Source organism: Lederbergia sp. B243.17, assembly GCF_057657925.1.
Window position 1 is genome coordinate 1 of sequence record NZ_JBWBKF010000069.1, and the last position, 57,671, is coordinate 57,671.

General features: G+C 49.2%; 53 protein-coding genes and 2 other annotated features (1 of these 55 running past the window's edge). Of the genes, 7 read left to right on the forward strand and 46 right to left on the reverse strand.

Features of this window, described 5'->3' with window-relative positions; all coding sequences use genetic code 11:
* Positions 1–168 precede the first annotated feature (168 nt).
* From yidC to AC0TWI_RS12265, 18 genes are all read right to left on the reverse strand, one after another.
* Entirely contained in the window at positions 169–942 is a 774-nt protein-coding gene (gene yidC / locus AC0TWI_RS12180) for a membrane protein insertase YidC (protein WP_488126607.1), read from the reverse strand.
* 35 nt (positions 943–977) lie between these two features.
* Complete coding sequence (locus AC0TWI_RS12185) at positions 978–1,244, reverse strand: hypothetical protein (RefSeq protein WP_488126608.1); 267 nt, start codon at positions 1,242–1,244, stop codon at positions 978–980.
* A gap of 253 nt (positions 1,245–1,497) precedes the next feature.
* A complete protein-coding gene (locus AC0TWI_RS12190; protein WP_488126609.1) occupies positions 1,498–2,208 on the reverse strand; it encodes a recombinase family protein in 711 nt (236 codons plus the stop codon).
* 175 nt (positions 2,209–2,383) lie between these two features.
* Positions 2,384–2,968, reverse strand: coding sequence for a 3-isopropylmalate dehydratase small subunit (gene leuD, locus AC0TWI_RS12195; protein WP_488126610.1), 585 nt, complete (start codon positions 2,966–2,968; stop codon positions 2,384–2,386).
* A complete protein-coding gene (gene leuC, locus AC0TWI_RS12200; RefSeq protein ID WP_488126611.1) occupies positions 2,965–4,380 on the reverse strand; it encodes a 3-isopropylmalate dehydratase large subunit in 1,416 nt (471 codons plus the stop codon). The genes leuD and leuC overlap by 4 nt, the downstream gene beginning before the upstream one ends.
* A gap of 10 nt (positions 4,381–4,390) precedes the next feature.
* Positions 4,391–5,491, reverse strand: a complete 1,101-nt coding sequence (leuB, locus tag AC0TWI_RS12205; protein ID WP_488126612.1) for a 3-isopropylmalate dehydrogenase — start codon at positions 5,489–5,491, stop codon at positions 4,391–4,393.
* 100 nt (positions 5,492–5,591) lie between these two features.
* Positions 5,592–7,130, reverse strand: a complete 1,539-nt coding sequence (locus AC0TWI_RS12210) for a 2-isopropylmalate synthase (RefSeq protein ID WP_488126613.1) — start codon at positions 7,128–7,130, stop codon at positions 5,592–5,594.
* The gene (gene ilvC, locus AC0TWI_RS12215) at positions 7,117–8,148 is read right to left on the reverse strand and encodes a ketol-acid reductoisomerase (protein WP_488126614.1); all 1,032 of its coding nucleotides are present in this window, start codon (positions 8,146–8,148) and stop codon (positions 7,117–7,119) included. Before ilvC ends, AC0TWI_RS12210 begins: the two co-directional genes overlap by 14 nt.
* Before the next feature lie 18 nt (positions 8,149–8,166).
* Positions 8,167–8,685, reverse strand: coding sequence for an acetolactate synthase small subunit (gene ilvN / locus AC0TWI_RS12220; RefSeq protein WP_488126615.1), 519 nt, complete (start codon positions 8,683–8,685; stop codon positions 8,167–8,169).
* A complete protein-coding gene (ilvB, locus tag AC0TWI_RS12225; RefSeq protein WP_488126695.1) occupies positions 8,682–10,403 on the reverse strand; it encodes an acetolactate synthase large subunit in 1,722 nt (573 codons plus the stop codon). Before ilvB ends, ilvN begins: the two co-directional genes overlap by 4 nt.
* A gap of 112 nt (positions 10,404–10,515) precedes the next feature.
* Positions 10,516–10,765, reverse strand: a binding site (T-box leader).
* Positions 10,764–12,428, reverse strand: a complete 1,665-nt coding sequence (gene ilvD, locus AC0TWI_RS12230; RefSeq protein ID WP_488126616.1) for a dihydroxy-acid dehydratase — start codon at positions 12,426–12,428, stop codon at positions 10,764–10,766. It overlaps the preceding feature by 2 nt.
* Positions 12,429–12,452: 24 nt before the next feature.
* Positions 12,453–13,349, reverse strand: coding sequence for a branched-chain-amino-acid transaminase (ilvE, locus tag AC0TWI_RS12235; protein WP_488126617.1), 897 nt, complete (start codon positions 13,347–13,349; stop codon positions 12,453–12,455).
* Positions 13,350–13,910: 561 nt separating this feature from the next.
* The gene (locus AC0TWI_RS12240) at positions 13,911–14,984 is read right to left on the reverse strand and encodes an ABC transporter substrate-binding protein (protein WP_488126618.1); all 1,074 of its coding nucleotides are present in this window, start codon (positions 14,982–14,984) and stop codon (positions 13,911–13,913) included.
* Complete coding sequence (locus AC0TWI_RS12245; RefSeq protein ID WP_488126619.1) at positions 14,981–15,787, reverse strand: ABC transporter permease; 807 nt, start codon at positions 15,785–15,787, stop codon at positions 14,981–14,983. Before AC0TWI_RS12245 ends, AC0TWI_RS12240 begins: the two co-directional genes overlap by 4 nt.
* On the reverse strand, positions 15,784–16,590 hold the full coding sequence (locus tag AC0TWI_RS12250) for an ABC transporter permease (protein WP_488126620.1): 807 nt from the start codon (positions 16,588–16,590) through the stop codon (positions 15,784–15,786). The genes AC0TWI_RS12245 and AC0TWI_RS12250 overlap by 4 nt, the downstream gene beginning before the upstream one ends.
* Positions 16,580–17,683 (reverse strand): ABC transporter ATP-binding protein, encoded by a 1,104-nt coding sequence (locus tag AC0TWI_RS12255; protein WP_488126621.1) that lies wholly within the window; start codon positions 17,681–17,683, stop codon positions 16,580–16,582. The genes AC0TWI_RS12250 and AC0TWI_RS12255 overlap by 11 nt, the downstream gene beginning before the upstream one ends.
* Before the next feature lie 10 nt (positions 17,684–17,693).
* On the reverse strand, positions 17,694–18,236 hold the full coding sequence (locus tag AC0TWI_RS12260; protein WP_488126622.1) for a helix-turn-helix domain-containing protein: 543 nt from the start codon (positions 18,234–18,236) through the stop codon (positions 17,694–17,696).
* A 155-nt stretch (positions 18,237–18,391) separates the two neighbouring features.
* Positions 18,392–19,285, reverse strand: a complete 894-nt coding sequence (locus AC0TWI_RS12265) for a LysR family transcriptional regulator (RefSeq protein ID WP_488126623.1) — start codon at positions 19,283–19,285, stop codon at positions 18,392–18,394.
* Positions 19,286–19,472: 187 nt separating this feature from the next.
* Between AC0TWI_RS12265 and AC0TWI_RS12270 the strand changes: the two genes are divergently transcribed.
* Positions 19,473–20,492 carry a YeiH family protein gene (locus AC0TWI_RS12270; RefSeq protein ID WP_488126624.1) on the forward strand — a complete coding sequence of 340 codons (1,020 nt, stop codon included), beginning with the start codon at positions 19,473–19,475 and terminating at the stop codon, positions 20,490–20,492.
* 53 nt (positions 20,493–20,545) lie between these two features.
* Here the strand turns inward: AC0TWI_RS12270 and AC0TWI_RS12275 are convergent, their stop codons facing one another.
* The 5 genes from AC0TWI_RS12275 to AC0TWI_RS12295 form a co-directional block, all read right to left on the reverse strand.
* Positions 20,546–22,567 carry an ABC transporter ATP-binding protein gene (locus tag AC0TWI_RS12275; protein ID WP_488126625.1) on the reverse strand — a complete coding sequence of 674 codons (2,022 nt, stop codon included), beginning with the start codon at positions 22,565–22,567 and terminating at the stop codon, positions 20,546–20,548.
* Entirely contained in the window at positions 22,567–24,324 is a 1,758-nt protein-coding gene (locus tag AC0TWI_RS12280) for an ABC transporter ATP-binding protein (protein WP_488126626.1), read from the reverse strand. The genes AC0TWI_RS12275 and AC0TWI_RS12280 overlap by 1 nt, the downstream gene beginning before the upstream one ends.
* A 521-nt stretch (positions 24,325–24,845) precedes the next feature.
* Complete coding sequence (gene trpE, locus AC0TWI_RS12285) at positions 24,846–26,222, reverse strand: anthranilate synthase component I (protein WP_488126627.1); 1,377 nt, start codon at positions 26,220–26,222, stop codon at positions 24,846–24,848.
* Positions 26,223–26,317: 95 nt separating this feature from the next.
* Positions 26,318–26,535, reverse strand: a binding site (T-box leader).
* 43 nt (positions 26,536–26,578) lie between these two features.
* Positions 26,579–27,742, reverse strand: coding sequence for an ABC transporter permease (locus tag AC0TWI_RS12290; protein ID WP_488126628.1), 1,164 nt, complete (start codon positions 27,740–27,742; stop codon positions 26,579–26,581).
* On the reverse strand, positions 27,735–28,481 hold the full coding sequence (locus AC0TWI_RS12295) for an ATP-binding cassette domain-containing protein (protein WP_488126629.1): 747 nt from the start codon (positions 28,479–28,481) through the stop codon (positions 27,735–27,737). Before AC0TWI_RS12295 ends, AC0TWI_RS12290 begins: the two co-directional genes overlap by 8 nt.
* A gap of 237 nt (positions 28,482–28,718) precedes the next feature.
* Between AC0TWI_RS12295 and AC0TWI_RS12300 the strand changes: the two genes are divergently transcribed.
* Genes AC0TWI_RS12300 through AC0TWI_RS12315 form a run of 4 tightly spaced genes read left to right on the forward strand, consistent with a single transcriptional unit; the run spans position 28,719 to position 31,597 of the window.
* Entirely contained in the window at positions 28,719–29,417 is a 699-nt protein-coding gene (locus tag AC0TWI_RS12300; RefSeq protein WP_488126630.1) for a LytR/AlgR family response regulator transcription factor, read from the forward strand.
* Between the two features lie 8 nt (positions 29,418–29,425).
* Positions 29,426–30,355: a sensor histidine kinase gene (locus tag AC0TWI_RS12305; RefSeq protein ID WP_488126631.1), complete on the forward strand. Its 930-nt coding sequence runs from the start codon at positions 29,426–29,428 to the stop codon at positions 30,353–30,355.
* On the forward strand, positions 30,356–31,123 hold the full coding sequence (locus AC0TWI_RS12310) for a threonine/serine exporter family protein (protein WP_488126632.1): 768 nt from the start codon (positions 30,356–30,358) through the stop codon (positions 31,121–31,123).
* A gap of 12 nt (positions 31,124–31,135) precedes the next feature.
* On the forward strand, positions 31,136–31,597 hold the full coding sequence (locus tag AC0TWI_RS12315) for a threonine/serine exporter family protein (RefSeq protein WP_488126633.1): 462 nt from the start codon (positions 31,136–31,138) through the stop codon (positions 31,595–31,597).
* Positions 31,598–31,635: 38 nt separating this feature from the next.
* Here AC0TWI_RS12315 and aac(6') read toward each other — a convergent pair whose 3' ends face one another.
* The 6 genes from aac(6') to AC0TWI_RS12345 all read right to left on the reverse strand — a co-directional run bounded on the left by aac(6') (position 31,636) and on the right by AC0TWI_RS12345 (position 36,407).
* Positions 31,636–32,070 carry an aminoglycoside 6'-N-acetyltransferase gene (gene aac(6'), locus AC0TWI_RS12320; RefSeq protein ID WP_488126634.1) on the reverse strand — a complete coding sequence of 145 codons (435 nt, stop codon included), beginning with the start codon at positions 32,068–32,070 and terminating at the stop codon, positions 31,636–31,638.
* A gap of 47 nt (positions 32,071–32,117) precedes the next feature.
* Positions 32,118–32,789, reverse strand: coding sequence for a molybdate ABC transporter permease subunit (gene modB / locus AC0TWI_RS12325; RefSeq protein ID WP_488126635.1), 672 nt, complete (start codon positions 32,787–32,789; stop codon positions 32,118–32,120).
* A complete protein-coding gene (gene modA / locus AC0TWI_RS12330; protein ID WP_488126696.1) occupies positions 32,790–33,524 on the reverse strand; it encodes a molybdate ABC transporter substrate-binding protein in 735 nt (244 codons plus the stop codon). It abuts the gene before it with no gap.
* Positions 33,525–33,815: 291 nt separating this feature from the next.
* Positions 33,816–34,541, reverse strand: a complete 726-nt coding sequence (locus AC0TWI_RS12335; protein ID WP_488126636.1) for a DsbA family oxidoreductase — start codon at positions 34,539–34,541, stop codon at positions 33,816–33,818.
* Positions 34,542–34,560: 19 nt separating this feature from the next.
* A complete protein-coding gene (gene pheA, locus AC0TWI_RS12340; RefSeq protein WP_488126637.1) occupies positions 34,561–35,388 on the reverse strand; it encodes a prephenate dehydratase in 828 nt (275 codons plus the stop codon).
* 89 nt (positions 35,389–35,477) lie between these two features.
* Complete coding sequence (locus AC0TWI_RS12345) at positions 35,478–36,407, reverse strand: manganese-dependent inorganic pyrophosphatase (protein ID WP_488126638.1); 930 nt, start codon at positions 36,405–36,407, stop codon at positions 35,478–35,480.
* Positions 36,408–36,557: 150 nt separating this feature from the next.
* On the opposite strand from AC0TWI_RS12345, the gene AC0TWI_RS12350 reads away from it, so the two are divergent.
* Entirely contained in the window at positions 36,558–38,498 is a 1,941-nt protein-coding gene (locus AC0TWI_RS12350; RefSeq protein WP_488126639.1) for an alkaline phosphatase family protein, read from the forward strand.
* Positions 38,499–38,549: 51 nt separating this feature from the next.
* On the opposite strand, the gene AC0TWI_RS12355 is transcribed toward AC0TWI_RS12350, so the two are convergent.
* From AC0TWI_RS12355 to AC0TWI_RS12435, 17 genes are all read right to left on the reverse strand, one after another.
* Positions 38,550–39,041, reverse strand: coding sequence for an NUDIX hydrolase (locus AC0TWI_RS12355; RefSeq protein WP_488126640.1), 492 nt, complete (start codon positions 39,039–39,041; stop codon positions 38,550–38,552).
* A gap of 145 nt (positions 39,042–39,186) precedes the next feature.
* Positions 39,187–39,948 (reverse strand): iron ABC transporter ATP-binding protein, encoded by a 762-nt coding sequence (locus tag AC0TWI_RS12360; protein WP_488126641.1) that lies wholly within the window; start codon positions 39,946–39,948, stop codon positions 39,187–39,189.
* Positions 39,945–40,895, reverse strand: coding sequence for an iron chelate uptake ABC transporter family permease subunit (locus AC0TWI_RS12365; protein WP_488126642.1), 951 nt, complete (start codon positions 40,893–40,895; stop codon positions 39,945–39,947). The genes AC0TWI_RS12360 and AC0TWI_RS12365 overlap by 4 nt, the downstream gene beginning before the upstream one ends.
* Positions 40,888–41,838, reverse strand: a complete 951-nt coding sequence (locus AC0TWI_RS12370) for an ABC transporter permease (RefSeq protein ID WP_488126643.1) — start codon at positions 41,836–41,838, stop codon at positions 40,888–40,890. The genes AC0TWI_RS12365 and AC0TWI_RS12370 overlap by 8 nt, the downstream gene beginning before the upstream one ends.
* Before the next feature lie 923 nt (positions 41,839–42,761).
* Positions 42,762–43,763 carry an LLM class flavin-dependent oxidoreductase gene (locus AC0TWI_RS12375; RefSeq protein ID WP_488126644.1) on the reverse strand — a complete coding sequence of 334 codons (1,002 nt, stop codon included), beginning with the start codon at positions 43,761–43,763 and terminating at the stop codon, positions 42,762–42,764.
* A 162-nt stretch (positions 43,764–43,925) separates the two neighbouring features.
* Positions 43,926–45,419, reverse strand: coding sequence for a glycerol kinase GlpK (gene glpK / locus AC0TWI_RS12380; RefSeq protein WP_488126645.1), 1,494 nt, complete (start codon positions 45,417–45,419; stop codon positions 43,926–43,928).
* Positions 45,420–45,443: 24 nt separating this feature from the next.
* Positions 45,444–46,253, reverse strand: a complete 810-nt coding sequence (locus AC0TWI_RS12385) for an MIP/aquaporin family protein (RefSeq protein ID WP_488126646.1) — start codon at positions 46,251–46,253, stop codon at positions 45,444–45,446.
* Between the two features lie 228 nt (positions 46,254–46,481).
* On the reverse strand, positions 46,482–46,874 hold the full coding sequence (gene dhaM, locus AC0TWI_RS12390; RefSeq protein ID WP_488126647.1) for a dihydroxyacetone kinase phosphoryl donor subunit DhaM: 393 nt from the start codon (positions 46,872–46,874) through the stop codon (positions 46,482–46,484).
* Positions 46,867–47,481: a dihydroxyacetone kinase subunit DhaL gene (dhaL, locus tag AC0TWI_RS12395; protein ID WP_488126648.1), complete on the reverse strand. Its 615-nt coding sequence runs from the start codon at positions 47,479–47,481 to the stop codon at positions 46,867–46,869. Before dhaL ends, dhaM begins: the two co-directional genes overlap by 8 nt.
* A gap of 36 nt (positions 47,482–47,517) precedes the next feature.
* Complete coding sequence (dhaK, locus tag AC0TWI_RS12400; RefSeq protein ID WP_488126649.1) at positions 47,518–48,513, reverse strand: dihydroxyacetone kinase subunit DhaK; 996 nt, start codon at positions 48,511–48,513, stop codon at positions 47,518–47,520.
* Between the two features lie 92 nt (positions 48,514–48,605).
* Positions 48,606–49,349, reverse strand: a complete 744-nt coding sequence (locus AC0TWI_RS12405) for a glycerophosphodiester phosphodiesterase (RefSeq protein WP_488126650.1) — start codon at positions 49,347–49,349, stop codon at positions 48,606–48,608.
* A 102-nt stretch (positions 49,350–49,451) separates the two neighbouring features.
* Entirely contained in the window at positions 49,452–50,825 is a 1,374-nt protein-coding gene (locus AC0TWI_RS12410; protein WP_488126651.1) for an ABC transporter substrate-binding protein, read from the reverse strand.
* Between the two features lie 83 nt (positions 50,826–50,908).
* Positions 50,909–51,721: a carbohydrate ABC transporter permease gene (locus AC0TWI_RS12415; RefSeq protein WP_488126652.1), complete on the reverse strand. Its 813-nt coding sequence runs from the start codon at positions 51,719–51,721 to the stop codon at positions 50,909–50,911.
* A complete protein-coding gene (locus AC0TWI_RS12420; RefSeq protein WP_488126653.1) occupies positions 51,718–52,653 on the reverse strand; it encodes a carbohydrate ABC transporter permease in 936 nt (311 codons plus the stop codon). Before AC0TWI_RS12420 ends, AC0TWI_RS12415 begins: the two co-directional genes overlap by 4 nt.
* A complete protein-coding gene (locus tag AC0TWI_RS12425; RefSeq protein ID WP_488126654.1) occupies positions 52,650–53,789 on the reverse strand; it encodes an ABC transporter ATP-binding protein in 1,140 nt (379 codons plus the stop codon). Before AC0TWI_RS12425 ends, AC0TWI_RS12420 begins: the two co-directional genes overlap by 4 nt.
* 334 nt (positions 53,790–54,123) lie before the next feature.
* The gene (locus tag AC0TWI_RS12430) at positions 54,124–54,684 is read right to left on the reverse strand and encodes a glycerol-3-phosphate responsive antiterminator (protein ID WP_488126697.1); all 561 of its coding nucleotides are present in this window, start codon (positions 54,682–54,684) and stop codon (positions 54,124–54,126) included.
* Between the two features lie 19 nt (positions 54,685–54,703).
* Entirely contained in the window at positions 54,704–56,344 is a 1,641-nt protein-coding gene (locus tag AC0TWI_RS12435; RefSeq protein ID WP_488126655.1) for a glycerol-3-phosphate dehydrogenase/oxidase, read from the reverse strand.
* A 222-nt stretch (positions 56,345–56,566) separates the two neighbouring features.
* Here AC0TWI_RS12435 and AC0TWI_RS12440 point away from each other — a divergent pair, with 222 nt between their 5' ends.
* On the forward strand, positions 56,567–57,671 hold the 5' portion of the coding sequence (locus AC0TWI_RS12440; protein WP_488126656.1) for a spore germination protein. It continues 431 nt past the right edge of the window; the window shows 1,105 of its 1,536 coding nt (coding positions 1–1,105); the start codon lies at positions 56,567–56,569; the stop codon falls past the right edge of the window.

Here is a 57,671-nt window from a genome sequence, read left to right on the forward strand (position 1 = left end):
GTGCACTTACCTGTTCGGACGAAAAAGTTACTTTGCTCATGTTATCCCCTAATCCCATATTCTTAATTTCAAGTATATAAAAAGCACCTGCAGGTTGAACACTCTTTTTTTCGAGTGTCCTACCTACAGGTACCACTTTAGTCCCTGCTTCCGATTCTCTTTCTTTGTTTATTTTTCCGATCCCTCAGCCGCGATCTCCGGATGATTCTGATAGAACTTCCGGCCTATCAATGTTTGAATGATCAGGAAGCCGCCCCCGACAGCCCAGTACAATGGGAGCGCAGCCGGTGCAGACAGCGAGAACACCGTAATCATGATCGGCGACAGATACATGAACATTTGCATCTGCTTTCTCTGCGCTTCGGGTACCGTATGAAGAGACACCCGCGCCTGGATCAGATAGACCGCCCCCGCAATCAAAGCCATGACCACATTCGACTGGCCAAGGTTGAACCAGAGGAAGGAATGGGTGGCAATTTCATGCGAACTGCGAATCGCATAATAAAGACCCATTAATAGCGGCATTTGAATAATGATGGGCAGACAGCCGATATTCAACGGATTGACATTATGCTTCTGGTAAAGCTGCATCATTTCCGCTTGGATCTGCTTTTGCTCTTCCGGCGTTTTCGCCGCCTTCGACCGTTTCTGGACTTCCTCCATCTCCGGCTTCAGTTTATCCATCTTCATCTTCATGACCTGCTGGTTTTTATAGTTTTTCAGCATCATCGGCATCAAAATCAGCCTGATCAGCAACGTAATGATAATAATCGCCAATCCGAAGCTGCCGCCGAGAAAGTTGCCGATCTCATGGATCAGCCAAACAAAAACCCTCACAAATGTATTGTAGAAAAATCCCGTTTCATTTTGGACGCCCGAACACCCGCTCATCAGCATCGAGGCCGAAATGAGCATCGTCATCAGCAAACCGTATTTTTTCAATATAATCACCCTTCTATTTAAAAATAATTCCCTTTTTAAATAGAAAGATGCGGCCCTTCCGGATCTTCAGGACATTCTTTTCTTTTGACCGTTTTCACGATTTGTCCGCAAATCGCAAGCGGAGGTTCAATAAGCACCACTGGCATCGCAAAAAACTCGTCAAAGGCGGAGTCCTCCGACCGGCTGGACGCCTGACGGGCATTCACCTTTGAGAAAAGCTCCCAACCCATGAACCACATGATGGCCAAAGTCAGCGGCATAATCCAGTCAATATATGAATCCTGCAATAATATATCGATCATATCGACACCTAATTTCGCTTCAATACTATAAGTATAAAGCTATTTCTCCCATTTGTAAAAAAATAGTACAAACCCGGGACTGCGGTTTGAGATATAAATGCAGTAAAACGGGAAGCACCTGCCTTCCCGGGCATCGAAGCAATGATGCCGGCCTTCCCTCTTCCAATAATCCTCAATTTGAACCACTCACCGCTTAACGTCCTGGCGTGCTGCTTCAAGCGGGAGATTCCTAAGTACAAAAGCTCTGCGGCCTCTACCTGCCTTCCTCCATCTCTTTTCTTGCCTCCCGAACCCGTCTGAAAAGGGTGGCTTCCGTGATCAAATCTTTACCGCCGCTGTCTTTACCATACTTCTGAATAATTTCTTTTGCTTTCATACCGTGTACAAGATAGTCCTGCACGGCAAGATCATATACTTGTTTGTTAGCCTTGGGACGGCCAAACTTAACACCGCGATTTTTAGCATTCTCTATGGCCGGCTTTGTTCTCTCCATAATGAAGTTTCTTTCCATTTCCGCAAACATTGCAAGCAGCTGAAGCATTGCTTTCGACACAGCAGAATCGTCAGAAGTGTCCACATCATCGTCCAGAGACTTCACGTAAATACCTTTGGAAGTAAGTTCTTCAATCAATCCTGTAACCTGTGACAGGGAACGTCCTAAACGGTCTAGCTTTTTCACGATAATCGTATCGCCTTCGTCTACCTTTTTCAGAAGGACTTTTAACGATTTCCTGTCCATCTTTGCCTCTGCCATTTCATCTGAATAAATGTTTTCCGGGGCGATCCCATGATTCAAAAGAGAATCAATTTGTACAATTACGTCTTGCTGAACAGTTGATACTCTTGCGTATCCATAAATAGTCATTGATAACTCCTCACTTTGATTGAAATTTTTAGTCAATAACAATACGTTTTTTCTATTATTTTTGCTATCCGGAACTATCCTATTAGGTGAGATAGTCAATGGTAATCTTCCATTTTTATTATAACTGCCCTTTCTTTTATCATTCTCTAATTTGCTTTAAATACACGTGCAGTTCACGTAAGGTTTCTGACCTGTTCGTTTTCGGGATGAAAAAAAACCGCATTCCGTCAGAGCGATACTCTGATAGAAAGCGGTTTTTCAAGAATGGATTTATTTAGTTCCTTGCCAGTTCGTATTCGGTAATCTTATCATCCAGCTGAAGTGTCAGTGCGATCTCATCCCAGCCGTTCAGAAGCATCTGGCGGCGGTATGGATCAATGGAGAACGGATAGGACTTTCCATCATCCGTTTCGATCGTTTCTCTTTCAAGCGAGACGGTCACATTAATTGGTCTGCTTTTTCCTGCTGCAAGCAATTCCTCGATCTCCGCTTCGCTAAGCTTGATCGCCAGGATGCCGTTCTTCAAGCAGTTATTATAAAAGATGTCAGCAAAGCTTGTTGCAATGATGACGCGGAAACCATAATCGCCGAGCGCCCATGGGGCATGTTCACGGGATGATCCGCAGCCGAAGTTTTCACGGGATACAAGGATTTCGCTCCCTGCATACGCAGGGTTGTTCAAAACGAAATCCTTTCGCTCAGTGCCGTCGTCATTGAAACGCCAGTGATAGAAAAGGTAGCGTCCGAAGCCCGTGCGCTCGATCCTTTTCAAAAATTGTTTCGGGATGATCTGGTCCGTGTCGACATTGGAGCGATCCAACGGAGACAGTATGCTTGTTACTTCTTTGATTGGCTTCATACGAGCGCCTCCTCTTTGGAAAGATTTCGAACATCGACGAATCGCCCTTGAACGGCTGCTGCTGCAGCCATTGCCGGGCTGACGAGATGCGTGCGGGAGCCATTGCCCTGGCGCCCTTCGAAGTTGCGGTTTGATGTTGAGGCGCACCTCATACCTGCAGGAACCTGGTCACTGTTCATCGCAAGACACATGCTGCAGCCTGTTTCCCGCCACTCAAAGCCGGCTTCAAGGAAGATACGGTCCAGTCCTTCCTTCTCAGCCTGCGCTTTGACAGTGCGCGAACCCGGGACGACAATCGCCGTCACGCCGGGACTCACCTTTCTGCCGGCAAGGATTTTTGAAGCTGCACGCAAATCTTCAATCCTGGAGTTTGTGCACGAGCCGATAAAGACATATTGGATTTCGATGTCGGTCATCTTTGTTCCCGCTTCAAGGTCCATATACTCGAGCGCCCGTTCTATATCCGCCCGCTCTGCTTCATTCTTAGCGTCTTGCGGATTTGGAACGGTACCTCCGATGCCGACGCCCATCGCAGGATTCGTGCCCCATGTAACGAATGGCTCGATTTTTGTCGCATCGATTTCAATGACAGCATCATACTCGGCTCCTTCGTCTGTTGCAAGCTGTCTCCACTCATCAGCAAGTTTCTCAAATTCTTCTCCGGAAGGAACATGCTCCCTCCCTTTCAAATAAGAGATTGTTGTCTCATCAGGGCTGATCAAGCCGGCTCTTGCCCCCGCCTCGATCGACATATTGCAGACAGTCATCCGTTCTTCCATCGAGAGGTTACGGATCGCTTCTCCCGTATATTCGATGACATGTCCGGTACCGACATTGATGCCGTATTTTGCGATAATGGCCAGAATCAGATCCTTTGCTGTAACGCCTTGGCCAAGCTTGCCGTTCACTTTGACCTGCATCGTTTTCGGCTTCGTCTGCCAAAGCGTCTGTGTTGAAAGGACATGCTCAACTTCGCTCGTGCCGATGCCGAATGCGAGGGCGCCCATCGCGCCGTGTGTGGAAGTATGCGAATCTCCGCAGACGATTGTTTTCCCCGGCTGGGTCAGCCCAAGCTCGGGCCCGATCACATGGACAATCCCTTGGTCGGGATGGCCGATGCCCGCGAGCGGCACTCCGAACTCTGCACAGTTTTTCTCAAGCGTCGTCATCTGCTTCTCTGAAATCGGGTCAACGACCGCTTCATTCAGACGGGTCGGGACGTTGTGGTCCATCGTTGCAAATGTCAGGTCCGGTCTTCTTACCTTTCTCCCGTTCAGGCGAAGCCCTTCGAACGCCTGAGGGGAAGTGACTTCATGGACGAGGTGGAGATCAATATAAATCAGATCTGGCTTCCCTTCCTCCTGATGCACAACATGTTTTTCCCATATTTTCTCTATGATTGTTTTCGCCATGTTCCTCACCTCACGCATAAGCGGACAAAATATTGTCTGCTATCAATTCACATTCGATTTCATCTATGATTTTCTTAGTCATTTCATCTGTGGAAAGCACGTTCCGGGAAGCCCCGAGGAACTCTCCTGTGCAATATCCGTCCTCAAGAACGGTCCGGACGGCCTTCTCGATTGCAGCAGCCTCCTGCTCCATGCCGAATGAGCTGCGCAGCATCATCGCTCCGGAAAGAATTGCACCGATCGGATTCGCCTTGTTTTGACCGGCGATGTCTGGTGCTGATCCGTGTACCGGCTCATAAAGGCCAAAGCCTGTTTCTGCCAGGCTTGCGGATGGAAGCATGCCGAGCGAGCCGGTGATGACGGATGCCTCGTCGCTCAAAATGTCCCCGAACATATTCTCTGTTACGACAACATCAAAGGCAGACGGAGCTGTGATCAGCTTCATCGCAGCTGCATCGACGAGCATGTGCTCATATTCGACATCTGGATAAAGAGCCGCCACTTCGTCCACAACCTTGCGCCAAAGCTTGCTGGACTCGAGCACATTCGCTTTGTCGACTGAGGTCACCTTGCCTTTTCTGCCCCGCGCCAGATTGAAGGCCTGAACAACGACCTGTTCAATTTCCTTGCGGCTGTAAAGCAGTGTATCGACCGCTTTTTCCTCATCATGGTAACTCGGTTTTCCAAAATACAATCCGCCTGTCAATTCCCGGACGATCATCATGTCGACGCCTTCCGCGACTTCTTCTTTTAATGGAGAGACGGAGAGCAGGCTTTTGTATGCCTGGACCGGACGGAGGTTTACCCCCAGTTGAAAATGCTTCCGGATTTGCAGCAGTCCTTTTTCGGGACGCAGATCGGATGGCTGGTTATCCCATTTCGGTCCGCCTACCGCACCAAGCAAGATTGCATCGCTGCCCTCGCAAATTTCCAGTGTCTCCTTTGGCAAGGGTTCCCCTGTCTTATCAATGGCCGCACCGCCGAGCAGGCCGTACACCCATTCAAACTCATGATGGAAGCGGCGGGCGATCGATTCCAATACTGCCGTTGCCGCGCCTGTCACTTCTTTGCCAATTCCGTCTCCGCTGAGTACAGCCACTCGTTTCTTCATCTCTGATCTCCTCCTTATGATTTTAAAAGCGAAACCATTGCCAAAAATTCCGTCTCTTCATTTGCCGGGAGGACAGCTATTCGCCATCCCCTGGCGTATGTTATACCGTTTTCATCAGGTGCTTCATCTGCTTTTTCATTAAGGCCCGGTTGATCGCATTCAGGTAGGCTTTGGCGGAGGCTTCCAGAACGTCCTGTGCGGTATCTCTGCCCGTCAGTTCCTCGCCATTGAATGTCATGTTGATGACTGCTTCTGCCAATGCATCGCGCCCTTTCCCGATGGACGATACGCGATAATCCAGAACATGGACCTTGCCGTCGACAATTTTTTCAAGCGTATTGAAAATTGCTTCGACGCTTCCGGAACCTGTCTCCTGCTCGCGGACAACCGTTCCGCAAGGCTGCTTCACGACTGCGATCGCAGCTGGGGCATGGGCCGTCTCATACTTGACTTCAACCTGCTCAAGCTCATACGTTTCCGCTTCTTCCTTCAGCTGTTGGTTCGTCAGAATCGTCCATAGGTCTTCCTCGGTTACTTCTTTTTTCCGGTCGGCCAAAGTCTTGAATTCCTTAAACGCGATGTTCAGCGCTTCAGCATCAAGGCTGAAGCCCATTGCCGATGCCCGGTCTTGGAATGCATGGCGTCCGGAGTGCTTGCCGAGAACAAGGTTGTTAGATGTTTCTCCGATCAGTTCAGGTGTGATAATTTCATAGGTCGTCGGCTCCTTGAGCACGCCGTCCTGATGGATCCCTGATTCGTGGGCAAATGCATTTTTGCCGACGACCGCTTTGTTCGCCTGTACGACCATTCCCGTCAACTTGCTGACAAGCTGGCTCGTGCGCTTAATTTCATTCAAGGTCAGATTCGTCTCGACATTGTAGAAATCTTTTCGGGTATAAAGGGCGACCCCGACTTCTTCGAGAGCGGCATTGCCTGCCCTTTCGCCGAGTCCGTTGATCGTCCCTTCCACCTGGTCAGCCCCGTTTTCAATGGCAGCAAGCGTATTTGCAACCGCCATTCCGAGGTCATCGTGGCAGTGGGCGGACAATTTTGCTTCACCGATATTCGGAACATTGTCTTTCAAATACTTGAACAGTGCGCCATATTCATGCGGAGTCGCATATCCGACCGTATCCGGGATGTTGATAACGGATGCCCCGGCACGGATCGCCTGCTCGACGATATGAGCCAGGAATGCCGGATCGGAACGGAATGCATCTTCGGCCGACCATTGGACGATCGGGAAAAATTTCTTCGCATAGGTGACCGTTTCAATTGTCGTCTGGACGACTTGTTCAGGAGTTTGCTTCAGCTTGTGGGTCATGTGGATCGGTGATGTGGCGATAAAGACATGAAGCCGCGGGCATTCCGCCACTTTCAGCGCTTCCCATGCATGGTCGATATCGCTTTTCACTGATCTGGCAAGACCTGTGACGGAAGAGCGGGTAACTGTCCCCGCAATCTTCCGTACTGCGTCAAGGTCTCCAGGGGAGGCGGCGGGGAAGCCGGCTTCGATGACGTCCATCCCCATCCTCTCCAATTGCTTGGCGATTTCCAGTTTCTCTGCTGTATTCAAATTGATGCCTGCGGACTGCTCGCCGTCTCTTAAAGTCGTATCAAAGATGTCAATTTTTCGCACTGACAGCCACTTCCCCGGCTTTCTTTTTTCCCGCTTTGACGAATGGCATCATTTCGCGCAGTTCCTTTCCGACTGTCTCGATCAGGTGCTCGCTCTCACGCTGGTTGATCGCGTTGAATTCCGGGCGGTTCAATTGGTTCTCAAGCAGCCAGCCTTTCGCAAACTTGCCTGTTTGGATATCATCGAGAATGTCTTTCATCCGCTCTTTTGTCGCACCGTCTACAACGCGAGGCCCGGAGATGAAGTCTCCCCACTGAGCTGTATCAGAAATGGAATAGCGCATTCCGGCAAGACCATCTTCGTACATCAAGTCAACGATCAATTTCAATTCATGCAGACATTCGAAGTAGGCGATTTCCGGCTGATAGCCCGCTTCCACCAATGTTTCGAATCCGGCTTTGACAAGTGCTGTCGTTCCGCCGCAAAGGACTGCCTGTTCGCCGAAAAGATCCGTTTCCGTTTCTTCTTTGAATGTCGTTTCCAACACGCCTGCACGTGCAGAACCGATTCCCTTTGCATACGCAAGTGCAACTTCTCTCGCTGTTCCCGTTGCATCCTGGTAGATGGCGAACAATGCAGGTACGCCTGCCCCTTCGACGAATGTACGTCTTACAAGATGGCCCGGTCCTTTTGGAGCAACAAGGAATACATCAACATCCGACGGAGGGACGATCTGGCTGAAGTGAACGTTGAAACCGTGTGCGAACACCAATGATTTTCCAGGTGCAAGATTCGGTTTAACTTCGTTTTCATAGACCGCTGTCTGTCTCTCATCCGGAAGCAGGATCATGATGATGTCTGCCTGGGCGCTCGCTTCTCTTACCGAGTAAACTTCATGTCCGTCTTCTTCCGCCTGCTCGAAGGATTTGCCTGGTCTTACGCCGACAATGACGTCATAGCCGCTGTCCTTCAAGTTGCTTGCGTGTGCATGACCTTGTGATCCATAGCCGAGTACCGCGATTTTTTTGTCTCTCAATACTTGCTCTTCGATTTCGTTGTTATAATATACTTTTGCCATTTTTGTCCATCTCCTCTTTTATAATTGTAAGATTGATAGTTGCGGTGATTCTGATTTTTGATGTTCCCTGACAAAGGCGGTGGCCCCTGTCCGGGATATATCTTTAATGCCATATGGCTTGAGCAACTCGATAAATGCATCCACTTTCGTGGGTTCGCCCGTCACTTGGACGGTAACATTGTTTTTTCCCATATCAATGACAGTAGCGCGGAACGGCTCGATAATGCTGTAAACTTCGCTTCGAACGCCTGGCGGGCACGAGACCTTCACAAGTGCGAGTTCCCGGGTCACCATCGATTTATCGGTGATATCCGTCACCTTCAGGACGTCAATTTGCTTTTGCAGCTGTTTGAGCAGCTGTTCCATCTTCGCCGGATCTTCCATGGCGACGATAAATGTCATCTTGGAAATTTGCGGGTTGATTGTCGTGCCAACGGTGATGCTTTCAATATTGAACTGTCTTTTGGCGAATAATCCGGTAATCCGGTTCAATACTCCACTGTTATTATTGACTGTAACTGTTACAACGCGTTTCATTCTCCCACCCCTATCATTTCGTGAAGCCCCGTGCCTGGAGCGACCATCGGATAGACGTTTTCATTCGGCATGACACGGAAGTCGATCAGCACCGGCTCAGGCAATGCAAAAGCTTCTTCCAGAACCGTTCTTGCTTCCTCTTCTGTACCTGCACGGTAACCTTTGATCCCATAGGCTTCAGCCAATTTTACAAAGTCAGGCTGATCGGGAATGAGCGAGTGTGAATAACGCTCTTCGTAAAATGTTTCCTGCCATTGCCTCACCATGCCAAGGCATTGATTGTTCAGAATGACGACCTTGACTGGCAAGTTCAGCTGCTTGATGATCGAGAGTTCCTGAAGAGTCATCTGGAAGCCTCCGTCCCCGGTGATGGCCACAACTGTCTTATCCGGTGCAGCAAGCTGAGCGCCGATTGCGGAAGGGAAACCAAAGCCCATCGTACCGAGGCCTCCTGATGTTACCCAGTTGTCCGGGCTGTTGAAGCCATAATACTGAGCCGCCCACATCTGATGCTGCCCGACGTCGGTCGTGACAATCGCATCGCCCCCGGTCAGCTTGTGGATCATTTCGACCACGTGCGGTGAAGAAAGGGTGCCTTCCGGTGATGCGGGCTTTTTATACGGGTATGTTTCTTTGTAATCGGTAATATGTTCTGCCCACTCCGTAATGTCCGGCAGGCTGAATTCCATGGTGACAAGCTCTTTCAGCACTTCTTTAGCATCCGCCACAATTGGCACGTCGGTCGGTACGTTTTTGCCGATTTCGGCCGGGTCGATATCAATGTGGGCAATCACTGCATGCGGGGCAAAATGCTGCAAGTTCCCTGTCAGGCGATCATCAAAACGGGCGCCGATATTGATTAGAAGGTCGCATTCCGAGATCGCCATATTCGCGGCATACGTGCCGTGCATACCTGCCATTCCGAGAAACTGCGGGTGATCGCCCGGAATTGTTCCCAGACCGAGCAGCGTATTTGTGATTGGATAGCCTGTCATTTCAACAAATTGTTTTAATTCTTCTGACGCCTTGGCGAACAAAACGCCCGCACCTGCAAGAATCAGCGGCTTTTGTGCGTTTGCCATCACGCCGGCCAGCTTTTGCAGCTGTAGATAGTTCGGCTGTGTCGTCGGCTGGTAGCCCGGAAGATTGACCTCTTTGTCCGGGTACATTCCAGCTTCCATCGTCGCGATATCCTTCGGGATGTCTACGAGTACCGGGCCCGGCCGGCCTGTAGAGGCTATGTAGAACGCCTCCTTGATGATCCGGCCAAGATCCTCAAGCTTTTTCACCTGATAGTTGTGCTTTGTGATCGGCATTGTAATTCCAACAATGTCCGATTCCTGGAATGCATCGGTGCCGAGGACCCCGCTTGCAACCTGCCCTGTGAAGATGACGAGCGGCAATGAGTCCATCATGGCATCTGCAATGCCTGTAACAAGATTCGTCGCACCCGGGCCGGATGTTGCGATGACGACACCCGGCTTGCCTGTGACGCGGGCATATCCTTCGGCTGCGTGGATCGCTCCTTGTTCATGTCTTGTCAGGACATGCCTGATCGGGTTTTTATGAAGCGCATCATAGATCGGCAGTACAGCGCCTCCCGGATATCCGAAGATGATTTCCACGTTTTCCTTCTGCAGCGCCTCAATAAACAAATCTGCCCCTGTCTTCTTCTGAGTGGCCACTGCTGCATCTGACTGCTGGCCGCCTGTTCCCATCGGGAATCCCATACTCACCGCATAACGCCTTCCTTCCATTTTTTATTTTTTCATTCGCTGTTTTCCAACAAAAAAAGCCCCTCCAAGCCCACACAAAAAGAGAACCTTGTTGTGCAGGGATGAAAGGAACTTTCATGGTACCACCCTACTTTTCAGTGACGGATCACTGACTCAGGAACAGCATTCGCTGTTCATTGATAACGGGGATGAACTGCTGTATCCCCGTGAATCCATAATCGCTCCCGCTTTCAGGATTCCTGCTCTGAGGTGATGTCGCAAAGGACTGCATTGCCGGGTTTCAGCGGTGCCGGCTCTCTGTAAATGCAGGGGTCCCTTCACTTTTTCCTCATCATAGCATTCTTATATTTTCATGACTCCGCCTGTCGAGGCTGAAGTAACCAATTTTGAATATCTGGCCAAATAGCCTTTTTTGATTTTCGGTTCAAATGGCTTGAGAGCTTTTCTCCGCTCAGCCAGCGTGTCATCCGGAACGAGCAGCTGGATCGTCCGGTTGACGAGATCGATTGAAATATCATCACCGTCTTCAACAAGGGCGATTGGTCCGCCTTCTGCTGCCTCCGGTGAAATATGGCCGATCGAAATGCCTCTTGAGGCTCCGGAAAATCTTCCATCCGTAATGAGTGCCACTTTCGTCGCCAATCCCCTGCCCGCAATCGCGGAAGTCGGTGTCAGCATCTCCGGCATGCCCGGTCCGCCTTTTGGACCTTCATAGCGGATGACTACTACATGGCCCTCTTTGACGGTTCCGTCATTGATGCCCTGCTGTGCGTCGTCCTGTGAGTCGAAGACAATCGCTTTGCCGTTGAATGTCTTGATCGATGGATCGACTGCCCCGACCTTGATAACGCCACCGTCCGGAGCAATATTGCCATAAAGGACGGAGAGTCCGCCGACAGGGCTGTATGGATTTTCCCTCGGCCGGATCACTTGCGGATTTACAATCACATGGTCTTTCACATTTTCATAGACGGTCTTGCCGGTCACCGTCATCCGGTCGCGCTCGACTGCGCCCATTTCACAAAGCTCGCGGATGATGGCACTGACGCCGCCCGCATTGTGGACGTCCTGCATCGTGTAATCGGATGCCGGGCTGATTTTTGCCAGATAAGGCACTCGTTTTGCCACTTCATTGATTCTTGTCATGTCGTACTCGATTTCCGCTTCATGTGCAATCGCCAGCGTATGAAGGACTGTATTTGTCGATCCGCCCATTGCCATGTCCAGCGCAAACGCGTCATCAATTGTCCGTTCGCTGATCAGGTCTCGCGGTTTGACGTCTTCCTTAACCATTCGGACCAGATGCTGAGCCGCTTCCTTGATCAACCGGTGGCGTTCGTTTGATGTCGCAACGATCGTGCCATTTCCCGGCAGTGCAACCCCAAGCATTTCCATTAGCGAGTTCATCGAGTTTGCGGTGAACATTCCCGAGCAGGAGCCGCATGTCGGGCAAGCGTTCTGCTCAATGTCGAGCAGCTTTTCCGCAGTCATCTTTCCAGACTGGTAAGCACCGACTCCTTCAAAAACAGAAACGAGCGAGAGCGGCTCCCCTTCCGAGGACATTCCGCCTTCCATCGGCCCGCCTGAAACGAAGACGGATGGAACATTCGTCCTGTATGCCGCCATCAGCATTCCCGGTGTAATCTTATCGCAGTTCGGAATGTAAAAGACTCCGTCGAACCAGTGGGCATTGATGACGGTCTCGGCTGCGTCGGCAATCAGCTCGCGGCTTGGAAGTGAATATCTCATCCCGATATGCCCCATCGCAATTCCATCGTCGACGCCAATCGTATTGAATTCGAACGGCACGCCGCCCGCTTCCCAGATTGCTTCCTTCACCACATCGGCGAACTCGCGCAGATGTTTGTGTCCCGGTATGATGTCAATGTAAGAGTTGCAGACACCGATGAACGGTTTCTCCAAGTCCTTCGTACGAATTCCTGTTGCATAAAGAAGACTTCTGTGTGGGGCACGGTCTATCCCCTTCTTGATCATATCGCTTCGCATTTCAAATTCACCTGTTTCTGTATGTTAGCTGACGTTCAGTTGTTCGTAGACTTTGACTCCATCTGTATATGTCAGTTCCCGGAAGCTTTCCAAAAGGTCCATTGTGACCGGACCCGGCTTGCCGTTGCCGATAATCCTGCCGTCCACTTTTCTGACAGCAATTACCTCGGCTGCTGTTCCTGTGAGGAACACTTCATCTGCTGTGTATACATCATGCCTTGTGAAAATCGCCTCTGCTACCTCATAGCCTTTGCGGCGTGCAATGTCCATAATGGCGTTTCTCGTCACTCCGACGAGCGCCCCGACGTGGCCCGGAGGCGTGAGCAGTTTATTGTTCTTGATGATGAAGATGTTGTCGGCCGAGCCTTCAGCGACATAGCCTTGGTCATTCAGCATGAGCGCTTCAGAGACGCCGGCAAGGTTTGCTTCCAGTTTCACGAGAATATTATTTAAGTAGTTTAGTGATTTCACCATGGGGCTCAAGACATCGGAGCGGTTTCGCCTAGTGGCGACTGTCACAATTTCCAGCCCTGCTTCATATAATTCTTGCGGGAAGATCCTCAGCGGTTCAGCGATCACAATTACAGACGGCTTTGCGCAAGTGGACGGATCCAACCCCAAATCGCCAACTCCTCTGGAAACGACGAGGCGAATGTACCCATCTTTCAGCTCGTTGCGTTTGAGAATCTCCACAATAATGTGAGTCATCTCCTCTTTGGTGTATGGTATGGTTAACAAAATTGATTTCGCTGAGTCATATAAACGAGTCAAATGCTCATCCAAGCGAAATACGTTTCCGCGGTATGAACGGATTCCTTCGAAGACGCCGTCTCCATAGAGGAAGCCGTGATCATAAACGGAGATAACGGCGTCTGCCTTGTTGACAAACTGTCCGTTCACAAAAATCAATTGCTCACTCATATCGATTCGCCCCTCTCATATCGTATTTTCCATTCAGGAAGTTTTTGATTCTTTAAATTGTTCTCAATGATACCGTGCTATGACTGAAACGTCAATACATTATCAGAATCTTTTATCAGTTGGAAAAAGTCCATTTATTTTGTATCCGTTTTCATTGTGATAAAATCAAGCTTTTGCGATTATGTCCATTTTTAAAAATTTTTTAATATGTTTTTTTGTCCATAAAAAAACCGCTGCGCTTTTGTCTTAGCGCAACGGTTTTTATACGTTTGGAAAAGATATTTGTGCAATTCACAGAAGGGCTAGCCCCCTCCGTTTTTCTAGTGTCCAGCTCCGGGGGCTCGGGGGTCATAAGTCAAAGAGGAAGAAAGGCTGGAAAGCGCCTTTTTTTCCTCTTCACCTTATGCCTGTCGCCCCTGAGCAAGCCCCCTCCGCTTTTCTTTGACAGCTTCAGGCGGCAGGGGCTCGAGATCGCTTCAGAAAAGATAGGTGGGTTGGAAATCACCCACCCGCTCTTTTCTTCCAGCGCTTGTCGCCCCTAAACGCCGCCCTCCGCTTTTCTTATTTCCTATGCATTTTAAATTCCAGATACAAATCATTGTAATACGCGAGCATTTTTTTGCCGAGGTTGTCGTAGACTTCTAGGCGGTCGGTCAGTTCGGCGTCGGGGTAGAAGCGTTTGTCCCCGGTGATATCCTCCGGCATGTACTCGAGTGCTTTTTTATTCGGCGTCGAGTAGCCTACATATTCCGCGTTTTGGGCGGCGTTTTCCGGGTCAAGCATGAAGTTGATGAATTTATGGGCCCCTTCAATATTTTTTGCAGATTTCGGGATGACCATATTGTCGAACCAGAGATTAGATCCTTCTTCCGGAACGACATAATCCAGTTTGTCGTTTTCCGACAGGACATCTGCCGCCTCGCCTGACCAGACGACGCCGATCGCCGCTTCTTCGTTCGCGACGAGCAGCTTGATTTCATCGCCAATGATCGCTTTGACATTCGGAACAATGCCGTCAAGCTTCTTCTTCGCTTCCTTAAGATGCTCTTTATTCGTATCATTAAGCGAATAGCCGAGGCTGTTCAGCCCCATGCCCATGACCTCTCTCGCACCGTCAACAAGGAAAATCTGATTTTTCAGCGCCGGATCCCAAAGGTCATTCCAGCTCTTCAGTTCCCTGCCGCCAAGCATATCGGGATTATATACAATGCCGAACGTGCCCCAGAAATACGGAATGGAAAATTTATTGCCCGGATCAAAAGAAAGATCCATATAGTTTTCATCGATGTATTTCAAGTTCGGCAGCTTGCTGTGATCCAGCGGTAGAAGTAGATTATCATCCTCCATCCGGCTGATCGCGTACTCAGACGGAACAGTAACATCATAGGATGTTCCGCCCTGGGCAATCTTTGTCATCATCGCTTCGTTCGAATCGAATGTCTGGTAGATGACTTTCATGCCTGTTTCTTTCTCAAATTTCTTTAGTAGAGCCGGATCGATATAATCGCCCCAGTTATACACATTAAGTGTATTCTCACCCGTATAACCTTGCGAGGAGTTCAGATGGTTCGACCAATACAAGAGGCCGAAGGAGACAATAAAGATCAGCCCAAATATCCTCACGAGCTGTTTCATGATTTATTCACCCCCGCAGCCGGTGATTTCCCATTCCGCTGGTTGATAAAGTAATAGCCGATGACGAGAAGAATCGTCAGCAGGAAAATAAGTGTGGACAAGGCATTGACTTCAAGCGAGATGCCTTGGCGCGCCCGCGAATAGATTTCGACGGAAAGCGTTGAAAACCCATTCCCGGTTACAAAGAAGGTGACTGCAAAGTCGTCCAGTGAATACGTAAGTGCCATAAAAAACCCGGCGAAAATGCCTGGCGTGATATAAGGCAGCACAACCTTTGACAGTACATCCCAATTGGTTGCTCCCAGATCCCTCGCCGCGTCAATCAGGGACGAGCTCATTTCCTGGAGCTTCGGCAAAACCATAATAACGACGATCGGTACGCTGAATGCAATGTGGGACAAGAGAACGGAAGTAAATCCGAGTTTGATACCGACAATTGTGAATAGGATCAGGAACGAGGCGCCGATGATGACGTCCGGACTGACGATCAGCACATTATTTAGCGTCTCCAGCGTATTTTTCGTCCGCTGCTTTTTCACATACGTGATCGCTAGCGCCCCCATGACGCCGAGGATGGTGGAAATCGCCGCAGACAAAAGGGCGATAATCAAAGTGTTCAGCGCTATCAGAAGCAGCCGCGTATCCTGGAACACCTCGCCGTACCACTCGAGCGTAAATCCTTCAAAATCCCGCATGGAACCGCCGCTGTTGAATGAATAATACATCAAGTAAAAAATGGGTGCGTATAGAACGGCAAATACAAAAATCAAGTACAGTTTAGGTAGTACTCCGGTCTTGTTCAAATTACATCCCCTCGCTTCCGCTGGCCTGTCAGCAGCATAATAATCGCCATGGCAATAATAAGGAAGACGGCGATCGTGGAGCCCATTCCCCAATCCTGCGTTACAAGGAAATGCTGCTCAATTGCAGTGCCGAGCGTAATCACCCGATTTCCGCCTATCAGCCTTGTGATCATGAACAGAGATAAGGATGGAATGAACACGGCCTGACAGCCAGACTTTACCCCGCTCAAAGTGAGAGGGAAAATTACTCGTCTGAATGTCATCCACTTGGAGGCCCCCAGGTCATTTGCCGCATCGATAAACGACGGGTTCAGCTTCTCAAGTGCATTGTAGATCGGAAGGATCATAAATGGAATAAAAATATAGACCGATACGAAGATGAAGCTGAAATCAGTGAACAAAATCTGCTGCTTGCCGATGCCAATCACGCTCAGAAAACTGTTGGCAGGTCCATACGTACCGAAAAGGCCAAGGAACGCATAGGCTTTCAGCAGCAAATTGATCCATGACGGCAAGATGATCAAAAGCAGCCACAACTGTTTATGCTTCAACCGCGTCAACAAATACGCGGTCGGATAAGAGATGAGCAAGGAAAAGGCCGTAATCAAAAACGCGGTCCAAAAAGAATTTAGCGTCATCTTCAAGTAAACAGGCGTGAAGAATTTTTGATAATTGCGGACGGTGAAATGTCCCTCAATATCAAAAAATGAATAATAAACAATCAGAACAATCGGCGCAACGACAAAAAGCAAAATCCATAATACATAGGGAATGAGATACAAATTGCGCGTCTTATTCTGCATAGCCGGCCTCATCATAAGCCTCAAGGCGTTTATCAAATTCTTCTTCCGTTTCACCAAATCTCATGACGTGAATCGCTTCCGGATCGAAAGTAAGCCCGACTTCCTCCCCCGGTTTCGCCTTTTTCGTAGAGTGGACGAGCCACTCATTCCCGTCGGCATCAAAACAGCAAATTTCATAGTGGACGCCTCTGAAAAGCTGTGAATCGACCTTCGCCTTCAACTTGCCTTGTGCCTGCGAAGTGATCTCTACATCCTCTGGGCGAATGACGATTTCAACCGGCTCGTTCGGATTGAAGCCCTGGTCGACGCATTCATATGTCCGGCCGCCGAATTCAACGCTAAAGTCCTCGATCATCTTGCCCGGAACGATATTGGATTCGCCGATAAAATCCGCTACAAAGCGATTGATCGGCTCATCGTAAATGTCGATCGGCGTTCCGCTCTGCTGAATTTTCCCTTTATTAATGACAAAGATTTCGTCGGACATGGCAAGTGCTTCTTCCTGATCATGTGTAACGAAAATAAAAGTAATGCCGAGCCTTTGCTGCAGTTCCCGGAGTTCATACTGCATCTCCGTCCGCAGTTTCAAATCGAGCGCAGAAAGCGGCTCATCCAGGAGGATCACTTCCGGCTCATTGACGATCGCCCGCGCAATCGCCACGCGCTGGCGCTGCCCACCTGACATCTCCGTAATTTCCCGATTTTCATAGCCGGACAAATTGACGAACTTCAGTGCTTCCATCACTTTCGCCTCGATGGCAGACTTCTTCATTTTTTTAATTCGCAGTCCAAAGGCTACGTTCTCGAACACATTCAGGTGCGGGAAAAGTGCATAATCCTGAAAAACCGTATTCACCTGACGCTCATTGGCCGGAATCTTGTTGATTTTTTTGCCGTTAAAGTAGATGTTTCCTTTTGTCGGTTCGATAAAGCCCGCAATCAGACGGAGAATGGTCGTCTTGCCACAGCCGGAAGGACCGAGCAGGGTGTAGAACTTTCCTCTCTCCAGCTCAAAGCTGACATCATCCAAAATCACATCATCATCAAACATTTTTGATACGTGTTCAAAGCGAATAATCGTTTTATCCGTCATAGCGGCCTCCTTATAAATAAGATTCGGTTGCCACCAAAATCAGCTCCGTCTTCCCATCATGGGCATTGCTGATCTGGTGTTCATCGGAAGCGTGAAAATAGATCGACTCGCCTTCATTTGCATAATACGTCCTTCTCCCAAGCGTCAGTTTGACCCGCCCGCTAAGAACAAAAGCGAACGTTTCAGACAGGGACGGCTCAAAATGCTTGAATTCCCCTTCGGCATTCAAGGTGATCTTCACCGGCTCCATTTCCTTCTCATTCGATTCTGGCACGAACCATTTAATTTCGTAGCCGCGTTCCTCGTCGAGATAGCTTGTCTGCTCTTCTTCGCCATATACAACCTTCTGTTCCCGCTCTTCTTCATCAAAGAATTGCTTCGGCGTGCAGCCCAAAACTTCCAAAAGGTTAAAAAATGTATCAATTGAAGGAGAGCTGAGATCCCGTTCAAGCTGGGAAATATACCCTTTGCTTAAGTCGGTTCGTTCTCCGAGCTCTTCCTGCGTCAGACCTTTTTTCAGACGCAAATTCTTAATCTTTCTGCCAATCCGCATCCTCTTTCAACCTCATTAAGTTTAATTTTAGCAAACTCGAAGTAAACTAAGTTTACTCTCACATTACTTTCAGTTTACTATTAACCCTAGTCTATTATACATAAATGTCAGAGCCGTGCAATGGAAAATTACAAATTTCGACGCTGAAATTTTTACTATTGGGGCAGGAATTCCTTTCTGGAACGGACGTACTCAATGAATGTGGCGAGAGCCTTTGTTTTATAAGGAGAAAGGGTCACGAGGAAGAACTTCCGTTTAAAGGGAAGCCCAGCCGCCTCGGCTGAATGGAGAAGCCCCCGTTTGATCTCCTTTTCCACTGCCCAGCGGGAAAGCAAGGTAATGCCAAGCCCTGCTTCAACAGATGCCTTGACGAGCTGGGTGCTGCCAAACTCGAGCTTTTTCACTCCCTCAATTCCAGTGAGGGCATGGTATTGTTCCAAGGCGCTCCTCGTACCTGATCCATCCTCCCTGACGATCCATACGGCCTGCGACATTTGAAGAGCCGTCAACGGCACTTTCTCTCTAGCCAGAGGATGCCCAGGTGCCATGACGACCACCATCTCATCTTCCGCAAATTCTTCAACCTCCAGCTGACCGCCGGTAAACTCCCCTTCGACGACTCCGACATCAATTTGGTGGCTGCGGACAAGATCGACAATTTCTTTAGTATTTCCAATCGATACTGCCGGAACAATGAGCGGATATTGGGCTAACATCTCCACTAAAACTTGCGGCAGCACGTATTCGCCATATGTATAGCTCGCACCAATTGCGACCGGACCGCTCGCGTGGTTTGCCGCATCATCGACGAGACGCTGCATTTTCGTATAAAGCCCAAGAATTTCTTTCGCATGATGATAGACGATTTCTCCCATTTGGTTCATCCGAACATAACGATTTGAACGCTCAAGCAGCCTCACTCCGATTTCACGTTCAAGTGCCTGTATATACTGGCTGACCGCAGGCTGGGTCATATGCAGCTCTTCAGCCGCCCTTGAGAAATTCCCCTTCTCGACAACGGCTATAAACACTTCCAAGTACTGGTCCATCCTTCCTTCTCCAATCCATTGTTTTTTTCATCCGCTCATACGGTGCTTTCGCCACAAACGCTGCGACATTACAATCCCCTTCTTATATGCATTCACTTATAACACCTATTATAATCATTTATTTTTCTTATACTGAAAAAAGCAGTATTCTTTATTTAGTGGAATTTTACAAACAGGAGTGTGGCGTATGCAAAACGGAAAAACTGCTCCAAGGGAACTAACAGCTTCCGCCAGTATGGCTGGCGGAATTGCCTTCACTTTTTTGATTGCCGCTTTCGGATGGCTGTTGGCGAAGATTCCAGGCTTCAGCCTCGTCGGGCAGCTTGCCTGCGCGATTTTGATCGCCGTCCTGTACCGGCAATTTTTCGGCTATCCGGAGCAAATCCGCCCGGGCATCGCTTTCGTTTCGAAACGGCTATTAAGAACTGCCATTATCTTATACGGGTTAAAATTGAACATTAATACAGTTTTGCAGGACGGGCTCGGACTCCTGCTCCGGGACGCGGTCGTCATAGTGTTTGCCATTCTGGCAACGGTGTGGATTGCCAAACGGATAAAGGCCAACCCGACGATTTCACTTTTACTTGGAGTCGGTACAGGGGTGTGCGGAGCGGCCGCCATTGCTGCAATCGCGCCGATTATTAAATCAAAGGACGAGGATACCGCCATCAGCGTTGGGATCATTGCGCTAGTTGGCACAATTTTCGCGATCGGCTATACGCTTTTGCGGCCGATCCTGCCGCTGACCGCTGTTGAATATGGCAGTTGGAGTGGCACGAGTCTCCATGAGATTGCCCATGTTGCGCTTGCAGCCGCTCCGGGCGGGGAGGATGCCCTGGCGATCGGTTTGCTCGAAAAGCTTGGCCGTGTCTTTCTCCTCGTTCCGCTTAGCTTCATCTTCATGTTCTGGATAAAACGGAAATCCGGCAATGAGGAAGCAGGAGCAAAGGTGGAATTCCCTTGGTTTTTGATCGGGTTCATTTTGATGAGTTTGTTTGGAAGCTATGTACTGGGCCACTCGATCCCTATGCCGGATTCCGTTGCCTCTTTCATTGCGACAGCCACCACATGGCTGCTGACTGCCGCTATGGTCGGGCTGGGGCTGAACGTCAACCTGAATGATTTGCGGACGAAAGCGATGAAGCCGCTCATTGCCATGCTGATCGTTTCGGTTATACTATCGTTTGGCGCATATTTTATGATCTAAGCAAAAGATGCATGGAAGCCTCAGCCTCCATGCATCTTTGCTTTTTTCGGTTATTATACCGCTTTATTAGTTTCTGCCCCTTGCTGGAGCTGATACATCCTGTAGTATCTGCCCTTCTTCTCCATCAATTCCGCGTGGCTGCCGCGTTCTGCGATTTCACCGCGATCCAAGACAAGGATCTGATCCGCATTTTTGATGGTTGATAGCCGGTGGGCAATGATAAACGTTGTCCGTCCCTCTTTAAGGACATCCATTGCGTTCTGAATGATCGCTTCAGTTTCGGTATCAATGCTGGAAGTCGCTTCATCCAAAATCAATATGGCAGGATCAAAAGCCAATGCCCGTGCAAAAGAGATCAGCTGCCGCTGTCCAGATGACAAGGTACTGCCTCTTTCGACGACAGGCTCATCAATGCCTTTTTCAAGATGCTGCAAAACCCGATCGGCTCCGACTGCTTTCAGCGCAGATTCGACCTTTTCCCGGGAAATTTTCGGGTCATTCAGGCTGACATTGCTGGCAATCGTTCCCGTGAACAGATAAGGGTCCTGAAGAACAATCCCCATATGTTCGCGCAAGGCCTGCTTTGACATCTCTTTGATGTCTGTTCCATCAATCCTGATTTCCCCTTTATTCGAATCATAGAAGCGGAATAGCACATTGAGAATCGAGCTTTTTCCTGAGCCGGTATGCCCGACAAGGGCGACCGTTTCCCCCTGCTTCGCTTCAAAAGTGATGTCTTTCAGCACATACTCGTTTTCCTTATAGCCAAAATAAACATGGTCAAATTCCACATTTCCCTGATAGCGGGGCAGTCGATCCGGATTGTGGCGTTCCCCCTTCTCATCAAGCAGCCGGAATACCCTTTCGCCGGCAACAAGCGCCTTTTCCAGGTTGGAAAATTGATTGACTATGTTTGTGACTGGATTGAACAGCCTGTTAATATAGTCGACATAGGCATATAGCACACCAATAGTGAGCGGTGTTTGGGCGCCCAATGAATCACCGCCAAAGTAGAGGATAAACGCGACAAAAATGAGATTGCGCAGCACCCCGACAAGATTATGAGAGGAGAGCGCATCAACCTTCAGCAACTTATTTTGATAGCGGAAATGGGTTTCATTCAGCTCCTCAAATTCGCTGCGAATCTGCTTCTCGCGCCGGAATGCCTGAATGATCGTCATCCCTTGAATCGACTCGTTGATTTTCGCGTTCATTTCACTCACTTTGGAACGGATCGTATGGTTGTATTTCGCTGCATACTTCCGGTAGAAAATCATCCAGCCGTATAGGACCGGCAAGAGCAGTATGCAGATCAGCGCCAGTTTCACGTCGAGCAGGAACATCGCCGTGTAAATTCCGGCAATGTAGATGATCCCCGTGAAAAAGGTCGAGAGCACCGCGACATACAGCTCGCGTATTGCTTCTGTGTCATTTGTGATCCGTGCCACCACTTTCCCGGCAGGCAAATTGTCAAAGTATCGGATCGGCAGTCGCTGCACATGCTGGAATACGTCTGTGCGCATTTTCTGGATAATCCGGTTTGCCGCCTTTTGCAAGTACAAATACTGCCCGTAGGAAAAAATGGCCGCCGTGATGAAGAGACCGAGATAAATGAGCAAAAGCTTGACGATCCCTGGTATTTCCGGCTTGTAAAAACGGAGCGTCTCGTCAATCGTCAGTTTCCGTGCGGAAAATTGGTTCGCCTTTCCTCTCTCCTCAACCGTCAGCACGCCGTTTTTGATAGATCGTTCTCCAGCCAACGGAACTTCCCCTTCAGCAAAATAGAATTTGGTCCCGATCTGGACAATTGTAGCGATACCACCGTTCTGGATCACTTGATCTTTTTCTGCATACTTTTCCCGTACAAATCGTTTTCCTGAATAGGATACGGAAGACTGCTCTTGGCTTGTTTCAAGCCAGCGGTCCTCGATTCCGAGTATATGATCGTCAATTACATTTTTGGCAATAAGCGGACTCATGACCTCAGCGGCAACTGAGATTGTCAGCATCGCCAATGCCGCAATGATCAGCCCCTTAAATGAAAGGGCGTAGCGGTATAATCGTTTTCCGGTCATCAGGCATACACCTCCTCTTTCAGTGCACTTTCAACCTGTTGCCGGTCATACTGCTGCTTATACCAGCCCGCCTTTTCCAGCAGCTCGGAATGAGTGCCCTCCTCTGTGATTTCGCCGTTGTCCAGCACGATGATCCAATCGGCATGCTCAATTGCCGATAAACGATGTGTCGTGATGATCGTCGTCTTTTCTTTACGTTCCTCCCGAAGGTTTGCGAGGATTTTTGCTTCAGTTTTCGCATCGACAGCAGAAAGGGAATCATCCAAGATGAGGATGTCCGGGTCTTTGACGAGTGCTCTCGCAATTGAAATCCGCTGCTTCTGGCCTCCGGAAAGTGCTACACCCTTTTCGCCGACCAGTGTTTCGAGCCCCTCTGGCAGCATCGTCAGATCCTTTTCGAAAGCAGCAAGCCGGATCGACTTGGCAATCTCCTCATCTGTCGCTTCCTCTTGACCGAATAATATATTGTCCCGGACACTGCGCGAAAATAGTATGTGATCTTGGGGCACATACCCAATCCAGTCGCGAACCTGATCTTTTGTCTGTCTGGACAGGCTTGTGCCGGCAATCGCGATATCGCCTGAGCCGAGCGGGTATTCACGAAGCAATTGCTTAATGAAAGTCGTTTTTCCGCTCCCCGTCTTGCCGACAATGCCAATCGTTGCCCCTCTCGGTATTTTTACATTGATGCCTTTCAAGTTATCCATCTGCGAGGACGGATAGCGGAATGTCGTTCCGCTGTAGGACAGCTCCCCTGGTTCATCCAGTTTGACCGGCTCATCCGGATCTTTCACATCTTCCGGATAATCGAGCGTCTCCTGGACGCGGTCAAGCGAGGCGTTTCCACGCTGCATGACATTAATCAGTTCCCCAATTGCAAACATCGGCCAGACGAGCATGCCAAGGTATACATTGAAGGAGACAAGATTCCCAAGTGTTATTACTTGATGGAACACAAGATACGTGCCGTAGGATAAACTGATCAAATAACTGATGCCTGTGATTAGCTTTGTCGCAGGATTGAAAAGCGCATCAATTTTCTCCACGTGCATGTTCTTTTCATACACTTCATCGGTCATCGCTTCAAAATCTTTGACGCTTGCTTCCTCTTGCACATAAGCGCGAGTCACCCTGACGCCGGCCACCGATTCAAGTACACGGTCATTCATTTCGCCGAACGCAGCCTGGGCGGTGACGAAACGGACATGGATCTTGCTGCCGAGGATTTTGATAATCCAAGCAAGGATAGGCAGCGGCAGGACTGCGGCCAATGTCAGCTTCCACGAGACGAGGAAGCCCATCGTCAACACAATGGTCAGCATATACATCGTGGAATCAAACAGCGTCAAAATGCCAAATCCGGCAGTTACAGAGACAGATCTTAAGTCATTTGTTCCCCGGGCCATCAAGTCTCCCGTCCGGTTCTTTTCAAAAAAGCCGGGTGTCATTTTCAGAAGATGCCCCATAAATCTTGACCGGAGCAGCTTTTCCACGACGAAGGCGCCGCCGAACAATTGATATTGCCAGATAAAGGTAATCGCATAGCAAACAATTGTCCCTGCCGCCAAAACGCCTATATACGTCAGCAGTTTTTCAAGATTGAGAGTTCCAAGAAATATCTGGTCAATCGCCGCCCCAATAATGAAAGGAGGAACGACCTCGAACAAATTCGCAAAACTGAGCAGCACGATGGCCGTGATATACCGTTTCTTCTGCTCTTTAAAAAACCAGCCAAGTTTCCCTAATACACTAAACATACTTTCTCTCCCCTCTTCGCTTCTCCATTAAGTGGTTCTCGCTAACCGCTCTCCATCTCCACTTTTTTCATCAGCAAAATCCAGTTCTGTTTTATCATTTTCCTTACCTCCGTTATTTTTTATAAAAACAGCATGCCGCTTAGGCGGCGGTACTGGTTTTACCTGCAAAACACAAAAAGAGCATGGTTGCGCCCTATGAATATGCACAAACATGCTCCACATAAAAAAAGACACGGGGGGTACAGTCCCTCCCGTGTCTTCAAAAGAATATCAAAGAATGGCTAAAACAGGCAGGCTGCTCTCACATATGCAATTGACTGGATGATAAAAGTGCGTTTTTTCATGATTTGCAGCCTCCCTTTCTTAAAATTGGTTATTGATTATCCATATCGTAGCACGCCTGTTTTTCAAAAGTCAACGCTTTTCTGAAAAATTGTTAGTGTAGATCTGGGGGTGGGTCTTCTGTCCCAGAACCATCCGACCCCGATGTCCCCTGACCCCACTATTCATGCCCGCACGCATCACAGCTTCAGCAAAGCCTGTGCCTTGTGGATGGTTTCCATATATTCGCTTTCAGGATCTGAATCGGCGACGATGCCGGCCCCTGCCTGCAAATACGCCTTTCCGTTTTTAATAACGAGCGAGCGGATGGCGAGGGCAAAATCGATGTCCCCGTTCGCATTCATGTAGCCGATCGCACCGGCATAGACATTGCGGCGGACATCCTCCAATTCATTGATCAGCCTCATCGCCTGCAGCCTCGGAGAACCTGAAACCGTCCCGGCAGGCAAACAGGAGATGAGTGCATCCAGCCCGGTTTTTCCGGGAAGGAGGCTGCCTTCCACTTCAGATACGATATGCATGACATGGCGGTAAAATTCTATTTTTTTATCCTTTTTCACATAAATGCTTTCCGGCTTGCAAAAGTCCTCGAAATCCCGGCAGCTCAAGTTCACAAGCATATGGTGCTCGGACAGTTCTTTCGGATCGGCAATCAGCTCATCGGCCAGCAGCGCATCCTCGTTTCGGTCTTTTCCGCGCGGGCGTGTGCCTGCAATCGGATTGGTCAGCACCTTTTCACCCGATGTTCTGATAAAACTCTCCGGCGATGCGCCGAGTACGGTGTACCCGCCGAAGTCAAGATAAAACATATATGGCGACGGGTTCGTGTTGCGGAGCACCCGGTAGAAGTGGAACGGATCATTGTTCACATCCCCCTCCATCCGCTGGGACAGGACGATTTGCTCAATCTCCCCATTCAGCACATGCTCCTTCGCCTGCTCAATCCGTTTAACAAACTCTTCCTTCTCCATCCGTGGGCGGAATTCAATCGGACAAATATCCAGCGCTTCGTCCAGTTCCCGGTTTTCAAGCTGCTTCTCAAGCGCATCAATCCGTCGGTCAAGCTTCTCGCCTTTCGTCTCGCCGTCTAAATCGATGGCAACGACATATACCGCCTGCTCAAGATGATCGAAAACAATCACATCTCCGAACACCATGAAATGGACATCCGGCACTTCGATTGCATCCTCAAGCTCCGGCCCGATATCGGCATAGGAACGGATGGCATCATAGCCGACATACCCGACAGCCCCGCCGAAAAACGGGAACGGCAGGCTCTCCTCGATTTCCGGTATTAATTTTTGCAGCATCAAAAGCGGCAATTCGCTCTCCTTTGTTTCCCCATCCACAGTTCTGACGACTGTCTCGCTTCCCTTGCCCTCGACTTCGAGAACAGGATTTGCACCGATAAACGAATACCTTCCCTGGTCGCTGTGTTTCAGCGAGCTTTCCAGCAGAAATTTTTTCGTCCCCTCCAGCCGCAAGTAAATCGAAATCGGCGTTAAAATGTCCCCATTCACTCTTCTCATCTTCACTCTGCTCAGTCTCGTCTCCATCCTCGTCTCTCCTTTTTTCTTGCCGATTGATAAAACCGCACCCCGGCCTGCCTACTAAATGCAAAAACGCCCCCAGGCTGCATAGAAATGCATATCCTGAGGGCGATCATAAACCGCGGTGCCACCTTGCTTAGCCGGAATACCGACTCACTCTTGTCCCGAGTATCGCCGGGAATACGCCGGAGCCTAGCCCAAAGCAGGGATCGGTCCGGAGGCTCGGAAGTCCATTCATCTGCGCTTATGCACCGGTTCACACCAACCACCGGCTCTCTTCAGCTCCATGCAGACTACTATTCTTCGTCATTGCCAAACTATTGTAAGGAAGATTTTAGATGGAATTTTCGCAATTGTCAACCCTATTTCCCCAGCATCAGCTTTCGATTACTAAAAAGTTTGCTTGCGATCGGAAAGAGAATCGCTGTCAGTACAATGTAGCTTGCTGCTGCTGTATAAAAGGCCGGCTGGGTCAATCCACCGTTGAAGCTGTCGCGTACAAACAAGAACAAGTTCATCACCGGTACCGTATAAAGCGCCACGTTCACTTTCTCGCTTAAGAAAAACATGAACAGCATCGGCAGGCTTATCAAGGAAATGACCGGAGCGATATAGTAGCCTGCCTCCTTGACTGAATTGGCCATCATGCTCAAAATGATTTCCAATGCAGAGATGAAAATGGAGAAAAGGGTGACCAGGACGATGCTCATCACGACGAACGAAACCGGCTGTTCAATCGACTCGAAGCCCTTTTTCAATTCGGTCGTAAAATTGATCATGACAGAAAGAACACCAATGCAAAGCAACCCGGTAAAGATGCCGAGCAGCGCAATCGTCATCCACTTGGCAAGCAGAATTTTCATCGGCTTAACCGGCGTAATCAACAGCGCCTCGATCGTTTTCTTTTCCTTCTCCCCTGCGAACAATTCAGTCGCAGACGGGTAGGAACCGTTGGCAATCGCAATCGGAATGAGAAGCGGGATCAGAATTGTCAGCATGAGCGTGGCTGCCGCATTGTCCTCATTCTTTGTTCCCACCGTCTCAACCTCGAATACATTTAAAATCCGGCTGTCGACGTTCTTCCCATCAAGACGAAGCTGGATTGCCTCCTGCTGCCAAGCGGAAAAGGCCGATTTAATAATGGATGTAGCAATGGATGATTCTTGGCTGCCCGGGTCATAGACGATACCCACTTGGACTGGCTGCTCCTGTTCCATCTTTTCTTGCCAGTCCGGATCGATCTTCAGGGCCGCCTGTACTTCACTTTCCTCAACCGCCTGGCGCACATCGTCTTTCCTCACAATCTTCATATCCGGCATGGCAGCTTGGAGCTGGCTGACGAGCTCATCATCGGCAGACGCCTCGACTCCAAGCTCGAAGGAGTTTTCCTTCTCCGTTGACAAAAGCTTATCATAGAAAAACGTAAGCCCTGCCATCATTAGAAACGGGAACAGAATGAGCAGGGTGATGCTCCGTCGGTCGCGGAGCACATCTTTCATCTCTTTCATGAAAATTATTTTAAACATACAAGTCCCCCCTGACGATTTTTGACGTAAACAGATAGTTCAGGTCTCGGCTGTTTTCCTGTTCATACAGCTCTTCCAGGCCGCCCTGATAGACAATCTGACCTTTATGCATCATGACGACATCCTCGCATAGCTGGGCAATCTCATCCATGATATGGGTGGAAAAGATGATCGTCTTTCCCTCTTCCTTGTATTGATAAATGCATTCTCTGAAAATATTTGAAGAGGTGATGTCCAGTCCTGTTGTCGGCTCATCAAAGAAGACGATGTCCGGATCATGGATGAGCGTGCGGGCGATCGCCACCTTCTGCTTCATCCCCTTGGAAAACCCGTCAACTTTCCGGTCAAGATATTTCCTCATCCCGAACTGCTTCGCCAGCAATTCAATCCTGTTTTTGATTTCATGCGGTGTCATCCCATACAGGCTGCCGAAGTACTCCAGATTTTCTCGTGCCGTCAATCGGTTATACAAGCCTGTCTCTGATCCGAACAGGACGCCGAGGCGGGACCGGATTATTTCCTTATGCTCAAAAATATCCTTGCCGTCAATCCGGATGGTCCCTTCATCAGGCTCAATCAGCGTGCACAACATCCGGAGCAGCGTCGTCTTTCCGGCCCCGTTTTCTCCGATCAGCCCGACAACATGCCCGCGCTCCACATTCATTGATACGTAATCTATCGCTTTCACAATCTGCTTTTTATCCTTGAATTGCTTCGATACCCCTTCCACAGCTATCATATAGACCGCCCCTTTCTGGATTCTGTTTTTATTGTACGATGCCGTCCTCCATCCGTCTGCCATTCGGTCGCAAAAGGGGAGGAACCTGTCGTGAAGGGGGAAAATGCACAGAGGAGCAGCCCGCGGTCGGCAAGCCCCTGAAACACTGTTTACAAGCGGGGCATTTCTGCCTATACTCAGTTTAGTAGATGGAAGTTTCGGAGATTGGCGCTGTTTTCATGAAGGGGGTGGGGCCGGATGAAGGTCGGAATTGTCGATGACCGCCTGCTCGATTTGGAGAAGGTCGAGTTCATTTTGGCGGAGGAAGAAGATGTCGAGATTGTCTTTTCAACGACCGATCCGGCGGTCGCCTACAAAGAGATTCAGAAGAACAAGACGGACCTGTTGATTGCCGATATCGAAATGCCCGGCATCTCAGGCTATGAGCTGGCAGATTTTATCCATACACACGGTTTACTGACAGCTGTTATCTTTGTGACGGCCAAGAGCGGATATGCGGTCCATGCTTTTGAGCTGAACGTCCTTGATTATATATTGAAGCCGTATAAAAAGGAGAGACTGCTCCAGGCTGTTGCGCGCTATCGGGAAAAGCAGCATGCAGGGAACCTGACCGGGCGGCTTGTCCTGAAGCAAAAGGGGCATATCGAGATGATTCCGAAAAAGGACATTATTTTCGCCGAACGGACGGGACGCTCAACGACGATTCATACGATTGATGATTTGCATGAGACGTACTTGACGATGAATGAGCTTGAAGGGAATCTACGGGAGCATAATTTCATTCGCTCACACCGCTCCTTCCTGATCAACCTCCATTTTGTCAAAAGCTTTTCCGTTTATACAAAAAAGTCGTACAGCGTTGCATTTGACGGGACAAAGAAAACCGCGATGCTGACGAAGGAAAAAATGGACTACTTGCAAAAGTATTTTTTCTGAGGTGGATCATGCAAAAATATATATCGATGCTCCTTTGGCTGGCCCTCTTTCTCTGGTCGGCCTTTTCCGGCCAATTTGTGGTGCTGCCCTTTTTGGCATTAGGCGCTGCTTTCGAGCTCGTTCTACTAAGGCGGGCACCGCTGCCAAAGCGCTGGGAGCTGCCTTTCCTCCTGATGCAGATTGGCTGGACTGCCGCTGCCATTCTAGCCGGCTCGCCATTTCTCGGGATCGGGTTGGCATGGCAGGCGTGGTTGATAAGACTGCTCGCCCGTTCATACAAAGAAGAACAGAAACGCTGTTCTTCCCTTGAAGAAAACATGAGGCAGCAGGAAGACCTTCTGGATGAATTACGGAGACAGAGGCATGACTATCAAAAACACCTTTCTGCTCTGCGACACGCCGGAAGCGGAGCAGAAGAATACTATGAGGTTCTCGAGGAGCGCCAAGCAGGTGTTGATACTTTGCTCCGAGATGAATCAAACCTGATTGCCGGGCTCCTTTATGCGTATTCAGAACGGGCGAGAGAAGCGGGCGTGGACCTGGATTATTCAATCCAGCAGCGTTTATCCGGCATACCGGTTAATCCGTATGAGCTCGTTTCTCTTCTCGGGAATATACTGGATAACGCGGTGGAGGCAGCCGCTGCCTATCAGAAAAGCAGCGGCAAGACGGGCAAAATCCTGTTCGTCTGCCGTAAACAGAGCGGCTTCTGGCTTCTCCATTGCCAAAACGATACAGTACCGCTGAAAAATGATACAATCGAAAAGATGTTTACGAAAAAAGCCATTTCCACAAAGGGTGGAGCCCATGAAGGGATCGGCACCCGGCAAATCATGCAGATCGTAAAAAAACATCACGGATTATTGGATTTTACGGCAGCGGGGACAGACTTCAAGATCAAAATCAAACTTCCCGATGTGATAGGAGGAAATGCTTGATTGGAACGGGCAGAATTGGAAATGAAAGAGGAACAGCTGATCGTCGAGACATGCATGCTCGGCGGTAAAATTATGATGCAAAGCGGCGCGGAGACGTACCGTGTGGAAGATACAATGATGAGAATGGCAGCGTGCTGCGGCTTTCCAAGAAGTGAAAGCTTCTGCACCCCGACCGGGATCATCTTTTCGTTAGGAAAAAGCCGGTCGACGCATTTTGTCCGGATTAGCAGCCGCGGAACCGACCTGGAGAAAATCGCAAGAGTGAACGAGATCTCGAGAAATATGTCATCCGGGCAAGTCAGCACGGAAGCGGCATTTGAAGCACTCAACAAGCTGGAATATGCCAACCTGATGTACCCCGTCTGGCTGCAGATTCTGGCATCTGCTATCGTCAGCGCAAGCTTTTTGATTATGTTCAAAGGCGTTTGGAGTGATTTTCTGCCGGCCCTGATTGTAAGCGGGACAGGGTTCGCCGTTCATCTCTTCACGAATCATGTGACAAAAGTGAAGTTTTTCGCCGAGTTTACCGGGGCGTTTACCATCGGTCTGCTTGGCGTGTTGTTTGTCAGTCTTGGGCTTGGCAAGCAACTGGACATTATCGTGATTGCATCCGTTATGCCCCTCGTCCCCGGGCTCCTGATCACCAATGCCATCAGGGATTTGATGGCCGGGCATTTTGTCTCCGGGCTTTCCAAAGGAGCAGAGGCGTTTCTAACTGCATTCGCCATCGGAGCTGGCGTGGCAGTCGTCTATTCATTTTGGCTTTAAAAGGAGAAAGAGATGCTATATTATCTATCCCATTTTATCTTCAGCTTTATTTCGGCCGCAGGCTTTGCGATGATTTTAAATGCGCCAAGAAAATCATTGATCCAATGCGGGACGGCCGGGATGGTCGGATGGATGCTGTATATTACGATGACTGACGCTGGAATTGATGTCGTGCAGGCCGCTTTTACAGGTGCATTCGCCGTTTCGCTCATCGGCCATTTTATGTCGCGCCGCTATAAAACCCCGATTATCATTTTCATCGTCGCCGGCATCATCCCCCTCGTGCCTGGCGGATCGGCCTATGATGCCATGCGCCACGTTGTTTCGAATGATTACTCGGGTGCCATCCCACTCGCCACGAAAGCATTCATCATCTCAGGTTCGATTGCGATGGGGCTCGTTTTTGCAGAAGTATTCGTCGGCCTGATCCTAAAGGCGATCAGGGGATACCATAGGAAACCGGGTAGAACGTAAAAAACCAAGCCAGCCCCAGCAGCGGCTTGGTTTTTTCATTATAATTCTTTTGTAAAACAGATGATTCGGTTTGCTTCGCGGAAGTTCAATTTTAAGTGCATGGCGAGACTCTCCTTGTTTGCTAATTCGCAATCACTGGCAAACTCCCGACAGCCTTTTTCCTTTGCCCACTTTTCGCATGCACTCACCATTTCTTTGGCATAGCCCCGTTTGCGAAACTCCTTTTTGACGTAAAGCCCTTCTAAATATCCTACTGGACTTGAGCGAGTCCCTTCCACATAATCATGACGCAGCTGGCATTGAGCGAACCCGACTGCTTCATTGCCATGGTAAGCCAAGATGATAACTGCATCAGGATTGGCCTCTAGTTTTGTTATTTCCTGAATAAAATCCTCAAGTTTGTGATTCGGCCAAAGCAGCAAGGCAAGACGGGCAGTGTCTCTCACATCTTCGCGTTTCATTTCTTTAATCATAACGCACCTCCAAATTTGTGCTTCCACACATGATTCGAACCAACCGTTTAACGGGACAGTTCTCTTGCCCTCATTCCTCGGACTGCAATCAGCATTACAGCTGAAATAAGGATCGTGCAGCCGACCCACAGCCAGGCAAGCCTCATATTTCCTGACTCGATGGCAACATAAATCGCAGTCGGCATTGTCTGTGTTTTTCCCGGAATGTTTCCGGCAAACAGCAGGGTTGCGCCAAACTCGCCGAGCGCCCGGGCAAAACTTAAGATCGCTCCCGAGAGAAGGGCTCGATGCGACAGAGGAACTGTGATATGGAAAAAGGTCCGCCAACCGCCTGCCCCGTCCACTTTTGCCGCATCCTCGATGTCTTGATCGACATTCTCGAACCCGGTTTTGGCCGCCTCGTACATAAGCGGAAAGGCGACCACGGCAGAAGCGATGACTGCTGCTCCCCATGTGAACATGACCGGCTGTCCGAAGAACCATTCCCATAGTCTGCCCGCCAGGCTGTTCCTTCCAAAACCCATCATCAGCAGAAAGCCGATGACGGACGGGGAAAGGACCATAGGAAGCAGGATTACCGTCTCAACAATGACTTTTCCCGGAAATAGACGGTTAGCCATCCTCTTTGCGGCCAGTATTCCCAGCAGCCAGACGATCGCTCCGGAAGCTAATGCGGTTTTCAACGACAATTGGACAGGAAACCAGAAATCCGCTGCCATTCAGTCCATTCCTTTAAATCCGTAATTTTTGAAAAACTTGAGCCCTTCGTCGCCCTGTATGTATTGAAAGAACAGCTCCGCTTCTTTTATATGGGCCGTATCCTCCAAGATTCCCGCCGGATAAACAATCGGCCGATTTTTTTTGTCCATCGGGAGCTCGATCGCCGTTTTTACCTTATCAGAAGCGAGAGCATCCGTTTTATAGACGAATCCTGCTTCCACATTGCCGGTTTCGACATAGGAAAGGGCTCCCTTCACATCTTTGGCGTAGACAATTTTGCCGGCAAGCTCCTCGTACAAGCCGGATTCCTTCAACACATCCTTTGCATATTGGCCGGCAGGTACCGTCTCTGGGGTCCCGATCGCCAATTTGCCGATATCCGGAGATAGCAAGTCCTCCAGATTGGTAATCTTGATGCCGGTCTGAGACGGCTGCACGAGGACGAGCTGGTTTTCGAGCAGACGGACAGCCTTCCCGCTGTCAATCTTGTTTTCCTCTATCAATCTTACAAAAGGCTCCTCCGCAGCTGACAGAAACAGATCCACAGGCGCTCCCTGTGAAATTTGCTGTTGCAGGGCGCCTGAACCGCCAAAATTGAATTGGATATGAATATTGCTGTGTTTTTTCTCAAAGGCGGCCTTGATGTCGGCAAGCGGCTGCTGGAGACTGGCAGCTGCCGAAACGGTCAGCTCCACCTTTTTGTCTGTTGACTGACATCCGGCCAGGGTCAGCATGAGACAAAGAAGCAGAATAAATCGGTTTGCTTTCAACTCGCACCTCCTGATAAGTAGTAACTTTCTTCCCAGAAAAAAACTGCCTTGTCCGGGTTCCCGGCCAAGGCAGCAATACCGTATCTTTATCCCACATGAACCGGCTGTATGTCCCAGCTTTACACATGGGGACCAACAGGCAGGAAAAAGCACGATTCGTTCAACGAATAATCAGCGGGGGGATACAGGTTGCAAACCAAGTCGCAGCATCCGCATGTTTTTTCGTGCATACTCATTGTTCCGTTGATTAAGGCTTCACTTATCCTGCGGAATATCGCAATGGCCGTCTATGCACGCACCGCCATCACCGTCGCCGGAGAGATCCTGCAGTTTCGGAGCCGGCTTTTCTTCTTCCCAAACTTTTTCAAGCGCCTGCTTGAATGTCGAGACGGGCTGTGCACCTGAAATGGCATATTTCTGGTTGAATACGAAGAATGGCACGCCGCGGACACCCATTTCGCCTGCAGTTCGCTCATCATAGCGGACATCATCGGCAAATGCATTTTCATCCTGCAGCACTGCAGCCGCTTCAGCTTCCTCAAGCCCTGCTTCCACTGCCGCTGCGAGCAGAGTCGGATGATCGCTCATTTTCTTCCCTTCGGAAAAATAGCCGTGGAACAAAATCTCAGTAAACCTTGCATCCTTGCCTTTTTCTTTTGCAAAATGGGCGAGACGATGCGCATCGAATGTATTCGTCGGCGTCATGCTTTCAAAATTGAAATGCAGCCCTACACCCTCTGCCTGCGCACCAATATCGGCATTTGCCTTTTTTGCCTCCTCTACCGAAATGCCGTATTTTCCAGCGATGATCTCATCGATGGAACGGTCGTTTTCGTTCGGGGAATTTGGATCAAGCTCATAACTTTTGAACTCGATTTCCACCTCATCCGGATGCGGAAAAGAGGAAAGTGCTTCTTCAAGACGGCGTTTGCCTATATAGCAGAACGGACAGACAAAATCTGACCAAACTTCAACTTTCATTTTTATCACCTCACCCATACTATAACTGTTTTACATTAAAGCTTCCAAGCAGACGAACTTCATGCCCGTATGTTTCCAATATTTTGATCGCTTTTTGCATATTTTCTTCCTCCGCGCTTTCATGGGCCTCAAGAAAGAAACGGTATGTGCCAAGCTTCCGCTTTGTCGGACGGGATTCAATCCACGTCAGGTTGATGCCGAGTGAGGAGAAAACGTTCAATATAACCGCAAGCAAACCCGGGCGGTCCTCTGTCGGCGTAATCAGCAGCAGGGATTTTTCAGGATTGTCGATCGTCCCCGCCTTCTTGGCGATAACGAGGAAACGGGTCGAATTCCCCTCAAGATCATGAATATTGCGCTTGGCGATCTCAAGGCCGAACAGATTGGCTGCCCATTCGGAAGCAATGGCTCCCGCATCTCCACGCCGTTCCTGCCGCAGAGTCTCGGCGGCATTCGATGTGCTGCTGAACTGTACCGTTTTAGCGCCGATTTCCTTCGTGAACTTCCGGCATTGGGCGAGCGCAGGTGGAATCGACCATAATTCCTTGATATTGTTGATTTTCGCTCCTTTTACTGTCAGCAGATGCATCGCAACAGGCAGAATCGCCTCTCCCTCTACTTCGACCTCATAATCCATCATGCCGTCCGTCGCCATCGTGATCGTCCCTTCGATGGCATTTTCAATCGGAATGATACCCTTGTCCGTTTTGCCCTCATGAACGGCTTCAATTACATCAAGAATCGAATCATACATGACCGTCTCCATCGGTACCCCGTCAAAATACCGGGCGGCCGCCTCCTCGGAAAATGTCCCTTTCGGACCGAGATACGCTACTTTCACCTTCACCAAACCCCTTCTCTTCCGCAAAAATTAAAGTCAATATTGGAAAAATTCTTATGTATAAAAGAAAAGGCGGCTCCGTTGCCGCCCCTTTTTTATTCGTTCAATGCAGATGTCAATGTTGGGACAATCTGTTTCTTTCTTGATACAACTCCGCGCAGAAGAGCCTGGTGATCATTGAGTGACACGCTGAATGCTTTCTCCACTGCTTCGGCTGCCTGGCCGACAGCAAGGACTGTTGAATCATTCGTCAAAATATCCGTAATTACAAACAGGAACAGATCCAAGCCTTTTTTCTCCGTGACAATCGCAAGCGTATTGAGAATTTCTTCTTTCTGCTTGAGGATATCATCAACCCCGATGGCATTGACTTGGGCGATTTCCACCTTGGCGCTGCCCATCTGGAATTCTTTCGCATCAAGGGAAAGGAGCTGTTCGATCGTCTTATCGCTGATGTCCGCGCCTGCCTTCAGCATCTCAAGCCCATAGCTGTCAGGATCAACGCCCGCAATTTCCGCCAATTCCTTTGCAGCTGCAACGTCTTCAGCCGTGCAAGTCGGCGATTTGAATAAAAGCGAGTCGGATATGATTGCTGACAGCATCAATCCCGCCATTTTCGCATCGATTTCCTGTCCTTGCTCTTTGTAGATCTTCTTGAGAATCGTTGCTGTGCAGCCGACCGGCTCAGCCCGGAAATAGAGCGGATCGGACGTTTCAAAATTGGCGATCCGGTGGTGATCGATCACCTCGATAATTTTGACGCTTTCAATATCTTCAGCGCTCTGCTGGCGTTCATTATGGTCAACAAGGATGACTTGATTCGCTTCATTCGCCACCTTTTCGACGAGCCTCGGAGCATCAACCTGGAAGTAATCAAGCACATATTGTGTTTCGCCGTTCAACTCGCCAAGGCGGACTGCTTCCGCATCCATCCCGAGCTTCCTTTTTAGATCGGCGTACACGAGCGCTGAGCAAATGGTATCTGTATCAGGGTTCTTATGTCCAAAAACAAGTATTTTTTCCATCGTTCTTCTCCTTGATCTATAGATAGTTTCTGTTTTTCCAGTTTACCATATGATCGGACCGTTGCAACTGTTTCCCGCCTCCTAGGTCTTGTGTTTTAGACGGCAGCAGAGCGGGAAAAGTATAGACCAAGATAGATAGGGGTGTGGAAAATGAAAAAAATATGGAACTCGCTAATCGTGCTGGCAGGTCTCCTGATCTTGCCATCTATTGCAACGGCGGAGGATCATGGGACTAAGACCGTTATTTCCTTCGACGGCATGAAAAGTAATTTTACACAAGCATATATAAAGAAAGGACTTCTCCCTCATTTCTCTGAGGTGCAAAAAAACGGGAAAACTGCTGATAAAGTAAAAACCGTATATCCATCCTTGACTGCAGCTTCCCACGCTGCGATGGCAACAGGAGCAAAACCTGATAAAAGCGGAATGATCAGCAATCACATACATAAAAGCGGAGAGAGACTGACAACTGCGCATAGCGCATTTTTCTCTCCGCTTGACGCCTCACCAATTTGGTCAGAAGCGCGGAAACAAGGCAAAACAACGGCGACAGTCCTATTTCCCGGCTCAAATCCGGACTACGGCCACGAAGCGACCTATGCAATCTACTATGGAGACACCTGGGCCAAAGCAAAAAATGAAAAATTAAAATTTGAACCGGCCTCCTTATGGGATGGGCTGCCCGAAAGCTTCTCCCCTCCTATGCTGACCAAACAAAAACTAAAGCTGAAGAAAGCAGATAACAAAGCGATTTACATTATGGCACTTGATACGACGGATAACGGAAAAATGGATTACGACCAATTTTATCTTGCAACGGATGAGAGCGGAAAGAATGCAGTCCAGACTAGTGAAGGGGAATGGGGTACATTCGCGGTCCATCCGAAAAAAGATACAGAAGCCGGGTTCGCTTTTAAAATCCGGGCCAAGGAGGATCTCTCCTCTGCCGTTCTTTTCCGTACTTCCATAACATCGGCAACCATTACGGGACCTGCCGGCTTTAAAGAGGAAATCAATTCCAAGTTCGGCTATTTTCCAATTGAAAGCGAGGATGAAGCTTTAAAGAAGAAATGGATCAGCCGCCAGGAATACGAGGAAATCGGCGAACGATTCGCCCAGTGGACGACAGATGTCTCATTATTCATCAAGGAAACCTATAAGCCTGACCTGCTATTTTCCTATTATCCTCATATCGATCATCAGGAGCATAACTATCTGCTGCTCGATCCGCGCCAGCCCGGGTATTCACTCGAGCAATCCAAGCGCTATATGAGCTATATTCAGTGGGCTTACGAGCTTGCAGACAAATCCCTGGGTGAAGTGCTGCCCCATATCGGAAAGCAGGATACACTATTCCTTGTTTCCGACCACGGGATGGAACCGGTCCACTCGAAAATTTCACCGAATGAAGTGTTGCAGGATGCAGGACTGCTGAAACTAGACAAAAAGGGGAAAGTTGACAGCTCCCGCTCGAAGGCATATGCAGTCGCAAGCGGGTCCATTGCCCATGTTTACATCAACCTTGAGGGCCGGGAAAAGGGCGGCATCGTCACGCAAAAGGAATACAGCCAGATTCAGGATCGCCTCGTCGACCTGTATGAGGATGTGAAAGTAAAACCGTCCCTCCTTCCCAAAAAGGAAACGTCCCTCCACTTGTTTACGAGATGGTGGATTGATGCCACTTCAGGAAAAACGACCTTTGCAGACAGCCGGACGGATTGGAAGGACATCTTCACTGTTTTAACAGGCAAAGAGGAAAACCCGTTCACGGAGGTGCTGAGAAGCGGCGATTCCAGCAAAAGCATGATCCGCCATAAAAATGCCGGTGATGTCGTCCTTGTGGCGAGAGAGGGCTACTACTTCGCGCAAGACGGCGGCGCAGAACTCCGGACGGCAGACGAACTTGGGAACCACGGCGGCAACCCGGAACGGTACGGCCTGGAAGCAATCTTCTATGCCTTGGGGAACGGGGTCGGCCGCGGCTCGATTCCGGGAGAAATCTCCACAACGGACATCGCTCCGACTCTTTATGATATGCTCGGAATCGAGCCGCCAGCCTTTGTCGACGGCAAACTGATTCCGGTTGAATAAAAATGAAAAAGCGGATGGGCGATCCCGTCCGCTTTTTTGCGAATTTCTGAGTTAAGATGATTTTTCGCCTGTAAGCAATTCCCTAGCTTTGCAAACGGCCCGTCTTAGATTCGGTTCCTCGATATTGCTGATCGGCATCCATTGCACATCATTTCCTTCTGAATTGGTGCCGATTTCTTCCTCTTCCAAAAGGACAAGGTAACGGAAGTCATAGTGCATATGCGCAGGTTCTTCCTTTTTTTCGTTTGCGGGGATGGAATGGATATCAATATCGATCGGATACTGGATAAGCTCCCTAAACAAGCTCCCGGTGAACCCCGTCTCCTCTTCGCACTCACGGATTGCCGCTTCATAAGGTGTTTCTCCACTATCAACATGGCCACCCGGCTGCAGCCATTTTCCGAGGCTCTGATGGAAAACCATCAAGGCACAATCCGGATCCGTCCGCTTGATTACAATGGCACTGGCGGTAATATGCCCCGGCAAAGCTTTCCGCGAAAACAGCTCTTCACCTGTTTTTATTCTTTTAAGCAAGTGAGACAACGCTTTTTCCTCATCCGGATATCGCAAAAGATATTCCCTCACATGATTGAAGGTGCTGCTCCTCTAACATAGTGAACACTCCCTTTCTTTTACTATACAAAAAAGCCGGAACAAAAGCAGTCGCTTTTTTCCGGCTCCATCCGGATCAGGAGTTGAAATAAACACAGATCCGGCAGTTGTTCAATTGTTTGATCGGGATGTCCATATCATAGATCTCTTTCAGCGAATCGGACTGGATGATTTCCTCCGTCGGGCCGTCTTTGACAACACGGCCGTTTTTCAAGGCTACGATCCTATCGGAATATACCGAGGCGAAGTTGATATCATGCAGGACGATCACGACTGTTTTGCCGAGCTCATCCACGAGCCGGCGAAGGATCTTCATGATTTGAACGGAGTGCTTCATGTCCAAATTGTTCAAAGGTTCATCAAGCAAAATGTATTCCGTATCCTGAGCGATGACCATCGCGATAAATGCCCGCTGGCGCTGCCCTCCGGACAATTCATCAAGAAAGGAATCCTGAATATCTGTCAGCGCCATATAGGCGAGTGCTTGGTCGACCATTTTTTCGTCCTCGTCGTTCAGCCGCCCTTTTGAATAAGGGAAGCGGCCGAAGGAGACAAGCTCGCGGATCGTCAGGCGGACATTCATATAGTTGGACTGCTTCAGGATGGAAACCCGTTTGGAAAATTCATTTGACTTCATCCGGCGCACATCCGAGGAGTCAACGAGCACTTCCCCCGTATCCGCATCAAGCAAGCGGCTCACCATCGACAAAAGCGTGGATTTTCCGGCCCCGTTCGGTCCAATGAAAGAGGTGATTTGGCCTCGTTCAATATTGACCGTCACATCTTCGACAACCGGTTTTTTTCCGTAAAACTTAGATAGGCTTTTCACTTGAATCATACTGTTCGACTCTCCTTCAGCAGCAAGTAGATGAAATACACGCCGCCAATAAAGTTTATAATGACGCTTAGTGTCGTGGAGAACGTGAAGACCCGCTCGACGACCCACTGTCCCCCGATCAAGGCAATCATGCTCATCAGCACTGCGCCTGTAATCAGGATCCGATGCTTATATGTCCGGAAAAACTGGTACGACAGGTTGGCGACAATCAGGCCGAAAAAGGTAATCGGTCCAACGAGCGCCGTCGAAATTGAAATCAAAACGGCAGAGATGACAAGCATCTGCTTAACGATTTTATCGTAAGGGACCCCAAGGTTAATTGCGGTATCCCTGCCAAGCGACAGGACGTCCAAATATTTGATTGTCGGCCAGCCGGCAATAACCGTAATTCCTATCAGAATGAGCGCAAGCCAGACGAGGTCGCCGTTCACATTGTTGAAGCTTGCGAACATCCGGTCCTGGACAATCTGGAACTCATTCGGATCGATCAGCACTTCCAAGAACGTGGAAATGCTCTGGAAGAAGGTCCCGACAATGATTCCGATCAAGAGAAGGAAGTAGATCGGCTGCTGTCCTTTTTTGAAAAGGAACCGGTACAGCAGGAGGGCGAAGACAATCATTGTAATGACAGACAGCAGGAAATTGACTTGCTTGTTCACTACGGTAATATGGTTCGAACCAAGGAAGAAGATGGCCAGAGTCTGTATGAGCAAATAAAGCGAATCCAGCCCCATGATGCTCGGCGTCAAAATCCGGTTATGGGTAATCGTCTGGAAGGCGACGGTCGCATAGGCGATCGAGAGCCCAGTCAGCGCCATGGCAAGCACTTTGATCGCCCTTCTTGGCAAGGCATAATCAAAGCTGCCATTCAGATCATGGAACAGGTACAATCCACAGAACAGCGCCGCCAGAACGGCTAATAGTAGAAGTTTAATAGAGTTACGCATAATCTTTCCTCCGGAACAGCAAATATAGGAAGATACCGCTTCCGATAACCCCCACCATCAATGAAATGGAGATCTCATATGGATAAATGAGCACGCGGCCCAATATATCGCAGATGAGCAGGAAAGTTGCGCCAAGAAGTGCTGTTTGCGGCAATGTTTTTTTCAAATGGTCGCCTTTCGCCAATGAAACGATGTTCGGGATGATCAGCCCGAGGAAAGGAATCATGCCGACCGTCAGAACGACCGTTGCGGTGATAAGTGCGACAAGGATCAAACCGATATTGACAATCCGCTTATAGGCAAGGCCAAGGTTTTTGGAAAAATCCTCACCCATCCCCGCAACGGTAAAGCGGTTCGCGAAAAGATACGCGACAATCAGAACGGGAATGCTGATGTACAGCAGCTCATACCGCCCTTTCATAATCAGTGAAAAGTCTCCCTGCAGCCATGCGGACATATTCTGAATCACATCTGCCCTATAAGCGAAAAAGGTTGTAATTGAGGAAAGAATATTCCCGAACATCAGTCCAACGAGCGGAATGAAAATCGCATCTTTGAACTTGATCCGGTCAAGAATCTGCATAAACAACAGCGTACCGGCGAGCGCAAAAATAAAAGCAACCAGCATCTTTTGCAGCATCGTCGCGTTGGCAAACATGAGCATCGAGACCAGAATCCCGAGCCGCGTCGCATCCAGCGTCCCTGCTGTCGTAGGCGATACAAACTTATTTCGGCTCAGCTGCTGCATAATCAGCCCGGCAATACTCATGCCAGCACCCGCCAAGACAATCGCCATCAGCCTCGGCAACCGGCTGATCAAAAAAATCTGCGTCTCCTCAGACCCAAAATCAAGCAAATCCATCGGAGAAATATTGCTCACACCGATAAACAACGATAAAAAAGAAGCGGCAATAAGCGCCACAATCAAATACCAAGTTCTCATCAAGGCCACCAGCAATCATTCTATATTTACTATCAAAATAATTGAAAATCATTATCAACTATCCAACAACTCAATTATATCATGGCTCCAAATCAAGTCAACCGGATATGATTATCATTATCAATAGAAAAGCGGAGACGCCTGTTCATCGACGTACAAACTGGAGGGAAGCCAACGAGATAAAGGAAACACGACGACGAAGGAGTCGATGTTGACTTATCGTAGGCGGCTTTCCGAAGTTTACTAGTCGATAGGCGGCGAAGCTGGACAATCGAAAAGCGGAGGGGGCCCGCCTATCGGCGACAAGCGCTGGAGGAAAAGAACGGGTGGATGATTTCCAATCCACCTGTTCTTTTTCGAAGCGACCTCGAGCCGATGGCCCCCGGAGCTGGACAATCGGAAAGCGGAGGGCGGATGGTTAGGGGCGACTGGATTAAAATGAGAACAGTATTTCTATGCAAGGCACTCTCTATTCGGTAATAAATTTGCTAGTTCGGTAATATAATTCGTGGTTACGACATATATTCTGTAGTTCGGTATTATAATCTGTGATTGCGACATATATGTGGGAAGTTGGTCAATATATGAGCGGGCGATGACTTCCCCCCCTGCCTCCGCGGCTGCAGATGAAGGTTTTGCAGGCTTTTTGTCGTGCTGATGAGTAATTGCACAGGTACTTGAGGGCAAAGCGCGGATTCAGGGGCGATACGGACTCTGGGGCGACCCGCGTACAGTGGATATCGGTGGGTTCGGTAATATATTTCCTGGTTGTGACATATATTCTGTAGTTCGGTAATATAATCTCCAGTTCGGTAATACGCTCGCTGTCGGGCTGTATTTTCGCTCGATGACGTGCTCCCTCTCCTACCTTTCCCCGCACAAAAAAACAGGGAGCCGCCATCTAAGGCTCTCCCTGTCCTGAGTTATTGTCCATCTACTATTTCTTTCAGCATTTCATATGAGCGTTTCTGTTTTTCACGGTCGTAAATATAGGAAACGGCCATGATTTCGTTGACGTTGTACCGTTCCTGGAAGTCGGTCAGCTTGCGGCGGATGGTGTCTTTGCTGCCGATTAATGAAACTTGGGCCATCGATGTGGCTGCCTGCGCTTCCATCGGGGTCCAGATGCCATCCATCGTTTCGACAGGCGGCTGCATGTACATCCGGGAGCCTCTGACGACGTTCAGGAAAAATTGGTGCATCGTCGTGGACAAGTATTCGGCTTCTTCGTCTGTTTCCGCGCCGATGACATTTAGGCAGATCATCATGTACGGCTCACTCAGATAAGCCGATGGCTTGAAGCGGTCGCGGTAGATGCTGATGGCACTCTCCATCTGCTGCGGCGCGAAGTGGGCTGCGAATACGTATGGGAGCCCAAGGCTTGCGGCCAGATGGGCAGAATCGGTGGAGGATCCGAGAATGTAAATCGGAATTTCCGTGCCCACTCCTGGATAGGCTCGCACATATCCCTGCTTCTCTTCGGGACCGAAATAATCAAGCAGCGACTGGACGTCTTCCGGGAATGTGAACACTGTATCGTTCTTGGAGCGTCTCAGAGCGTTCGCGGTCATCATGTCGGTTCCCGGTGCACGGCCAAGGCCAAGGTCGAGACGTCCTGGATAAATGGTCGCCATTGTGCCGAATTGTTCGGCGACGACGAGCGGCGCATGGTTCGGCAACATGACGCCGCCGGAGCCGACACGAATTTTCTCAGTGTTTTCCAATGTATGTTTGATCAGAATCGACGTAGCCGAGCTGACAAGTGTAGGGGTGTTATGATGTTCTGCGATCCAATAGCGGGTGTAGCCCATTTCTTCCGTTGCCTGGGCGAGTTCTACAAGCGCATCAATGGCCTGCTTCGCATTTTCACCTTCACGGATTGGTGCAAGGTTTAATACAGATATCGGTATATTGATATTTGCCATAGTCAAGACCCTCTCTAAAAATGATGGAAATCCCCTCAGTCTGTCAGAGGAAGTCCTCCTCAGTCTAACAATCAAATGCCGGAAGATAAATCATAATGCTCAGAGGAAATTGCACCCATAAAAAAACAAGCGGAGGGCTCGTTCGCCTCTCCGCTTCTTTCCTCATTTAAATGCCATTGCTGCATTCACTGCTTTTTTCCATCCTTCGTACAGTCCGCGACGCTCGTCTTCTCCCATATTCGGCTCGAAGGAGCGATCGATGTCCCAGCGGTTTGCAATTTCAGAACGGTCTTTCCAGAAACCGGTGGCAAGTCCCGCCAGATACGCGGCACCCAGTGCTGTCGTTTCATTAATGACCGGCCGTTCAACAGGAACATCGAGCAGGTCGCTCTGGAATTGCATGAGGAAGTCATTTTTGACTGCTCCTCCGTCAACCCGGAGCGCCTTCAAAGAGATTCCCGAGTCGGCCTCCATCGCATCAAGCACATCCTTCGTCTGGTATGCGAGCGATTCGAGTGTGGCCCGGATGAAATGCTCCTTTGATGTTCCACGCGTCAGGCCGAACACAGCACCGCGTACGTCGCTGTCCCAGTAGGGGGTGCCGAGTCCGACGAAGGCCGGGACGACATACACGCCTTCGGTCGATTCTACCTTTGCCGCATAGGATTCACTTTCGGCTGAATCCTTGAACATCCGCAGGCCGTCGCGGAGCCACTGGATCGCGGAGCCTGCGACGAAGATGCTGCCTTCAAGTGCATATTCGACTTTACCGTCGACACCCCAGGCGATGGTCGTCAATAGGCCGTGATCTGAGACGACGGCTCTTTCCCCTGTGTTCATCAGCATGAAGCAGCCGGTTCCGTATGTGTTCTTCGCCATTCCATCTTCGTAACAGGCCTGGCCGAACAAGGCGGCCTGCTGATCTCCGGCCACTCCGGCAATCGGAACCTGATGTCCGAAGAAATGGTAGTCAACCGTATGGGCGTATACTTCCGAGGAAGGCCTGACTTCAGGCAGCATGGACGCCGGCACGCCGAGGATATCCAGCAGCTCGTCATCCCATTTCAGTTCATGAATGTTGTACATCAGTGTTCTTGAAGCGTTCGAATAGTCGGTAATATGGGCTTTTCCGCCAGACAGCTTCCAGACGAGCCATGTGTCGATTGTTCCGAAAAGCAGATCGCCCTTCTCCGCCTTTTCCCTTGCCCCTTCTACATGATCCAATATCCATTTCACTTTCGTCCCCGAAAAATATGCATCGATCAGCAAACCTGTTTTTTCGCGGAATTTGTCATTCAGGCCTTGGGCCCGCAGTTCATCGCAGATTTCCGCAGTCTGCCGCGATTGCCAGACGATCGCATTGTAAATTGGAATGCCGGTGTTTTTATCCCAGACGACCGCGGTTTCCCGCTGATTGGTAATGCCGATACCGGCTATTTGCCCGGGATTGATATTGTTGTCATTCAGGACCCCGGCAATGACAGCCAGGATGGAACTCCAAATTTCATTCGCATTGTGCTCGACCCAGCCGGATTTCGGAAAATACTGGGTAAACTCCTGCTGCGAGGTGAACGCCACCTCACCCTTCTCATTGAATAAAATGGCCCTGGAACTCGTTGTCCCCTGATCCAATGCCAAAATAAAACGTTCTGCCATGTATTGGATTCCTCCATTCATTGTTCAGTTAAGGCTTCTTGCAGTCGCCTTATTCACAGTCATTTGCGCAGCGATAAGGATCGCAATCGTCAAAGCTCCGACTGCCCAAAATGCGATGCTGTTCTTGCCTTCAAACAGTTGCTGATAGAAAAGCGCGCCAAACGCCCCGCCGATTATTGGCCCGACGACAGGCACCCATGCATACTCCCAGTCGGAGCTGCCTTTTCCGGCTATCGGCAGGAAAAAGTGGGCAATTCTTGGCCCGAGGTCACGCGCCGGGTTGATCGCATAACCAGTCGACCCGCCGAGCGACAGTCCGATCGCCATAATTAAAGCACCGACGATGAGGGGGTTTAGCCCTTCCGTAAATTCATTGGCACCGATCGACAGGAGCCCTAATAGCAAGATAAACGTGCCGATGATTTCACTGACAAGATTGGAAAGCGGATGGCGGATCGCAGGCGCTGTAGAGAATACCGCCAGCTTCGCACCTTGATCGTCCGTCTTTTTCCAATGAGGCAGATAATGAAAATAGACGATGACAGCGCCCAAGATGGCACCGAGCATTTGCGCGGCAATATAGCTCGGCACGTCCGCCCAAGCGAAGGAACCGATCGCTGCCATGCCGACCGTCACCGCCGGATTCAAATGCGCTCCGCTAAAGCCGCCAACTGCGTAGACGCCCATCGCAACAGCAAGACCCCAGCCTGCTGTTATTACAATCCAGCCTGCCCCTTCCGCCTTCGTCTGCTTCAGTACGACGCCGCCGACAACCCCGCCCCCGAATACAATAAGAATCATTGTCCCGATTAACTCACCTAAAAAAGCCGACACATTCTTCCCCTCCCGTTCCTTTGTGAAATCAGGCTTTCGATGAAGCCATCCTGCTGCGGAGATTAGGAAAAAATAAATCCTGGCCTTTCTTATAGTTGATGGCCGGGCATCGAATGCTCACCAGTTATTGGATCGCACGATCAGCCTTACTTTAACGTATGGGCGGACAGGAAGAAACATGCCTGCTACCGGGCACGGGCTAAAATATTTGCCTTTGGTCTTGCGAGGTCAGCGGCTGATTTTCGGCTTGTCCCTTACGCTTTCAGCCGTTAAGACCACTTCTTCAAGGCTGCTGTCAAGACCAGCCGAGACAGCAGCGGCATAAGCTCCTTCGATTAGCGGGGCATCAGCTATTTTCACGGCACTCAATCCTTCCAGCATCTCAAGTGCCATTTCAGCATTCATCCATGCGCTCCCGAGGTCGAACAGGATGACTGTGCCTTTTTCGGAATAAACACTTTCAATCGCACTGCGGATTTCAAGCGGGTCTGTTCCGATTCCACCGTCGAAGCCGCCGGCAATGGCTATTTTTACATTGGGTTCCACCTGCTCCAGCAGATGTTTCAGCCCCTGGACGATTTCACGGCTATGGGAGATGAGAACAAGGCTGACCTTACTCATCTGCCATCACATCCGCAAGAGCTGCCAGGATCAAATAGGAAGAGAATGAGCCAGGGTCAAGATGGCCTTTTGAACGGGCGCCGAGATAAGCAGCACGGCCTTTTTTCGCTTCCATCTCTTTCGTTGCTTCCATCTTTTCCTTGAGCGACGCAGACCAGTCACGCCAATCAGGCTTTCCTTTAAGAAGATCTTCAAAAGCATATGCCCAGACATCCACCATCGTTTTGTCTCCTGGTTCTGCCTTCCCCCTTGCCGCAAGTCCTTCATAGCAATACTGTAAAAACTGCCCGATACCTGCTGCATCAAGCGTTTTTTGATCCTTGGCAAATTGGGATCCTTTCAAAAATGCGCTGCCATATAGCGGGCCGGACGCCCCGCCCACCTTGGACAGCAACGTCATCGCAATCTCCTTGAACAAGCTGCCAAGGTCTGTAAATTCCTTTTGCTTGATTGCATCAGAGATCGCTTGAAAGCCCCTTGCCATATTCAGTCCATGATCGCCGTCGCCAATCGCCTGGTCGAGGGCGGTCAGCTTTTCCTTCTCCTGCTGTATCGAATCATTGGCATACTCCATCCATGCCTTTGCCTGCTCAATTCCAAATCCCATCTGGTTTTCGCATCCTTTCCGTACGGAGGGCCGCCCTTATTTTTTCAGCGCGATTGTATCGGCTCCAGCATCGAGCCATCCCTTCAGCTTCTCATCAAGCCTCAAGATGGTAATGGAGAAGCCTGCCATCTCTATCGCCGTCATGTATTCCCCGACAAACGATTCATGAATGGCAATCCCTTTTTCGCCAAGACGTTCCGACACCCGCTTCGCCAATATATAAAGCTCCATTAATGGTGTTCCGCCGAGTCCGTTGATCATAACGGCCGCTTCTTTCAGATCGTGCAGCGCTTCCTCTTTTAATATCTTTTCGAGCAGTACGTCCGCTGTAGCATCCGCGGAAAGTATCGCCGTTTTCTCAATGCCCGGTTCGCCATGGATACCGATGCCGATTTCCATTTCCCCTTCTTCGAGGCTGAATCCCGGTTTACCTGCAGCCGGAATGGTGCACGGGGTGAGTGCCATGCCCATCGACCGGACATTTGCGATCACGCTTTCGGCCGCCGCTTTTACTTCTTCGAGCGATGCCCCTTGCTCCGCGGCCGCCCCGGCAATTTTATGAACAAATATCGTTCCGGCAATGCCGCGCCGGCCACTTGTATAGAGACTGTCCTCGACGGCAACGTCATCATTGACGACCACTTTCTCGACCTTGATCCCGTCCGCTTCAGCGAGGTCTGCCGCCATTTCGAAATTCAACACATCCCCTGTGTAATTCTTGATGACGAGCAATACGCCTTTTCCGCTGTCAACCGCCTTGATCGCTTCATATACCTGGTCCGGTGTCGGCGAAGTGAACACTTCCCCGGCAACAGCTGCATCGAGCATCCCCTTGCCGACAAATCCCGCATGCGCCGGCTCATGTCCGCTGCCGCCACCGCTCACAATGCCAACCTTCCCGGCAACTGGCGCATCCTTCCTTGCGATCACTGTCGTGCCGGGAACCCGCCTGATTCGCGATGGATGGGAGGCAATCATTCCCTCAAGCATGTCTTCAACCACGTTATTCGGATCATTAACCAGTTTTTTCATTGGACATCCCCCTTCCATTCTCTTCTACTTCATATATTACACAATTTAGGAAAATATCACTCTCTTGAAGGGGGCTGGTTGCTTATAGCTGCTTATAGCTGCTTATCGTTCAATCTGTCCCGGATGTCCATCGCTTTTTCGGGAAAATCCGTCATGATTGTATCGATTCCGAGTTCTATCAGATCAGCCATCATTTCCTCTTTGTTGATAGTGAACACTCTGACAGGGAACTTCATTTTTGTCGCTTCCTTGCTCATCTCGGAGTAGGCGACCGGTGCGTAAACATGAAGAGCGCTCGCGCCAATGGTTGCTGCATATTTCCAAGGCTCGACCAAAAGCTCCATGAATAAAATACCCGTCTCTATTTCGTCATCCAGCTCACGGATCCGTTTCAAGCTATAATGATTGAACGAGGAGATGATCGTTTGCTCTTTAAAATCATAGGCACGAATCTCTTCCAACACTTTTTCCTCGATTCCTTCATATGGAATGACATCGGTTTTGATTTCCACATTCAGTTGAATGTCCGTCCCTTTCAGCAGCTCCAGCACCTCGCCAAGCAATGGGATCCGCTCGCCCTGAAATTCTTCAGAAAACCATTTCCCCGCATCGAGTGATTTCAATTCTGCAACCGTCATGTCCCCAATCCGTCCGGATCCATTCGTCGTCCTATCAACTGTTTCATCGTGGATGACTGCGAGATGGCCATCCTTCGTCAAATGGACGTCAAGCTCAATCCCATCCACGCCCAGCCTTACCGCTTCCTTAAAAGCCGCCATCGTATTTTCCGGATGGGTTCCTTTGCTGCCGCGATGGGCATAAATATTTGTCATCATCAGTTGCCACCTCTCGAATTTTAATGTTCTGAGCCGTTCATTTATCAATCTGAAAAGGGCCTGGACTCTCCCGAGAAAAGCGGAGGCCAAGCCCTCAAACCATTACTTCTTCTTCGTTTTGTTTGCGATTTCCATTGCGCGGTCTGTGCCTTTTGCAGCTGCATCAAGCGCCTCTTGCGGATCCATTCCTTGATACATGTTTTCCAATGCTGTCACAACCTGCTGGCGTGATTCCGGGAATACGGAGATAAGCGCGCCCTGTGTAGCAACAGATGGCTTTGTTTGCTGCAATTGGTCAACTGTCACCTTGAATTGCGGGAACTCCTCCCACTCGGCTTTTACACTTTCCTCGTCATACGCTTTTGGATTGATGGCAAAATATCCAGTAGCCAAATGCCACTTCGCCTGCACTTCAGGTGTTTGTAAATACTTCATGAACTCCCAGGCAGCCTCTTGCTGTTTTTCATCGATTCCTTTTGACATCCAGAGAGAAGCACCACCGATGGCGACACCTTGTCTTTCGACTTCATCCGGATATGGAATATAAGCTACCCCAACTTCGAATGGCGAGTTTTTGATCGCATTGGCAACCCCTGCGGAAGAGTCCATATACATCGCTACTTTACCAGTAGAGAAAGCGGAACGGATGTCATCCCAGTTTGTGCCGTAGTTGCCGAATGTGCCGGCTTTGTTCATCTCATTCAGCCAGTTGAAAACACGAAGTCCTTCTTCACCATTGAATACAGCCTCTGTCGCGTCGCCTTCACGTCCGTTCTCTTCATTCACATACAGGCCGCCTTGAGTAGCGACAAGCTGTTCAAAGAACCAACCGTATGTCAGCATGGAGAAGCCGTAGCGTTCGCCTTTTTTCGTCAGTTTTTCTGCTGCTTCTTTTACCTCGTTGAACGTTTCCGGCGCTTTCTCCGGATCCAGTCCTGCCTCTTTAAATGCATCCTTGTTGTAAATCATAACAGGTGTAGAAGAGTTGAACGGCATGGAATACAGCTTGCCGTCCACTGTATAGTAGTTCAGAATGTTCTTTTCCAATTGGTCGATATCATAGTTGTCCTTGTCGATGAATGTTTGCATCGGCTCGATATAGCCGCTGTCAATCATGAACTTTGTTCCGACTTCAAATACTTGCGTGATGGCCGGGGCATTTTTCGTTCCGCCGACACTGCGGAGCTTTGTCAAAGACTCCTCATAGGAACCTTGGAATTCTGCTTTTACTTCATATTTGTCTTGTGAACTATTGAAATCACTCACAATGCTGTCAAGCGCTTCTTGACCCGTTCCAGACATCGCATGCCAAAAATCGATTGTTACCTTGCCTGAACTGTCTGTTGCTGTATCATTGCCTTTATCGCCGCTTGCAGGTTTATTGCTCGTGCTGCTGTCGCTGTTTGAACAAGCTGTAGCAAATAGCAGGCCAAAAATCGCCAAGCACATGAAAAGACTCTTGAATCCTTTTTTCATTTGTTGACACCCCTCATAGGTTTTTTATGTATGAACCGGCAGCCCCGTTTCTCCAAAACTGCCGGTGTATACCACAGATTGTCTTACTTGATTGCCCCTTGGGTCAGCCCTTTTTGCAGCTGTTTCTGCCCAAGGAATAGGAGCATCAAAGTCGGGATAATGACAACGATTACTCCAGCCATCACTACGCCCCACTCCGTCGCCACTTCCTGCGACTGGAGCTGCTTCAGACCGATCTGCACCGTCCTGACGGAATCATTTGTCGTGACGAGCAGGGGCCATAAGTACATATTCCAAGTTGTCAAAAATCCATATGCCCCTAGCGTTACAAGGCTTGTCTTGGAGACGGGCAGGATCACTCGCCAGAAAAAGGCGAACCTGCTGAGGCCTGCAACTTCGGATGCTTCGTGAAGCTCTTTTGGAATCGTCTTAAAATGCTGGCGCAATAGGAATGTACCGAATGCCAGCGCGAAAAACGGCAGTGACATTCCCTGGTATGTATTCAGCCAGTCCAGCTTCTGAATCGTGAAAAAGTTTGGGATCATCGTAGCTTCCCAAGGGATCATCATTGTTGAAATGAACAGGAAGAAAATGAAATCCCTGCCCTTGAAAGGAATGAACACAAACGCATAAGCGGCCATGCTGCAAACAACGAGCTGGCCCAGCATAACACTAAACGATACGACGAAGCTGTTCACCAAATATTTGAATAGCGGAAGCCGCTCAAAGACCTTCGCATAATTCTCAAAAGATATTTTGCTCGGGAAAAATTTTCCCTGCATAATTTCCGGCCCGGTCATAAAGGAGATCATCAGTGAGTAAATAACCGGAAAAAACAAGACGAATGCTGACAATACGAGCAGTAAATAGAAAATAATCTTTCTTGATGCACTCATTGGTAATGCACCTTCTTTTCACCCAGTTTGAATTGCAAAATGGTTAAAACCAAGATGCAGAGGAACAGCAATACAGCCTGTGCACTTGCTGTACCGAACTGGTAATTGATAAATGCTTCTCGATAAATCGAATAGACGATAAGATTCGTCGACTGTGAAGGTCCGCCCTTCGTCAAAATATCAATCTGCCCAAACGTCTGGAATGCATTGATCATCGAGATGGTAATGATGAAAAACAACGTCGGTGACAGCATCGGGATTGTAATTCTGCGCAGCTGGTAAAAGTAACCGGCTCCGTCGATTTTGGCACTTTCATATAAATACTCATCGATATTTTGGAGACCGCCAAGCAAAATCAGGAAAGAGAAGCCCATATTCAGCCAGATGGTCGATATGGCGACAGAGATCAAAGCCCATTTCGGGTCAAGCAGCCACTGTACCTCCGGCAGGTTGATTGCACTGAGTACCCTGTTGAACATTCCGACACTCGGATGGAACAAAAACAGCCAGACAACGGACGAAGCTGCAACGGAAATACCCATTGTCGAAGAGAAAATCGTCCGAAAAAAACCGATACCCATCAATTTTTCATTGGCAAGCAGCGCTAGGAATAAGGCCAGAATAATGCCTGCCGGAACGGTGTACAGCACGAATAAAATCGTTGCCTTTGCGCTATTTAAAAACTCCGGTGACGTAAGGAGATAGGTGAAGTTTTCCATCCCGACAAACAGGGCCGCATTTCCTTGCTGATCTGTCAGGAAAAAGCTTAAATAAATTGTCCTGAACATTGGATAAAAGATGAAAACGGAAAACAAGATGACAGAAGGCAGTAAATACAGCAAGGCTGTTCTGGCATTTAATGACCTTCTCCATAAACTCATCTTGGGAGCCGTATACACCGGTGCCGACTGAGTGGCGATTTCTCTGTTCATGACAGCACGCCTCCCTCGAGCTCAAACACCAAATTTTCCATTTCCCCCGGCGACTTGAGCAGTTGTTCTGTCTCTCCGTCAAACAGGCAAATCGAATCGTAATCGATAGAGATCGGAATGGTATCTCCTACTTGAATGCGCCATTGGCCATTCCATTTTGCCATCCATTCTTTTCCGCCCAATTTGAAAGAGAATATTGTTTCATTTCCTAGCACTTCGACATTGATAGCCTTAACAAATATCCGGTCCCTCTCTGGCGTTTCGCTCTTCACCGCTTTAATGTGCTCCGGGCGGATGCCGACAATCACTTTGCCACTCTTCAGACTTCCCCAATCGCTTTCCGGCACCCGGATGGAAACCTGGTCATCAAGGATAACCTCTCCTGCTGACCTGTCAATGCTGCCTTCTGCAATATTCATTGGCGGGGAACCAATGAAAGTGGCCACGAATGGATTGGCGGGATGGTTGTAAATATCAATCGGCCGGCCGATTTGCTGAATATCGCCATTATGTAAGATCATAATCCGGTCACCCATCGTCATTGCTTCCACCTGATCATGGGTAACATAAATCATCGTAATCCCGAGCCTGCGCTGGATTTGCCGGATTTCGGAACGCATATGGGCCCGCAGTTTTGCATCAAGGTTGGAAAGCGGCTCGTCCATCAGGCAGATCGGCGCCTCATTGACAATCGCACGTGCCAGAGCGACACGCTGCCTTTGACCGCCCGAGAGTTCTCTCGGTTTTCTTTTTAAATAGGGTGTCAGCCCGAGCATCTCTGCTGTTTCCGCACAACGCTTTGCCCGTTCCTCCTTCGGAATCTTTTTCACATGCAAACCAAATACAATGTTTTCTTCAACTGATAGATGCGGATAGAGCGCATAGTTCTGGAAAACCATTGAAATCTCCCGCTTGCTTGGCGGAAGGTGATTTGCCTCTTTTCCGCCAATTTTCAGAATTCCGCCCGTAATATCCTCCAAACCGGCAATCATGCGGAGCATTGTACTTTTTCCACAGCCGGACGGTCCGACCAGGACGAAGAATTCCCCGGGCTCAATTTCTACGTTTATATTTTTTATTACATCGTTTTTTTTGTCATATGATTTTGAGACATTGACAAGCTCTACCTTTTTCACCTAAACACCCCTTCGCGTTTTCCGGTCCTTCTCTCTCTATTACGCTTCTAATCTTATTTCAGTATAACGAAAGGAGAAGTTCCGTATGTTTACTTTTCATTAACTTCTAATAAACTTCATGATAAGTTTTTAATGTTGCAGAGGAACGCCAAACTAGCTGCAGGAGTATGTTTCCGCTTACAAGAAGGCGTACATATGCTTCGATCTTGGAAAAGAAAAAGAGCCGACAAATTAAGCCTAGATGCCTCTAGACGAAAATTGTAAGCTCCGAATCTCCTTCACAAATAAATTAACTTACTTCATATCTTACACAGGGTTCATAGATTTGTCAAAATTATTTTTTGCGTGAAATATCGTTCAATGCCCATAATTCGGTATTTGAAGTGGTGACGGCGACCGCCCCGCCGGCAAGTGCATTTTCAGCATCTTCCACTGTCTGGATCAGTCCTCCTGCAATGACGGGTCTCTGTGTACTTTTGGCAATCTGTGTAATTACACTGGGGATCAACCCCGGCAGAACCTCGATATAGTCAGGCTTTACTTTTTCGATCATCTTCAGATTGGTATCTAAAGCATGGCTGTCGATGATAAACAAACGCTGAATGGCAATAATGTTATGTTTTTTCGCGAGAACGATGACGTTTCCCCTGGTTGACATGATGCCGTCAACCTTCACTTCTCTGACGAGAAACTCCAATCCGTATTCATCGGCTTTCAGCCCCTGCACCAAATCAATATGGACGATCGCTTTCTTCCCGGCCTTCTTCGTATACTGCACAAGATTGCCGAGCTGGGAAAGCCTTGTTTCAAGGAAAACGATCTGCTCATGATCACTTGCAAGGAGCTTTTCAAAATCTTTCATATTCTTTACCGCCGGCAATATCCCGCTTAGCATGTTTTCACCTCTCAACTGTTCATTTTCCGGCAGCCCGATGCATCTCTTCAAGAAGCTCCTGTTCATATGATGATCGGACCATCTCATCCCAGCCGAAAACTCCGGCCATTTCCTGGATGACGGGCTGTCTCCACATCTCTACCTTTTCGATATCAAATAGCAATTCCCCTGTTCGTCGGACAAAAAAATCAACAGGTTTTGCCGCCATTTCATACTGGATGGCATAGTGGAGCCGTGCATGGAGTACCTGGGGGAGCGGTCCTTCTTTGGCCGGCAGGAAAGAGAATACAGTGTCTACATTCGTTCCATAATGGCTTGCAAGCATCCGGCCCTCTTCAGCAGTCAGCCCCAGTTCTTTGGCTTTCTTCGCCTTTGCCTCGATGAAAGCAGTGAACTTGTCGGATCCGCCAATGTCGCCGCCAGATATCGGCAAGTGCTTCGTACTGCATTTCCCGAAGCCCGAATGACCTGCTGCAGCTAAATTTTTCGCAACTAGATCGACAACGGTCTGGGCCATCTTCCGGTAGCCGGTCAATTTCCCTCCAGCGATGGTGATCAGGCCTTGCGGCGATTGCCATATCTCATCTTTTCTCGATATTTCGGATGGGTCTTTCCCTTCTTCATAGATGAGCGGCCGGACTCCTGCCCAGCTCGATTCGATATGATGCTCGCCGATCGGCAAGTCGGGAAACATATAATTGATTGCACGCAAAATATATTCACAGTCTTCCTTTTCGGGCTTAATGTCAGCCGGATCACCTTTATAGAATGTGTCAGTCGTCCCGACATACGTCTTGCCTGCACGCGGAATGGCAAAGACCATCCGGCCGTCCGGTGTGTCGAAGTAGACGGCCTGACGAAGCGGGAATACGGACTGGTCGATAACAATATGGACCCCTTTTGACAGCTGCAGATGCTTGCCGTTTTTTGATCCGTCGAGCTCCCTTAATTCATCGACCCACGGGCCTGTCGCATTAACGACCTGTTTTGCCCTGACCGTTACTCTCTTCCCCGTCAAGAGATCCTCGACCTCTGCTCCTGAAATAGCCCCTTCTTTCGTATAGATAAAGGCATCTGCTTTCGCATAATTGGAAATGACCGCCCCTTTTTCGGCTGCAGCCTTCATTACTTCAATCGTCAGGCGGGCATCGTCTGTACGGTATTCCACATAGATGCCGCTTCCTTTCAGTCCGTCTTTTTTGATAAAGGGAACCTTTTCAATAGTTTCTTCGTTTGTCAGCATCCTACGTCTTTCGGATTTTTTTACCCCTGCAAGGAAATCATATACTTGTAAACCGAAGGCAGTTGAATATTTCCCGAACGTCCCCCCTTTATGGAAAGGGAGCAGCATCCATTCCGGAGTTGTGACGTGCGGGCCGTTTTCGTAGACGATCGCCCGCTCCTTGCCAAGATCTGCCACTTCCTTGATTTCGAACTGTTTCAAATAACGGAGACCGCCATGGACGAGCTTCGTTGAACGACTCGATGTTCCGGAAGCAAAATCTTGCATCTCTACAAGAGCTGTCTTTAATCCGCGGGTCACTGCATCAAGCGCGATACCTGCCCCTGTAATTCCCCCGCCGATCACAAGCAGGTCATACTCTTTTTCTTCCATTTGCTGCAGTAAAGATGGTCTTTCCGTTGCTGAAAACTTCGTCATCTCTATTCCTCCAATCGGCCGGAAAACGACAAAAAGAGACCAGAAAACAAACACTACGGCGAATGCGATAATGTCGTTCTGGTCTCTCTTAGGCTCCAACCAATGTATTAACTTACAGCCATTATACCAAAGGAAGCCAGAACATGCATCTTCATTGCATGAATTTTTTCACCCTTCTGGCTCATACTGTAAATACCGTTTTGCAAGCAGGGAGGTTTCCGCATGGGCTTTTTCAAAAAAAATGCAAACGCGACGAAGGAAAAAAAATCGTCCGGTAATCTAGGCGTAAACATAGACGAGAACTTGGCCAAAATCAAAGATACATTCTTTTACCCGAAAAACAGCGCGCTCAAAATTCGCGAGCTCCAATTGCCCGGCCAGCAAAAGAGAGCAGCGGTCCTGTTTCTCGAGGAAGCGGTCGATACAAAGCTGCTTTCTTCCCAGGTCATCGAACCGCTGCTCTCCTTGGAAATGAGGAAAGAGGATACTGCCGAAGCATCCACGGTAATGGATGAAGTGATGACGGCGACGAATGGAAAAGAAGCAGAGAGCTTCGAGGATTTGACGCAAGCGCTTCTGGACGGGAGCGCGGTTATTTTACTCGATGGCGATAAGAAGGCGGTCACTTCGGCGATTATAGGCTTTGCCAACCGCTCCATCTCCGAACCAAAAATTGAGCAAGCCCTGCTCGGGACGAAAACTGCCTTCATCGAAAGCATATCGAAGAACCGCTCACTGATCCGCAAACAGCTCCGCTCCGAGAAACTAATCAGCGAAGAGCTCTATGTCGGCAACAGATCGAAGCTGGAGGTCTCTTTGCTTTATATTCAGGATGTCGCTGATGAAAAGCTCATCAATACCATAAAAGAGAAAATCTCGAAAATCGATAAAGACTCTATCTTGGAAATCTCTGTACTTGAAGAATACTTGGAGGAAAGGCCCTACTCTCTATTTCCATCCACCTATGTGACCGAGAGACCGGACCGGACCAGCGCTTTTCTCCTTGAGGGGCATGTTGTGCTTCTGATGGAGAATTCTCCGGGTGCCCTGATTGCCCCCGCGACATTTTGGTCTCAGTTTCATACAGTCGAAGATCATTATTTGCGGATGCCGTTCGGTATCTTCAGCCGGATCGTCCGCCTGCTCTCTCTGCTGATTGCCCTGTTCCTGCCAGCACTTTATTTGGCGACCGTCACTTTTCATCCCGAAATGCTGCCGACGGATTTGATGCTGGCAATCGCTTCTGCCCGGGAGACGGTGCCATTCCCTGTATTTTGGGAGGTACTGTTCATGGAAGTGACATTCGAGATTTTGCGGGAAGCCGGCA

Bases quoted from the DNA above. Each gene is read 5' to 3' on its own strand.
- AC0TWI_RS12185 (WP_488126608.1), bottom strand. From the start codon at position 1,244: ATGATCGATATATTATTGCAGGATTCATATATTGACTGGATTATGCCG.
- leuD (WP_488126610.1), bottom strand. From the start codon at position 2,968: ATGAAGCCAATCAAAGAAGTAACAAGCATACTGTCTCCGTTGGATCGC.
- leuC (WP_488126611.1), bottom strand. From the start codon at position 4,380: ATGGCGAAAACAATCATAGAGAAAATATGGGAAAAACATGTTGTGCAT.
- leuB (WP_488126612.1), bottom strand. From the start codon at position 5,491: ATGAAGAAACGAGTGGCTGTACTCAGCGGAGACGGAATTGGCAAAGAA.
- ilvC (WP_488126614.1), bottom strand. From the start codon at position 8,148: ATGGCAAAAGTATATTATAACAACGAAATCGAAGAGCAAGTATTGAGA.
- ilvN (WP_488126615.1), bottom strand. From the start codon at position 8,685: ATGAAACGCGTTGTAACAGTTACAGTCAATAATAACAGTGGAGTATTG.
- ilvB (WP_488126695.1), bottom strand. From the start codon at position 10,403: ATGGGAACAGGCGGCCAGCAGTCAGATGCAGCAGTGGCCACTCAGAAG.
- ilvD (WP_488126616.1), bottom strand. From the start codon at position 12,428: ATGCGAAGCGATATGATCAAGAAGGGGATAGACCGTGCCCCACACAGA.
- ilvE (WP_488126617.1), bottom strand. From the start codon at position 13,349: ATGAGTGAGCAATTGATTTTTGTGAACGGACAGTTTGTCAACAAGGCA.
- AC0TWI_RS12240 (WP_488126618.1), bottom strand. From the start codon at position 14,984: ATGAAACAGCTCGTGAGGATATTTGGGCTGATCTTTATTGTCTCCTTC.
- AC0TWI_RS12250 (WP_488126620.1), bottom strand. From the start codon at position 16,590: ATGCAGAATAAGACGCGCAATTTGTATCTCATTCCCTATGTATTATGG.
- AC0TWI_RS12255 (WP_488126621.1), bottom strand. From the start codon at position 17,683: ATGACGGATAAAACGATTATTCGCTTTGAACACGTATCAAAAATGTTT.
- AC0TWI_RS12260 (WP_488126622.1), bottom strand. From the start codon at position 18,236: ATGCGGATTGGCAGAAAGATTAAGAATTTGCGTCTGAAAAAAGGTCTG.
- AC0TWI_RS12265 (WP_488126623.1), bottom strand. From the start codon at position 19,285: ATGGACCAGTACTTGGAAGTGTTTATAGCCGTTGTCGAGAAGGGGAAT.
- AC0TWI_RS12270 (WP_488126624.1), top strand. From the start codon at position 19,473: ATGCAAAACGGAAAAACTGCTCCAAGGGAACTAACAGCTTCCGCCAGT.
- AC0TWI_RS12275 (WP_488126625.1), bottom strand. From the start codon at position 22,567: ATGACCGGAAAACGATTATACCGCTACGCCCTTTCATTTAAGGGGCTG.
- AC0TWI_RS12280 (WP_488126626.1), bottom strand. From the start codon at position 24,324: ATGTTTAGTGTATTAGGGAAACTTGGCTGGTTTTTTAAAGAGCAGAAG.
- trpE (WP_488126627.1), bottom strand. From the start codon at position 26,222: ATGGAGACGAGACTGAGCAGAGTGAAGATGAGAAGAGTGAATGGGGAC.
- AC0TWI_RS12290 (WP_488126628.1), bottom strand. From the start codon at position 27,742: ATGTTTAAAATAATTTTCATGAAAGAGATGAAAGATGTGCTCCGCGAC.
- AC0TWI_RS12295 (WP_488126629.1), bottom strand. From the start codon at position 28,481: ATGATAGCTGTGGAAGGGGTATCGAAGCAATTCAAGGATAAAAAGCAG.
- AC0TWI_RS12300 (WP_488126630.1), top strand. From the start codon at position 28,719: ATGAAGGTCGGAATTGTCGATGACCGCCTGCTCGATTTGGAGAAGGTC.
- AC0TWI_RS12305 (WP_488126631.1), top strand. From the start codon at position 29,426: ATGCAAAAATATATATCGATGCTCCTTTGGCTGGCCCTCTTTCTCTGG.
- AC0TWI_RS12315 (WP_488126633.1), top strand. From the start codon at position 31,136: ATGCTATATTATCTATCCCATTTTATCTTCAGCTTTATTTCGGCCGCA.
- modB (WP_488126635.1), bottom strand. From the start codon at position 32,789: ATGGCAGCGGATTTCTGGTTTCCTGTCCAATTGTCGTTGAAAACCGCA.
- modA (WP_488126696.1), bottom strand. From the start codon at position 33,524: ATGCTGACCCTGGCCGGATGTCAGTCAACAGACAAAAAGGTGGAGCTG.
- AC0TWI_RS12335 (WP_488126636.1), bottom strand. From the start codon at position 34,541: ATGAAAGTTGAAGTTTGGTCAGATTTTGTCTGTCCGTTCTGCTATATA.
- AC0TWI_RS12345 (WP_488126638.1), bottom strand. From the start codon at position 36,407: ATGGAAAAAATACTTGTTTTTGGACATAAGAACCCTGATACAGATACC.
- AC0TWI_RS12350 (WP_488126639.1), top strand. From the start codon at position 36,558: ATGAAAAAAATATGGAACTCGCTAATCGTGCTGGCAGGTCTCCTGATC.
- AC0TWI_RS12360 (WP_488126641.1), bottom strand. From the start codon at position 39,948: ATGATTCAAGTGAAAAGCCTATCTAAGTTTTACGGAAAAAAACCGGTT.
- AC0TWI_RS12365 (WP_488126642.1), bottom strand. From the start codon at position 40,895: ATGCGTAACTCTATTAAACTTCTACTATTAGCCGTTCTGGCGGCGCTG.
- AC0TWI_RS12370 (WP_488126643.1), bottom strand. From the start codon at position 41,838: ATGAGAACTTGGTATTTGATTGTGGCGCTTATTGCCGCTTCTTTTTTA.
- AC0TWI_RS12375 (WP_488126644.1), bottom strand. From the start codon at position 43,763: ATGGCAAATATCAATATACCGATATCTGTATTAAACCTTGCACCAATC.
- glpK (WP_488126645.1), bottom strand. From the start codon at position 45,419: ATGGCAGAACGTTTTATTTTGGCATTGGATCAGGGGACAACGAGTTCC.
- dhaM (WP_488126647.1), bottom strand. From the start codon at position 46,874: ATGAGTAAGGTCAGCCTTGTTCTCATCTCCCATAGCCGTGAAATCGTC.
- dhaL (WP_488126648.1), bottom strand. From the start codon at position 47,481: ATGGGATTTGGAATTGAGCAGGCAAAGGCATGGATGGAGTATGCCAAT.
- dhaK (WP_488126649.1), bottom strand. From the start codon at position 48,513: ATGAAAAAACTGGTTAATGATCCGAATAACGTGGTTGAAGACATGCTT.
- AC0TWI_RS12405 (WP_488126650.1), bottom strand. From the start codon at position 49,349: ATGATGACAAATATTTATGCCCATCGCGGCAGCAAAGGAACCCATCCG.
- AC0TWI_RS12410 (WP_488126651.1), bottom strand. From the start codon at position 50,825: ATGAAAAAAGGATTCAAGAGTCTTTTCATGTGCTTGGCGATTTTTGGC.
- AC0TWI_RS12415 (WP_488126652.1), bottom strand. From the start codon at position 51,721: ATGAGTGCATCAAGAAAGATTATTTTCTATTTACTGCTCGTATTGTCA.
- AC0TWI_RS12420 (WP_488126653.1), bottom strand. From the start codon at position 52,653: ATGAACAGAGAAATCGCCACTCAGTCGGCACCGGTGTATACGGCTCCC.
- AC0TWI_RS12430 (WP_488126697.1), bottom strand. From the start codon at position 54,684: ATGCTAAGCGGGATATTGCCGGCGGTAAAGAATATGAAAGATTTTGAA.
- AC0TWI_RS12435 (WP_488126655.1), bottom strand. From the start codon at position 56,344: ATGACGAAGTTTTCAGCAACGGAAAGACCATCTTTACTGCAGCAAATG.